The 57,671-nt window shown below is 32.7% G+C and carries 50 protein-coding genes (1 of these 50 running past the window's edge); 19 read left to right on the forward strand and 31 right to left on the reverse strand.

The genetic code is table 11. The features are described from left to right. The coding region (locus ACIQ66_RS05635; RefSeq protein WP_396211814.1) for a choice-of-anchor L domain-containing protein at positions 1 to 6,688 on the reverse strand (6,688 nt) is incomplete at its 3' end. Positions 6,689 to 6,872: 184 nt separating this feature from the next. Continuing rightward, complete coding sequence (locus ACIQ66_RS05640; protein WP_396211815.1) at positions 6,873 to 8,312, reverse strand: nucleoside recognition domain-containing protein; 1,440 nt, start codon at positions 8,310 to 8,312, stop codon at positions 6,873 to 6,875. A 95-nt stretch (positions 8,313 to 8,407) separates the two neighbouring features. Here ACIQ66_RS05640 and bioD point away from each other — a divergent pair, with 95 nt between their 5' ends. From bioD to ACIQ66_RS05655, 3 genes are all read left to right on the forward strand, one after another. Continuing rightward, positions 8,408 to 9,025 (forward strand): dethiobiotin synthase, encoded by a 618-nt coding sequence (gene bioD / locus ACIQ66_RS05645; protein ID WP_396211816.1) that lies wholly within the window; start codon positions 8,408 to 8,410, stop codon positions 9,023 to 9,025. 99 nt (positions 9,026 to 9,124) lie between these two features. Next, positions 9,125 to 10,396, forward strand: a complete 1,272-nt coding sequence (gene bioA, locus ACIQ66_RS05650; RefSeq protein WP_396211817.1) for an adenosylmethionine--8-amino-7-oxononanoate transaminase — start codon at positions 9,125 to 9,127, stop codon at positions 10,394 to 10,396. 101 nt (positions 10,397 to 10,497) lie between these two features. Then, a complete protein-coding gene (locus tag ACIQ66_RS05655) occupies positions 10,498 to 11,658 on the forward strand; it encodes a beta-ketoacyl synthase N-terminal-like domain-containing protein (protein WP_396211818.1) in 1,161 nt (386 codons plus the stop codon). Positions 11,659 to 11,679: 21 nt separating this feature from the next. Here the strand turns inward: ACIQ66_RS05655 and ACIQ66_RS05660 are convergent, their stop codons facing one another. After that, positions 11,680 to 12,153 carry a regulatory protein RecX gene (locus ACIQ66_RS05660; RefSeq protein WP_396211819.1) on the reverse strand — a complete coding sequence of 158 codons (474 nt, stop codon included), beginning with the start codon at positions 12,151 to 12,153 and terminating at the stop codon, positions 11,680 to 11,682. Between the two features lie 218 nt (positions 12,154 to 12,371). Between ACIQ66_RS05660 and ACIQ66_RS05665 the strand changes: the two genes are divergently transcribed. After that, the gene (locus ACIQ66_RS05665; protein ID WP_396211820.1) at positions 12,372 to 13,199 is read left to right on the forward strand and encodes a hypothetical protein; all 828 of its coding nucleotides are present in this window, start codon (positions 12,372 to 12,374) and stop codon (positions 13,197 to 13,199) included. A 98-nt stretch (positions 13,200 to 13,297) separates the two neighbouring features. Here ACIQ66_RS05665 and bioB read toward each other — a convergent pair whose 3' ends face one another. Both bioB and ACIQ66_RS05675 read right to left on the reverse strand, forming a co-directional pair. Beyond that, on the reverse strand, positions 13,298 to 14,383 hold the full coding sequence (gene bioB / locus ACIQ66_RS05670) for a biotin synthase BioB (RefSeq protein WP_396211821.1): 1,086 nt from the start codon (positions 14,381 to 14,383) through the stop codon (positions 13,298 to 13,300). A 72-nt stretch (positions 14,384 to 14,455) separates the two neighbouring features. After that, positions 14,456 to 15,385: a bifunctional riboflavin kinase/FAD synthetase gene (locus ACIQ66_RS05675; protein WP_396211822.1), complete on the reverse strand. Its 930-nt coding sequence runs from the start codon at positions 15,383 to 15,385 to the stop codon at positions 14,456 to 14,458. Positions 15,386 to 15,537: 152 nt separating this feature from the next. Here ACIQ66_RS05675 and ACIQ66_RS05680 point away from each other — a divergent pair, with 152 nt between their 5' ends. Beyond that, complete coding sequence (locus ACIQ66_RS05680; RefSeq protein ID WP_396211823.1) at positions 15,538 to 18,210, forward strand: reprolysin-like metallopeptidase; 2,673 nt, start codon at positions 15,538 to 15,540, stop codon at positions 18,208 to 18,210. A gap of 50 nt (positions 18,211 to 18,260) precedes the next feature. Here the strand turns inward: ACIQ66_RS05680 and ACIQ66_RS05685 are convergent, their stop codons facing one another. The 6 genes from ACIQ66_RS05685 to ACIQ66_RS05710 form a co-directional block, all read right to left on the reverse strand. Continuing rightward, positions 18,261 to 18,770: a hypothetical protein gene (locus ACIQ66_RS05685; protein WP_396211824.1), complete on the reverse strand. Its 510-nt coding sequence runs from the start codon at positions 18,768 to 18,770 to the stop codon at positions 18,261 to 18,263. Between the two features lie 2 nt (positions 18,771 to 18,772). Next, positions 18,773 to 19,339 (reverse strand): aminoacyl-tRNA hydrolase, encoded by a 567-nt coding sequence (gene pth / locus ACIQ66_RS05690; protein WP_396211825.1) that lies wholly within the window; start codon positions 19,337 to 19,339, stop codon positions 18,773 to 18,775. A 63-nt stretch (positions 19,340 to 19,402) separates the two neighbouring features. After that, entirely contained in the window at positions 19,403 to 20,392 is a 990-nt protein-coding gene (locus ACIQ66_RS05695; RefSeq protein ID WP_396211826.1) for an acyl-ACP desaturase, read from the reverse strand. Positions 20,393 to 20,403: 11 nt separating this feature from the next. Then, positions 20,404 to 21,150 carry a lysophospholipid acyltransferase family protein gene (locus ACIQ66_RS05700; RefSeq protein WP_396211827.1) on the reverse strand — a complete coding sequence of 249 codons (747 nt, stop codon included), beginning with the start codon at positions 21,148 to 21,150 and terminating at the stop codon, positions 20,404 to 20,406. Between the two features lie 92 nt (positions 21,151 to 21,242). After that, complete coding sequence (locus ACIQ66_RS05705; RefSeq protein WP_396211828.1) at positions 21,243 to 21,542, reverse strand: type II toxin-antitoxin system RelE/ParE family toxin; 300 nt, start codon at positions 21,540 to 21,542, stop codon at positions 21,243 to 21,245. Then, positions 21,532 to 21,768, reverse strand: a complete 237-nt coding sequence (locus tag ACIQ66_RS05710) for a hypothetical protein (protein ID WP_396211829.1) — start codon at positions 21,766 to 21,768, stop codon at positions 21,532 to 21,534. Before ACIQ66_RS05710 ends, ACIQ66_RS05705 begins: the two co-directional genes overlap by 11 nt. Before the next feature lie 225 nt (positions 21,769 to 21,993). On the opposite strand from ACIQ66_RS05710, the gene recA reads away from it, so the two are divergent. The 6 genes from recA (at position 21,994) to ACIQ66_RS05740 (ending at position 27,312) form a co-directional block, all read left to right on the forward strand. Continuing rightward, positions 21,994 to 23,001 (forward strand): recombinase RecA, encoded by a 1,008-nt coding sequence (recA, locus tag ACIQ66_RS05715; RefSeq protein WP_396211830.1) that lies wholly within the window; start codon positions 21,994 to 21,996, stop codon positions 22,999 to 23,001. Between the two features lie 100 nt (positions 23,002 to 23,101). Next, on the forward strand, positions 23,102 to 23,704 hold the full coding sequence (locus ACIQ66_RS05720) for a hypothetical protein (protein WP_396211831.1): 603 nt from the start codon (positions 23,102 to 23,104) through the stop codon (positions 23,702 to 23,704). Positions 23,705 to 23,708: 4 nt separating this feature from the next. Further along, positions 23,709 to 24,347 (forward strand): T9SS type A sorting domain-containing protein, encoded by a 639-nt coding sequence (locus tag ACIQ66_RS05725; protein ID WP_396211832.1) that lies wholly within the window; start codon positions 23,709 to 23,711, stop codon positions 24,345 to 24,347. 3 nt (positions 24,348 to 24,350) lie between these two features. Then, positions 24,351 to 25,106 (forward strand): hypothetical protein, encoded by a 756-nt coding sequence (locus tag ACIQ66_RS05730; RefSeq protein WP_396211833.1) that lies wholly within the window; start codon positions 24,351 to 24,353, stop codon positions 25,104 to 25,106. Between the two features lie 5 nt (positions 25,107 to 25,111). Then, positions 25,112 to 25,663, forward strand: a complete 552-nt coding sequence (locus ACIQ66_RS05735) for an RNA polymerase sigma factor (protein WP_396211834.1) — start codon at positions 25,112 to 25,114, stop codon at positions 25,661 to 25,663. Further along, the gene (locus ACIQ66_RS05740) at positions 25,660 to 27,312 is read left to right on the forward strand and encodes a hypothetical protein (RefSeq protein ID WP_396211835.1); all 1,653 of its coding nucleotides are present in this window, start codon (positions 25,660 to 25,662) and stop codon (positions 27,310 to 27,312) included. The genes ACIQ66_RS05735 and ACIQ66_RS05740 overlap by 4 nt, the downstream gene beginning before the upstream one ends. Positions 27,313 to 27,359: 47 nt before the next feature. Here ACIQ66_RS05740 and ACIQ66_RS05745 read toward each other — a convergent pair whose 3' ends face one another. Then, positions 27,360 to 28,121 (reverse strand): lysophospholipid acyltransferase family protein, encoded by a 762-nt coding sequence (locus ACIQ66_RS05745; protein ID WP_396211836.1) that lies wholly within the window; start codon positions 28,119 to 28,121, stop codon positions 27,360 to 27,362. A gap of 312 nt (positions 28,122 to 28,433) precedes the next feature. Here ACIQ66_RS05745 and trpS point away from each other — a divergent pair, with 312 nt between their 5' ends. Both trpS and ACIQ66_RS05755 read left to right on the forward strand, forming a co-directional pair. Beyond that, positions 28,434 to 29,411 (forward strand): tryptophan--tRNA ligase, encoded by a 978-nt coding sequence (trpS, locus tag ACIQ66_RS05750; protein WP_396211837.1) that lies wholly within the window; start codon positions 28,434 to 28,436, stop codon positions 29,409 to 29,411. 15 nt (positions 29,412 to 29,426) lie between these two features. Beyond that, entirely contained in the window at positions 29,427 to 30,392 is a 966-nt protein-coding gene (locus ACIQ66_RS05755; RefSeq protein ID WP_396211838.1) for a hypothetical protein, read from the forward strand. Between the two features lie 143 nt (positions 30,393 to 30,535). On the opposite strand, the gene dprA is transcribed toward ACIQ66_RS05755, so the two are convergent. Then, the gene (gene dprA, locus ACIQ66_RS05760) at positions 30,536 to 31,645 is read right to left on the reverse strand and encodes a DNA-processing protein DprA (RefSeq protein WP_396211839.1); all 1,110 of its coding nucleotides are present in this window, start codon (positions 31,643 to 31,645) and stop codon (positions 30,536 to 30,538) included. Positions 31,646 to 31,746: 101 nt separating this feature from the next. Between dprA and ACIQ66_RS05765 the strand changes: the two genes are divergently transcribed. Next, positions 31,747 to 32,694 (forward strand): SPOR domain-containing protein, encoded by a 948-nt coding sequence (locus ACIQ66_RS05765; protein WP_396211840.1) that lies wholly within the window; start codon positions 31,747 to 31,749, stop codon positions 32,692 to 32,694. A gap of 87 nt (positions 32,695 to 32,781) precedes the next feature. After that, positions 32,782 to 33,291: an acyl-CoA thioesterase gene (locus ACIQ66_RS05770; protein WP_396211841.1), complete on the forward strand. Its 510-nt coding sequence runs from the start codon at positions 32,782 to 32,784 to the stop codon at positions 33,289 to 33,291. Positions 33,292 to 33,324: 33 nt separating this feature from the next. On the opposite strand, the gene ACIQ66_RS05775 is transcribed toward ACIQ66_RS05770, so the two are convergent. The 18 genes from ACIQ66_RS05775 to ACIQ66_RS05860 form a co-directional block, all read right to left on the reverse strand. Continuing rightward, positions 33,325 to 34,584, reverse strand: coding sequence for a murein hydrolase activator EnvC family protein (locus ACIQ66_RS05775; RefSeq protein WP_396211842.1), 1,260 nt, complete (start codon positions 34,582 to 34,584; stop codon positions 33,325 to 33,327). Positions 34,585 to 34,606: 22 nt separating this feature from the next. Beyond that, a complete protein-coding gene (locus tag ACIQ66_RS05780; RefSeq protein WP_396211843.1) occupies positions 34,607 to 35,371 on the reverse strand; it encodes a DUF4292 domain-containing protein in 765 nt (254 codons plus the stop codon). Then, on the reverse strand, positions 35,371 to 36,717 hold the full coding sequence (locus ACIQ66_RS05785; RefSeq protein WP_396211844.1) for a tetratricopeptide repeat protein: 1,347 nt from the start codon (positions 36,715 to 36,717) through the stop codon (positions 35,371 to 35,373). The genes ACIQ66_RS05780 and ACIQ66_RS05785 overlap by 1 nt, the downstream gene beginning before the upstream one ends. Before the next feature lie 7 nt (positions 36,718 to 36,724). Beyond that, positions 36,725 to 37,735 (reverse strand): sugar phosphate nucleotidyltransferase, encoded by a 1,011-nt coding sequence (locus ACIQ66_RS05790; protein WP_396211845.1) that lies wholly within the window; start codon positions 37,733 to 37,735, stop codon positions 36,725 to 36,727. 124 nt (positions 37,736 to 37,859) lie between these two features. Beyond that, positions 37,860 to 38,294, reverse strand: a complete 435-nt coding sequence (gene dut / locus ACIQ66_RS05795) for a dUTP diphosphatase (protein WP_396211846.1) — start codon at positions 38,292 to 38,294, stop codon at positions 37,860 to 37,862. A gap of 139 nt (positions 38,295 to 38,433) precedes the next feature. Then, positions 38,434 to 40,101: an RNA-binding domain-containing protein gene (locus ACIQ66_RS05800; protein WP_396211847.1), complete on the reverse strand. Its 1,668-nt coding sequence runs from the start codon at positions 40,099 to 40,101 to the stop codon at positions 38,434 to 38,436. Between the two features lie 178 nt (positions 40,102 to 40,279). Next, complete coding sequence (locus ACIQ66_RS05805) at positions 40,280 to 41,737, reverse strand: lipopolysaccharide biosynthesis protein (RefSeq protein ID WP_396211848.1); 1,458 nt, start codon at positions 41,735 to 41,737, stop codon at positions 40,280 to 40,282. Positions 41,738 to 41,769: 32 nt separating this feature from the next. Beyond that, complete coding sequence (locus tag ACIQ66_RS05810) at positions 41,770 to 42,255, reverse strand: hypothetical protein (RefSeq protein WP_396211849.1); 486 nt, start codon at positions 42,253 to 42,255, stop codon at positions 41,770 to 41,772. 125 nt (positions 42,256 to 42,380) lie between these two features. Continuing rightward, positions 42,381 to 43,241: an ATP synthase F1 subunit gamma gene (gene atpG / locus ACIQ66_RS05815; RefSeq protein ID WP_396211850.1), complete on the reverse strand. Its 861-nt coding sequence runs from the start codon at positions 43,239 to 43,241 to the stop codon at positions 42,381 to 42,383. 76 nt (positions 43,242 to 43,317) lie between these two features. After that, complete coding sequence (atpA, locus tag ACIQ66_RS05820) at positions 43,318 to 44,895, reverse strand: F0F1 ATP synthase subunit alpha (RefSeq protein ID WP_396211851.1); 1,578 nt, start codon at positions 44,893 to 44,895, stop codon at positions 43,318 to 43,320. 16 nt (positions 44,896 to 44,911) lie between these two features. After that, positions 44,912 to 45,445 (reverse strand): ATP synthase F1 subunit delta, encoded by a 534-nt coding sequence (gene atpH, locus ACIQ66_RS05825; protein WP_396211852.1) that lies wholly within the window; start codon positions 45,443 to 45,445, stop codon positions 44,912 to 44,914. Between the two features lie 2 nt (positions 45,446 to 45,447). Then, positions 45,448 to 45,948, reverse strand: coding sequence for a F0F1 ATP synthase subunit B (locus ACIQ66_RS05830; protein WP_396211853.1), 501 nt, complete (start codon positions 45,946 to 45,948; stop codon positions 45,448 to 45,450). An 80-nt stretch (positions 45,949 to 46,028) separates the two neighbouring features. Next, entirely contained in the window at positions 46,029 to 46,220 is a 192-nt protein-coding gene (gene atpE, locus ACIQ66_RS05835; RefSeq protein ID WP_108369812.1) for an ATP synthase F0 subunit C, read from the reverse strand. A gap of 39 nt (positions 46,221 to 46,259) precedes the next feature. Then, entirely contained in the window at positions 46,260 to 47,405 is a 1,146-nt protein-coding gene (atpB, locus tag ACIQ66_RS05840) for a F0F1 ATP synthase subunit A (protein WP_396211854.1), read from the reverse strand. 118 nt (positions 47,406 to 47,523) lie between these two features. Continuing rightward, positions 47,524 to 47,919 (reverse strand): hypothetical protein, encoded by a 396-nt coding sequence (locus ACIQ66_RS05845; RefSeq protein WP_396211855.1) that lies wholly within the window; start codon positions 47,917 to 47,919, stop codon positions 47,524 to 47,526. Beyond that, positions 47,920 to 48,147, reverse strand: a complete 228-nt coding sequence (locus tag ACIQ66_RS05850; RefSeq protein WP_396211856.1) for an AtpZ/AtpI family protein — start codon at positions 48,145 to 48,147, stop codon at positions 47,920 to 47,922. Further along, entirely contained in the window at positions 48,125 to 48,520 is a 396-nt protein-coding gene (locus ACIQ66_RS05855; RefSeq protein WP_396211857.1) for a polymer-forming cytoskeletal protein, read from the reverse strand. The genes ACIQ66_RS05850 and ACIQ66_RS05855 overlap by 23 nt, the downstream gene beginning before the upstream one ends. Next, on the reverse strand, positions 48,520 to 51,390 hold the full coding sequence (locus ACIQ66_RS05860) for a gliding motility protein (protein WP_396211858.1): 2,871 nt from the start codon (positions 51,388 to 51,390) through the stop codon (positions 48,520 to 48,522). Before ACIQ66_RS05860 ends, ACIQ66_RS05855 begins: the two co-directional genes overlap by 1 nt. Before the next feature lie 195 nt (positions 51,391 to 51,585). Here ACIQ66_RS05860 and ACIQ66_RS05865 point away from each other — a divergent pair, with 195 nt between their 5' ends. From ACIQ66_RS05865 to ACIQ66_RS05880, 4 genes are all read left to right on the forward strand, one after another. Beyond that, the gene (locus ACIQ66_RS05865; protein WP_396211859.1) at positions 51,586 to 52,638 is read left to right on the forward strand and encodes a 2Fe-2S iron-sulfur cluster-binding protein; all 1,053 of its coding nucleotides are present in this window, start codon (positions 51,586 to 51,588) and stop codon (positions 52,636 to 52,638) included. Between the two features lie 172 nt (positions 52,639 to 52,810). Then, positions 52,811 to 54,820: a hypothetical protein gene (locus tag ACIQ66_RS05870; RefSeq protein WP_396211860.1), complete on the forward strand. Its 2,010-nt coding sequence runs from the start codon at positions 52,811 to 52,813 to the stop codon at positions 54,818 to 54,820. Between the two features lie 23 nt (positions 54,821 to 54,843). Continuing rightward, positions 54,844 to 56,880 carry a hypothetical protein gene (locus ACIQ66_RS05875; protein WP_396211861.1) on the forward strand — a complete coding sequence of 679 codons (2,037 nt, stop codon included), beginning with the start codon at positions 54,844 to 54,846 and terminating at the stop codon, positions 56,878 to 56,880. Between the two features lie 41 nt (positions 56,881 to 56,921). Next, positions 56,922 to 57,671 carry the beginning of a hypothetical protein gene (locus ACIQ66_RS05880; protein WP_396211862.1) on the forward strand. Its footprint extends 927 nt past the window's final position, so only the first 750 of its 1,677 coding nucleotides appear in the window; the start codon lies at positions 56,922 to 56,924; the stop codon falls past the right edge of the window.

A 57,671-nucleotide genomic window follows, 5' to 3' on the forward strand; every position in this document is an offset into this window, starting at 1 on the left:
TTGTGTTATCTGAAACACTTACGTTGATTGTTCCTGTCTCGTTAGGACACAAACTCGTTGTTCCTGTAGCTGATAACGTCCACAATGTGTTGCTTGGTGATACAGTATAATTGATAAAATTTGTACACCCAAGAATATCAACAGTTATAGTATAAGTTCCTGTTTGAGTTATTGCTAAACTATTTCCTGTTTCTGAACTGGTTGTTCCGTCAGGTAATAAATACGTGTAAACTTCTGGCGAACCTGTTGTGTTATCTGAAACACTTACGTTGATTGTTCCTGTCTCGTTAGGACACAAACTCGTTGTTCCTGTAGCTGATAACGTCCACAATGTGTTGCTATTTACTAACTCAACATCTTCAGAATTTATACATCCTGAATTATTTACAATACAAGAATACATTCCGTAGTTAGTTCCAGAAATAGTAATGGAATTATTTGTTTCCCCATCAAGATTAACTCCTAAATATTGCCATTGATAAGTAACAAGATTACTATCAAAACTATTATCAGTTGGAACTACAGAAATAATTGTAATTTCTTGAGGACAAATAGAAGTGTCTCCTGCAAAAGTAAATTCAGGAGTCAAATCTTGAACAGTTAATGTAAATGAAACAACTTGATAGCATGATGTTCCTAATTTATTCACTCTCACATAAATAGTTTGAGGATTAGATGTATTAACAAATGTTTCTGGAGTTGTAATTCCGTTTGCTAAGTTGTTTTGATCAGCATCATTAAAAGATGTAAAGAAAACCGCCGTGTGTGATCCTGGTACAAAAGGAGCTAAAATTGATGCTTCATTTAGAGTTAAATTGAATGTTGAAGTTCCGGTTGGAATACAATCAGTCAAATTTTGTGGTGTTCCTGCTATTTGATCTTCTATAAATTCAATTGTAACAAAATCTGTTTGAATACAAGTTGATGCACCATATTGAGCATTTAATGTGTATACTCCTTCGTCTGATACATTTAATGTTGAATTATTTTCATTAGGAATAAGAAAAGAATTTTTAAACCAAGTAAAACTATAAAATGCAGGATCTAAACCAGAATCAATTGCGACAACATCACCTGGACAAATCGCATTTCCTGATGCTTCTAAGAAGTCATTTCCTAATTCAATATTTCCTATATTAAAACTATCACCTTCCAAAAATACAGCAGAGTCAAAAGCAGAGTCATTTTGATCAGCAATTACTAACTTAATATGATATTGACCTCCTGGTGTTACATCAGAAGTTGCGGTTAAAGGAACAGTAAATCCATTAAAAGCTATTGGATCTCCTAGTGGGTTGATTCCTGGAGATCCAGTTCCAAACGCTGGACCAAAAAAGCTTCCAAAATAGTCAACATTTTGAGATTCACAATTTGGATTAAATTGTTGGTCACGAATTGTTACCACAGAAACTGGGGTTGCTGAATTTGGTAATACAGCAAGATTACTCACAGTACCAGTTGTCAAATCTGTTAAAATAAAAGCGAATGAATCTGAAAAACCACACTGCCATTGTCCATATTCCTCTGATGCAAATATAAAATTAAAACTAATAGGTGAAGAAATTGGAGTAAAATCAAATTCCAATATAGATGCATTATTTGAATTCATGGCGGTTCCTGTTCCAGCAAGCACAATTTCTTCAAGTTCATCATCTCCTGTCCATAAAAAATTACCCTCACTTAAAGGTGTTATTATATTATTCGGACCAGAAACACTAGCTGCATTTCCTGTAGATAATACAATTCCATCAGCAAATGGAAACTCCGAGTTGGCTCTATTAAAATATCCTATGCCATTAACAGAACCAAAATTTGTTCCTGTAGATGTTGTTATATTAGTAACATTGGCACAAGTAGTATTTAAAAATACATCTTCAATCAATTGTTGAGTGGAATATTGAGTTGTATTAGCCGTAATTGGCGGCAAAATTCTTCCTATACATAAATCAAAAGTTATGTCTTGAACAGTTGCTACAGCTGACCAAACTCTTATAAAATATGTTTGCCCAACAGTTAAACCATTTGCAGTACTTTGATTTGGATCGCTACAATATAATAGTGTTAAATTATTACATAACCCTGAATAAACTGCATGATTAATATCAACATTTGTTCCTTGAACATTTAAAATATCTATTATCTGTTGAGTGCTATTGGCAACAAAGCTAAACCAAATATCATCGTCCTCTGTTCCTGCACATGTGGTTCCGCCTTGAGTTGAAGCAGTAGCGCCAGCTAAAGAACCTGGTGTGGTTTGATTACAAATTAACCCCCCGTTTACAACCGCAACAGTGGCGGTATTACAATTGTCATTAACAACAGCGGCTGGAGTAGTAATACAAACTTCAAAAGTTGCGGTTTGAGATAAATTTGCACCGTTGGTATATACTCTGATTTTATAAGTGTTTCCAATAACTAAATTTGTTGCAATACTTATATTAGGATTACTACAATAAAGTTGTGTTAAAGTTCCACAATCTGAACCTAAATAAAAAGTATGATTAATATCTGTTGCAGTGCCAACAATATTGTTTATGTTGATAATATGTGTCGTACTTGTTGCAACAAAATTAAACCAGACATCATCGTCTGTATTACCAGGACAAACAGGTGAAGTTAATGGTAACGAACCCGATGCTCCTAATGTGTTACCAATAGCAAATTGAGTACACTCTCTATTTGGATTTACAGGAACATTTATTGACCCTGCACAATTGTCGTTTATCGGTTTTGTTATGAATGAGATTGGTGTCAAAATAGTCCATCCGCTTATCTCAGATACAGGACATATTGCTCTAACATAAAATTGATAGGTCGTTTGGGGATTTAGACCTGTAACTGTTACGCTAGAAGTTCCGTCAACTAAGTAATAAAAACCCGATCCAACAGAAACACCTACTAAAGTTCCAACTATTGGGTTTCCGTTTATTGGTGCTGGTGTTCCTTGAGGCGTTACAAAAACTTCCCATTGAGTTGCCGTTCCTTGTTCTGTCCATGTTAATGTTGCTTGACTTGTTGTAATTGTAGTAACATCAACGGCTAATGGTATTGGTTTTAAACAGCCTGTTGGGGTACAATTACCAATTGAATTATACAAAACTGTTTGTGGAGTTCCTTGTCCTGGTTCTTTTATAAATAATGTGTCAAAAAATGGACTCGCAAAAGTAAATCCTATTGTGTCGGGAGAAGTTCCCGCAACGCTCCAATACAAATCATAAGGCACGTTTGGACACAATTTTACAATTATTGGATTACCATTAACTTGAGCTGTACCAACTGTGCTAACAATAATTCCGTTTTGACGTATTTGAAGTCTTGCTCCATTCCAAGTATTAGCGCCAATGCTTCCATCTGTATTATAATTGTTCAACCATATTCTATAATCACACATTTCTGTATCCAAACATCTAAGTGTGTTAAATACTTTTACCGCTGTCCATTTGCTTTTGTTAGTCGAACTACATACTGTTCTAATGTAGTAAAAGTAAATTTGCGCTGCATTTAATCCATTTATTGTATATGGCGAACCATCTGGAGAAGTTACTGTCGTCAATATTTGCCCCGGAAAAGATGGATTATCTGAAGGAATAGCTGTTGGTAATGTCAAAGTAGGACTTGGAACTAGCAAAATTTCCCATTGTGTATCCGTTGGTGAGCCATTTACCCATGTAAAAGTAGCTGAACTTGTTGTTATACTTGCAGCGGTAACATTTGGCAAAGTTGGTCTTGGGCAAGATGGTGGCGTTGTAAATGCTCTCGGACCTGCCACTAAGCTATTGCCATTTGTTTCACCACAATCATTCATAACATAATAATTATAAGCCGTGTCTGGAACTAATCCGGTATATTGAAATTGATTTGCTAAACTTCCTTGCCCAGCAGGAACAGCAACCCATGGAGCACCCGGATTAAAAGGCACTGGAGCTAAAACAACTAATGGTGTTACAAGTGGTGCATCTATAACGTCACTCACTGCTACACTAGCAGTAGTTAGACCATTAACAGTAGCACTATTTGTAACAGAACTATTTATAACATCAGCTGCTGTAATAGTATAAGTTGCTATTGCTTTTCCAAAATTTCCTGGAGGAAGTACAGCTGGAATAACTGGAATTGGATTTGCACTAATTAATGGATCAGAAATAGTTAAACTATTTATTGGCAAACCTCCTGTGTTAGTTACATAAAATTCATATTTGATTGTATCTCCTTCTGAAACCCCCGTTATTTCAGTAACTTTTTTGGTTAATAATAAACTTGGTGTAGCAGGTGTGACAACTGGCAAAGCCAATACCCAAGCAGATTCTGTTGGTGGTGTTGTACTTGTCCAATATAATGGAGCAGTCACAGTTGGAGGAACTCCAACAGTATCCACTACCATTGTGCCCAAGTTCAAAGCTGTTGGTTTAGGACATTTTGGCAAAGTAGTCCAAACACCTGAGTTGGTTGTCCAAGGACTTGGACCATTGTTAGTACAATTTATTTGTACCCAATATCTATATTGCGTATCCTGTTGTAATCCTAATGTTTCTGGAATTGCAAAACCTGGTAACACATTTTCTACCAGAAATGTTGTTGAGTTATTCGGAGTTGGAATGCCATCAGGTACTGTAAATGGTGCTGCGCTAATATAAACATCATACGTAAATCCTAATCCTGCGGCCCATGTTGGCACCGTCCAGTTAAGTGTTGCTCCGTATGCTGTTATTGAGGCAGTACCAAGTGTTCCTGTAACAGCTTGACAAACCGGAAAATCACATTCAGTAATAGCCGTTCCATTTGCACCAAAAATAATTGTCCCTACATTTGGAGCACTATTAGATGGCATTGTAAATAATGTTTGTCCAAATGAGTTTCTTACAGAAACTCCAATTTCTGCAGGTGATGTTCCGCCAACTGACCAAAATAATTCAAAAGGCAAATCATCACATAATGGAACAATAACATTTTGTGAACCTCCTGTTATTGTTGCTCCTATAGTCGCAACGACAATGCCTCCTTGTCTTACTTCCATTCTTCCGCCTTCCCATCCATCACTGCCAATATCAGTTAGTGCAAATGTATAATTACATTGATCTTCAATAAGGCATTGAGTTGTAGTGAATAAAAATGGTCCAACCCAAGGACTGAATGTCCCATTTCCACAATCTGCTCTAACCCAATATTGGTATTCAGTTCCTGCCGCTAAAACTGTTCCATTTTGCATTGTTGTTACTAACGCAGTTGGATTGAGAGTTGCAGTTGTTCCAGTGGTATTTGGTATTTGCTCATCTTTTAACTGAACAAAATATTCCCAAGATGTTGCTCCTGTTGGTCCTGTCCAGTTTAAAGTTGCACTTGTCATACCAGCAACAGCAGTTCCGCTCGTTGGTGGATTACATGAAACTTCTTGTATAGTTAATAAATACTCAAAACTAAAAGTTGCTGCTGTTGATGAAATTAGAATATAATAGGTTGTCCCACCTACTACATTTAAAGTTGGAATTGTTCTCACATTCCCATTATTATTGGCAATACCAGTTACACAATTCACTCCAATGTCTGCACAACTATCATAAACAAAAATACCTGTGTTAGTCACTCCAAAAGGATTCATAGATATAGTGATTTGTCCATCTGCTGCAGGAGTGTATGCATAAACTACATCTTGACCCGCAAGATATGTACCAGTTCCTCCACAACTTGTTCCTGGTGAAGTTTGGGTTATATTGTCTCCATAAACACTTGTGTTGCTTTGATCTGAAAAAGGTAAATCTAAATTTGTAATTGAAAAAGAACAACTTCCACACAATGCCCCTTCTTCTTTCGTTTTGAAAAAATAAGGGCCTGCCCAATTACTTGTTCTACCAGGCCCACATACTGCCTGAACATAATAAGCATATTCTGTGCCAGGCAGTAAGTTAGTTAAAAGATTACTTGGATTGTTTGGCAACCCAGAATTAGTTTGAAAAATAGAGTTTCCAGAAGTTCCTTGGTCAAAAGGATATAAACCAACCTCAACATTAAATAAACTGGCATTTGCCGGGTTAGTCCATTTTATTCTCGCTGAATTACAAGTTGTTTGTTCATGACTAAGATTTATTGGTTCAACACAACGCAAAGCTAGTTGAACATTATCAATTAACCATCTATCTCCTCCTAATGTTGTCCCTGGTTGGGTATGAACTTTAACAAAAGCAATGAATAATTGCTGACCTGTTTGAGTCATATTTATAACCTTTTCATTATATTGGTTAAATGCAAATCCTTCGTTTAATTCGGTTTCTGTAAACTCCTCAAAAACAGTATAAGCTGATAGAATTGTTGGATCACTATTAGTAGAAACCCTAATTTGATATAAAGTTCCAGAATCTCCATTCAATCCTTGTCTTGTAAAAAAACGAAGTTGTTCGTTTGGTCGCATTAGTCTTCTTGGCATAACTAGCCAATCTTCTGATGTAGCATCTTGACCATTAAACCCTCTGGCTACATCGGCAGCTCTACCAATACTATTGAGGGCTAAGGCAGCAGAAGATGGAACCCAGTTGGAAATAGGTCCTACTCCATTATCAAATGTTTTCCAGTCTCCAGAAATTAATGCCCAGTTTCCCGAAGCATCAGGAGCAGAAATCCCTTCAAAATCTTCATTAATTTGTGAAAAACTTGACAAAGAAATTAATAAAAATAAAAGTGAGTAAAATTTTTTCATAATTATGAAAATTTAAAGTAGTTAGTGATTCTTTGGTGTTATGGAAAGATTCAAATATAAGGATTTATTCAAGAAAAATTATGAATTATAGATATAAACGACAAAATGTAAAATACAATAGTTGTAAATACGTACTTTTTTAAAATAAAAAATAATTATTTTAAATTTTTTATCAAATTTTTTTTTAAAAAAACCAACTTGCCACAAAAATGGCAGTAATCACACAAATTAAATCTACTAAAAGCATTGTTCCTAATGTGTATCGAGTGTTTTTTATATTAACCGAACCAAAATAAACTGCAATTACATAGAAAGTACTTTCGGCACTACATTGAAAAATACTGCTCAATCTTCCTGTCATCGAATCGGCTCCAAATGTATTCATAGAATCAATCAAAAATCCTCGCGAACCAGCAGAACTAAATGGACGAAGCAAAGCAACTGGCATCGCATCTATAATATCTTTGCTAACACCCATATTAGAAAAAACAAAAGCAATCCAGTTGCTAATTATTTCAAATAAGCCACTATTTCTAAATAATGAAATGGCAACTAACATTCCTAAAACATAAGGAAAAATAGTAACTCCTGTTTTTACACCATTATTTGCTCCAGTTACAAAAGCTTCATAAACGGTAGTATTTGCTTCGGTAAATTTCTTTTCTTTAATAAATGATAAAATCAAGGTAAAGACAATAATTACAACCAAAATCAAAGCCGAAAGATTAGATGTAAAATAGTTTTTACCTATCAAATCTAATTGATTTACATACATCAACAATCCAATGATTGCTCCTATAATTCCCATCAATCCTGCAACCAAAGAGACACTTTTAAAGTTAATTTTTTGTTTAACTCCTACTATTAAAAAAGCGGCAATTGTTCCAATAAAAGAGGTAATTATACAAGGTAACATAACATCTGCAGGATTTGTAGCGCCTGCAGCAGCACGATATCCAATGATTGAAGTTGCAATTAAGGTAAGTCCAGAAGCATGCAAACACATAAACATAATTTGCGCATCACTGGCTTTATCTTTTTCGGGATTTATTTCTTGTAAACTTTCCATGGCTTTTAACCCAAATGGTGTAGCAGCAGAATCTAAACCAAGGAAATTAGCTGCAAAATTTAAAGTCATATAAGAAATGGAAGGGTGATTTTTCGGAATACTAGGAAAGACTTTTACAAAAACTGGGCTTAAAATCTTTGCCAATTTTTGTGAAGCACCAGAAATAATTAGTAGTTCCATCAATCCGCAGAAGAAGGCTAAATAGGCCATTAGAGGCAAAATCAAATCAAGTAAAGTGCTTTTACAAGTTGGCAATAAACCATCTGATTTTTGAACTCCACTATAAATTTTAACTACTTTATTTTTATAAACATAAGTAGTATCAATAGTAAGCGTATCACGATTAATCACCATTGTTTTTTCGGGTGCTTTAGCGATGCTGTCTTTAATAAAAGCTGGCAATTCGGATATATATTTTTCAGAAATTAAGATAGGATCATCTTTTTTTCCATTTAAAACATGATCAATTGTGTAGCTTTTTCCAGAGAATAAACTAGTAATCACAAACACAATTGATGAAATAAAAATAACTAACCAAAATCTACTTAATACCATGATTTATTTTTTGGTAAATATAAAATTTATTAAACTTGAAACGAAATTATTTTAAAATCCAATTATAGTTTACGACCTTTGAACAAAATCATTTTATGAAACTATTCGTAACAGGCATTGGAACTGATGTTGGAAAAACCGTAGCATCAACCATACTAACACAAGCGTTGGAAGCTGATTATTGGAAACCTGTTCAAGCAGGTGATTTGGATAATTCTGATAGCCACAAGGTGAAATCTCAAATCTCAAATTCTAAATCTCAAATTTTTGAAAACAGTTATAAACTCAATACACCTGCAAGTCCGCATTTAGCTGCTGCAATTGACGGAATCACAATTGATTTAAAAAAAATAATTGAACCAAAAACAAAAAATAATCTTGTAATTGAAGGCGCTGGAGGCGTTCTTGTTCCTTTAAACAATGAAGATTGCATCATCGATTTGATTCAAAAAGATTACAAAGTCATCATTGTTTCTCGCCATTACTTAGGGAGCATTAATCACACGTTGTTGACTTTTGAAGCTCTAAAATCTAGAAAAATTGAAGTTTCCGGAATCATTTTTTCTGGTGATGAAAATAAAGCTACTGAAGAAATAATTCTTTCTAAAACAAAAGCCAAATTTATAGGAAGAATAAATAATGAACCGTATTTCGATCAAAATGTAATTCAGTATTATGCTGATAAGTTTAGAGACTCACTTTTAACATTATAAGAGAAGAGAAAATAGAGAATAAAATATAGACTTACTTATCTTTGCAAAAACATTTAGCGATTAGTATATTCTATTCTCTATTTCAATATTCTAAAAAAAATGTCACTTTCACAACGAGATAAAGCCCACAATTGGCATCCGTACACGCAACATAAAACAGCTTCTGATTTTCCTGCAATCGTAAAAGGGAAAGGCGCTTTACTTTGGGACGAAAACGGCAAAGAATACATCGATGCCATAGCTTCTTGGTGGGTTAATCCTTTTGGCCATTCTAACCAAGTTATTGCTGATGCTATTTATGAGCAGTTAACAACTCTTGAGCACGTTTTATTTGGAGGATTTACACACAATAAAGCAGTAGAATTATCTGAGAAATTAATTGAAATTCTTCCATTCAATCAACAAAAGATTTTCTATTCAGACAATGGTTCGACAGCGGTAGAAGTAGCTATCAAAGTTGCACTTCAATACAATTTTAACAAAGATATTAAGAAAACCAAAATCATCGCTTTTGAAGATGCTTTTCACGGAGATACTTTTGGAGCAATGGCTGCAAGCGGAATTTCATTTTTTACAGAAGCCTTCAAAGGTTCACTTTTAGAAGTCGTTCGCATTCCTGTTCCAACAGCTGGAAACGAAGAAAAAACACTTAAATCTTTAGAAAATTTAGTCAAAACCAACGAATTTGCCGCCTTCATTTTTGAACCATTAGCACTTGGTGCGGCCGGAATGGTAATGTATTCTCCCAAAATTTTAGAACAATTAATTACTGTTTGCAAACAAAATAATGTCTTCACCATTGCCGACGAAGTCATGACTGGTTTTGGTAAAACAGGAAAAAATTTCGCATGCGACTATTTAGTCGAAAAACCCGACATGATGTGCTTGTCAAAAGCCTTAACAGGTGGCGCAATTCCAATGGCAATTACCACTTTTACTCAAGAAATCTTCGATGGGTTTTATGACAACGACACCAACAAAGCTCTTTTACACGGACATACATTTACTGCAAATCCGACTGGTTGTGCTGCAGCCTTGGCAAGTATTTTTCTATTACAAACTCCTGAAATTCAGCAGAATATAAATAAAATAAATCAAAGTCATTTGGCTTTTGAATCTAAAATAAAATCACATCCAAAAATAAAAACTACAAGAGTTCTCGGTGTTATTTTTGCCCTAGAAATCAAAACCGATTCTCAAGAAAGTTATTACGGAACCATGCGCAACAAACTCTATAATTTTTTCATCGAAAACGGCATTATTTTGCGCCCAGTTGGAAACATTGTTTACATTTTGCCACCGTATGTAATTTCCAAAAATCAATTAGAAAAAGTCTATCAAACTATCGAAAAAGCATTAGAAATAGTGTAATTTTGTAACTTAACCACAAAGGTCACAAAGAATGCACTAAGTGCGCTAAGCTTTGTGTTCATCGTGATCGCTTAGTGTACTTAGTGGTTAAATTTTTACTATTGAAAACTAAAATCGCCATAACATCACTTGCTTCTATTTCTCCATTAGGAAATAATCCTGAGGCTATTTGGAAAAATTATCTTTCAACCGAAACACTTTTTTTAAGTAAAATTTTCAATGGTCAACCTCAACATGTAGCCACAATTCCAGCAGAAATAAGAAACAAAATTGAAATTTTAAAACAATCTGAAATCAAATACAAATCATTAGATGAAACGGTTTTGCTTTCTATTTTAGTTTCGCGTCAAGCCATTAAAAATGCTGGCTGGAAAAACGGTGATACTTTCGGAATAAACATTGGTTCTTCTCGTGGTGCAACTCAATTATTCGAAAAACACCATAAAGAATTTCTCGAAACTGGAAAAACGTCAACATTAGCATCGCCAACTACAACTCTTGGAAATATATCCTCTTGGGTTGCACACGATTTAAAAAACAATGGCCCCGAAATTTCACATTCTATAACCTGTTCAACTGCTTTACACGCCGTTTTAAATGCCGTTGCTTGGTTACAATCTGGTATGGCTACCAAATTTCTTGTCGGTGGAAGTGAAGCGCCATTAACCGACTTTACAATAGCACAAATGAATGCTTTGAAGATTTATTCAAAAGAATCTGATGAATTTCCGTGCAAAGCTTTTGATTTGACAAAAACTAAAAACACTATGGTTCTTGGAGAAGGCGCAGCTGTAGCTTGTTTAGAATTGGATAAAAAAGAAAACGCATTGGCCTATATCGAAGGAATTGGCTACGCGACAGATGATATTGAACACAATATTTCCATTTCTGATGAAGCCAATTGTTTTCAAAAATCTATGAAAATGGCTTTACAAAACACCAATCTCGAAGATGTAGATGCAATCGTTATGCATGCACCAGGAACTTTAAAAGGTGACACTTCTGAAGTCAAAGCCATTCAAAAAGTCTTCGGGAAAAATCATCCAATACTTACTACCAACAAATGGAAAGTAGGTCACACTTTCGGAGCATCGGGAATGCTAAATATGGAAATGGCTATTTTAATGATGCAACACAATCAATTTATTGAAGTCCCTTTCGCTGAAAAGCAATTTCATAAAAAACAAATAAAAAAAGTATTAATAAACGCTGTTGGTTTTGGCGGAAATGCGGTTAGTGTTTTATTGAGTAAAGATTTTTAGTTTCGAGTTGTCAACTGAAAATTATTTCTCCAATTCTTTTACTTTTTCGTAAACAAGTTCGCTTTCAAAACCCTTTCGTAGTAAAAAGTCGCAAAACTTCTTTCTTTTTTTTAATGAATTTCGTTCGTGCAAACTTTCCCAATTTCTTTCGGCTAGTTTGTCAAATGTTTCATGATATTGTTCTTCCGAAATTTCTTTTAAAGCAGTTGTAATATTACGTTGCGAAATAGTTCTAAATTTCAATTCGCTAACTATTCGAACTCTTCCCCAAGATTTTATGCGATGTTTTCCTCTTGCAAATGAACAAGCAAAACGCTCCTCATTCAAAAAATTTTGGTTAATTAAATAACTAACTATTTCGTCAATTTCATTTTGTTTTTGTCCTAAATCCCAAAGCTTTGAAACAACCTCTTTATGGCATCGTTCTTGATAAGCACAATAAGCTTCCAATTTTTTTTTGGCTTCTTCAAAAGTATAAGAAATTGACTGGTTCAAAATGATTTAATTTTTTTTAAAAAATTAGAAACTCAAAATTAATGTTAAAAATTGAACGAAATTCATGTTGCATAGATTTTATTTAAATTTTTAAAAATGTTCTATAATATTTTTATATCTTTATATTAAGTTACTCTTGCACTAAAATTAATAGCAAAATAACAATAATTTTATACTGAAATATAAGCTTTTATTTGTTATTTGAATACTTTTGAATTATGAAAAAACAATTATTATTTTTATTTTTAATAGCAGTCACTTCTTTGAACGCTCAAGTTGGTATTAATACACCAACTCCACATGTTTCTGCAGAATTAGATATATCCTCAACTTCTAAAGGATTACTTGTCCCTAGATTAACTACTTCGGCAATTAATTCGTTGTCTGCAACTGCTTCTGAAGGGTTGATAGTCTTTGATACTAACAAAAAAATCTTTTTGGGTTGGGATGGTACAAAGTGGCAAATTTTTGGTAACACAAATAATTCATTAGTGTCTTATGCTAATTGGGAAGTGGGTGGCTTACCTGGTGGAACTAATAATTTTGGCCCTTCTCCTTTTGCTGGTACAATCAATCAAATTACTTCGGCAAGTTTGGTTCGCGGTTCTGGATTAAACTCAACCACTACTGGTGCTACTGGTGCTTGGGGCGGAAATGGGTTTGATTATTTAACCTTAGCAAATGCAATTACAAACGGTGATTACGCAACTATTACTTTATCATTGCCATCAACTGCCGTTTATTCTTTTGTTAAAATTGCAGCACATAACTTTAGAAGATCCACGACTGGTCCAACAAGTGCTCAATGGCAATATTCAATTGATGGAACAACTTTTATCAATATTGGAACTCCAATTGCTTTAGGTAGCACAGCCGGGGCTGGTAATAATGTTTCTGAAATCCCTTTAGATTCTTACTATGATCTTCAAAATATTTCTAACATTACTGTTACTTTTAGAATTGTTGGATACGGCGGAACTGGAGGAACTTGGTACATAAACAATACAACTGGAAATGATTTAGATTTTATAGGAACGGTTGAATAATTCAATAATCTTAAAATTAAAAAACTCTTGTTTATTGAACATGCCCCAAATAGTGTCTAAACTTTTGGGTGCAGTCTATATAGCAAGAGTTTTTTAATTTATTTACCTTTAATTGAAGCTTCTAAATTTCGTTCGATCTTGTGCTCAGGTCTTGTCCATTTTGGTTTTTCTCCTAAAGCTTGGTATTGAGAATCTTCGGCTTCAACTGTTTTAGGTTGCATTAATTTGATGAATGGTTTTTGTGGCATTAAACCAAGCGTTTCAAACATTTTCATATCTTCATTTACATCTGGATTTGGAGTTGTCAAAAGTTTATCTCCTGCAAAAATTGAATTTGCTCCAGCAAAGAAACACATTGCTTGTCCTTCTCTACTCATTTCAGTTCTTCCAGCAGAAAGTCTAACTTGTGTATCTGGCATGATAATTCTGGTTGTTGCTACCATTCTAATCATTTCCCAAATTTCTACAGGCTTCTCATTTTCCATTGGAGTTCCTTCAACAGCAACAAGTGCATTTATAGGTACCGATTCTGGTTGCGGATTTAATGTTGATAAAGCAACTAACATTCCTGCTCTATCTTCAATACTTTCTCCCATTCCTATAATTCCACCACTACAAACGGTTACATTTGTTTTTCTAACATTATCTATTGTTTGCAATCTATCTTCAAAACCACGCGTCGAAATTACTTCTTTATAATATTCTTCTGAAGTGTCTAAATTATGGTTATAGGCATAAAGTCCGGCTTCGGCTAATCGTTGTGCTTGATTTTCGGTAAGCATCCCCAACGTACAACAAACTTCCATATCCAATTTATTGATAGTTCGAACCATTTCAAGAACCTGATCAAATTCTGGTCCGTCTTTTACATTTCTCCAGGCTGCTCCCATACATACACGAGAAGAACCGCTTGATTTAGCACGTAATGCTTGTGCTTTTACCTGATGAACACTCATTAAATCATTACCTTCAATATCTGTATGGTATCTTGCTGCTTGTGGACAATAGCCACAATCTTCTGGGCAACCACCAGTTTTTATAGATAATAAAGTAGAAACTTGAACCACATTTGGGTCGTGATTTTCTCTATGAATCGTTGCTGCTTCGTACATTAAATCCATTAAAGGTTTGTTGTAAACAGCTATGATTTCTTCTTTTGTCCAGTTATGTCTTGTTGGAGTCATTTTATTTATTTTAACAATGTTTCAAAAGTAGTTATTTCAATAATAAGAAACAAAGATTAATGTTATTTGAAACTAAGGTTGTTTAATATAAGTAATTACTGATTGTTTATCCTTTTCGATTTGTTTCTTCAAATCCTCTAAAGAATCAAACTTTTTTTCGTCACGAATTCTATCTAAAATTGTTACCGATATAGAAGTGTAATAAATATCTTTATCAAAATCAAAGAAATAAACCTCAATAGTTTGATTTTTTCCATCAACAGTTGGTCGATTTCCAATATTCATCATTCCAAAATGGATTTTTTCATCAATAGACGATTTCACAATATAAACACCGTTTTTTGGAATAAGTTTGTATGCTTCATCTATTTGAATATTAGCAGTTGGAAAACCTATTGTTCTTCCTAATTGTTTTCCTTTTATAACTTTTCCTGAAAAAGAATATTGATAACCAAGATATTGATTAGCAAGAACTATATTTCCTTCTAATAAAGCCGTTCTTATTTTGGTAGAACTTATGGCAACTTGGTCAATTTTTTGAGCAGAAATTTGCTCCACTTCAAAATTGTATTTTTTTCCAAAAATTATTAAATCATCAATCGAGGCGCTTCTATCTTTACCAAATCGATGGTCGTGACCAAGAATTATCTTTTTGATTTTTAATTTTTCAACTAAAATTTTGGCAACAAATTCTTCGGCTGATAATTGTGAAAATATTTCGTCAAAGGGATGAATAATTAAATTAGAGAGTCCAATTTTTTCAAGTAATTCGATTTTTTCGTTTATGGTGTTCAATAGTTTTACACCCAATTCATGAGCCAAAACCATTCTTGGATGTGGAAAAAAAGTTAAAATTAAACTTTCATAATCCGAATTTTGGGCATCTTCAATAATTTTTTCAATAATTTCTTGGTGCCCAATATGAACTCCGTCAAATGTTCCAATGGTAACAATTGACTGTTTTTGACTAACATAACTCGAAATAGAATTGAAAACTTTCAAACTTTAAATTTTTGTGGCAAAAATATATTTTATAAAGGATTAATAATATAAAAAAGACAACTAAAATCTTCAATATTTGTTAAATATATAACTGATAACTATCAAAATAAAAAATAAATACTATTTTTACAGTCTATTAAACAAAAAATGAAATGAAAAAATTATTACTTTTACTAACAGTTTTACTAACTGTAAGCAGTTTTGGTCAATCTAATTTATGGCAAAAACTGGATTCAAAAGATGTTGTTGGTCTTGAAAAACTTCCAAGAGATTCTAACCCAACTAAGTACCAATTGTATTCATTAAACTTTAATGAATTAAAAAATGTGTTGGCTTCTGCTCCTAAAAGATTATCTGGAGAAGTTTCTAATGTTATTGTAGCTTTCCCGAATGCTGAAGGAGAATTGCAAAATTTCAGAATATATGAAGCTTCAGTGATGCACCAAGATTTGGCGGCAAGACATCCTGAAATTCAAGCTTATGTTGGAAAAGGAATTGATGATAAAACAGCAACTATACGTTTTAGCACAACTCTTTTTGGATTACATACAATGACATTTGCAGCAGATAAAAGCGCTTCTTACATTGATCCATATTCTAAAGATTTAAATCATTATATAGTTTATAATAAATCTGATTTAACAACTAATAGAGTTTTTGAATGTGGAGTTGTTAACGAAACTGATATAAATCCAGCCGATATTGATACTAGTGAAATTGCTTTACGTGCTGAAAATGGCTTATTCAAAACATATCGTTTAGCTATGGCTTGTACCATAGAATATGCAGGATTTCATGTTAGCGCAGCTGGTTTAAATAGTGGAACTTTAGCACAAAAGAAAGCCGCCGTTTTAGCAGCAATGAATGTAACAATGACAAGATTAAATGGAATTTACGAAAATGACATGGCACTTACTATGGTATTGGTTCCTAACAATGAAAATATTATATTTATAACTTCTGATAGCTTCTCAAATACAAATCCAGGCTCTCTAATAAATGAAAGTCAGACCGTAATTGACGCAACTATTGGTTCAGCTAATTACGATATTGGTCACACCGTTAGTACAGGAGGTGGTGGTCTTGCTCAAAAAAATGTACCTTGTACAGGAAGCAAAGCTAGAGGAATAACTGGTTCTGACGCTCCGGTAGGAGATCCATACGACATTGATTATGTAGCTCACGAAATAGGACACCAATGGGGTTGCGACCACACTTTTAACAACTCATGCGATGGCAATGTAGCACCAACAAGCGCATTCGAACCTGGAAGTGGAAGTACAATTATGGCTTATGCCAATATTTGTCCGCCTAACGTTCAAGGTGCCTCTGACGCATATTTTCATGCAAGAAGTATTTTACAAATGATAAGCCATGTTAATGGTACAGGGAATTGCGGTGATATTTTGCCGAATAATAATAGTGCTCCAGTAATCGCAGCATTACAAAATTACACAATACCAAAGTCTACGGCTTTTGTTTTAGACGCGCAAGTAACAGATGCTGATGGTGATGCCTTAACGTATTGTTGGGAACAATATAACTTTCAAAGTTCTACACAACCACCACTAGCAACTAGTGCTTCTGGTCCAAATTATAGATCGTTAATCCCTTCAAGTTCTTCTAAAAGATACATGCCTGTACTTTCAAGTGTTTTGGCTGGAAATTTAACCCCTCAATGGGAAGTAACCCCATCTGTTGCAAGAACTATGACTTTTTCACTTTTAGTTAGAGATAATGAGCTGGTAAATGGTGGGCAAACTAAAAGGGCTACCAACACAGTAACCGTTAATGGAACTGCTGGTCCATTTACTGTTACATCACAATCAACTCAGGAAGGTTGGGCAGCGGGTTCAACTAAAACTGTAACTTGGAATGTTGCAGGAACAAATGTCGCGCCAGTAAATACTGCAACAGTTACAATTAAATTATCAACAGATGGCGGTTTAACATTCCCACATGTTTTAGTAGCTGGAACTCCAAACGATGGCTCAGAAACAATAACTGTTCCTAGTTTACCAGCATCTCAAACTTGTAGATTGATGGTAGAAGCTGATGGAAATATTTATTATGCTGTAAACTCTACAAACTTTTTATTGGGTTATTCTGTAGCAACAGAATGTACAACATATAACTATACTGGCCCCGCATTTGCTCCTGCAGATGGTTCAAATTCATTTACTGTAAAAACTATAAATGTGCCTGTTGGTGGTACTATTAGCGATGTAAATGTAACGATTAATGCAACGCATCCTAATATACAAAACTATTTTATCTCAATGTCTAGACCTAGTGGCAGTTTGATAAATATTTACAACCAACAATGCGCTGGAAGTGCTAATATGAACATAACATTTGACCAACAAGGTTCTGTGCTAACATGTGCAAGTCCTACATCAGGAACTTATATTCCTCCAACTAGTGCAAATTTGAATACATTAAATATAAATGTTCCTGCAGGTAATTGGTCTTTTGGTTTCAAAGATTTAGTAGCCGGAAATACTGGAACTATCAATTCTATAGCTCTAGAAATTTGTAGAAATGTCGTTACATTACTAGCTAATGAAGAATTCTCATTTCAAGATTTAGCAATATATCCAAATCCAAATAGTGGAGAATTTACTGTTCAATTTGCTTCTAATTCATCTAACAAAGTAGGTATTGAAGTTATTGATTTAAGAGGTAGAAAAATATTTGAAAACCAATATGCTAATTCGGGATTGTTTAATCAAACTATTCAATTAGATAATGCGCAATCAGGAATTTACCTAGTTTCTATTACTGATGGAGATAAGAAAATTGTTAAGAAAATTGTGGTTGAATAATCACTGAAACAATTATATACTAAAAGAGTTCGCTAATTGCGAACTCTTTTTTATTTTAATCTAATTGAAATATTTTTTATTATCTTCGGAACTTCTTTTATTTCAAAATCTAAATCTATTTTATCTTTTGTTATTTTTAGATTTCCATTCTTTACTTTAAAATTTCCTGCTTGTCCTTTACAATAACAAAATCGACCAAATAACATTTTTACATTTTGAAGATTTTCATTTGAAATAGTTTCTTCTTTAAATTCATTTTCTATTTCAAACACAATTTCTTCTCTATAATTAGCATCTTGCAAATCTGCTTCAACTTTTTTATCGTAAGTGTATTTGATCACTTTATGCTTCAAATCATCTTCTAATTGATAGTATAAACTTCCTGTTCCATCATCAAGAACAGTCATTTTTTTGTTCTCAAGAATTTCTATTTTGCAATCTCCTTCTTTTGGACACAGACTTTCAAGAACAATTTTTTTTGGGTTAACCTTTACGGTTTGTTTGGAACAATTACATGAAAACAAAAAAAGACTAGCTAGCATAATTGAATAATTCTTCATAACTATTTTCCATTAAAAGTTGTCATTGTGTTTCCTATACCAGAAGTTCCAAATGAAATTACTACTTCTGAAGCTACTTCCAATCGTTCAGGTAATTTTTCTTTTTCAACCTCATCCCATTCGCCTAAAACATAATTTACTTGTTGTCCTTTTTTGAATTCATCACTTATTCCAAATCGGAAACGGGAATAATTTTGAGTGTTTAGCAATAAATTAATGTTTTTCAATCCATTGTGGCCACCATCACTGCCTTTTGGTTTTATTCTTATTGTTCCGAATGAAAGATTCAAATCGTCAGTAATTACTAATATGTTTTCTAACGGAATTTTTTCTTGTGTCATCCAATAGTGAACGGCTTTCCCACTAAGATTCATGTATGTGTTTGGTTTCAATAGAAAAAAGGTTTTTCCTTTAAAACGATATTGTGCCATTGAACCTAGCTTTACAGTTTCAAAAGAAATTGAATTTTTTTTGGCAAAATAATCTAAGGCTTTAAAGCCTATATTATGCCTTGTATTGAGATATTCTGCACCGATATTTCCCAGTCCAACAATCAAAAATTTGTTCATAGTATCAACAATTTTCGTTTCTTTTTTTGGTAAAAACCAATTGATAAAAGTCTTAAACATACATTATCCAACAATAGCCGGTTGCACCCATTTGAAGATTTTATTTTCTTCTGGCAATACCAACCTTTCCGAAATTTTAGCCATTCTTCCTGGTAATTTCATCAAATAATCTCTTGCTTTTTCTGCTTCGTCTGTAAGTCCAGATATTTTATCTATTTGCCATCTATCTACAAGTTTTTGCAAAATCTCTACATAATCATTTGCAGTGTAAACCCCTAATTTTTGTGCAGAGTTAGAAAATTCTTCAAAAGCTGTACCAATTTTTTCTCCCGATTCTCTTAAGAAAACAGCTGGCATTGTAATTTTAAGTTTCATCATGTGCTGAAAAGCCAACATCATTTCGGATGGATCAACCTTAAAAATTTGATTCACAAATTCAGAATAAGCGTGGTGATGACGCATTTCGTCACCAGCGATTAACTTACATGCTTTTGCCAATTTTTTATCTCCATAATCTTTAGCTATTTGAGAAACTCTATTGTGTGAAACATAGGTTGCAAGTTCTTGAAAACTAGTATAAACAAAGTTTTTGTATGGATCTCTTCCTGTCCCAATATCAAAACCGTCACTTATTAAATGTTGTGTTGTTATTTCAACTTCACGCATGTTTACTCTGCCCGACAAATACAAATATTTGTTTAGCAAATCACCATGACGGTTTTCTTCTCCAGTCCATTGTCGAACCCATCTTGCCCAGGCATTTCGCTCTACATTATCAACACCTTCAACATCCATCAACCATGATTCGTACGTTGGTAATGCTTCTTCGGTAATTGTATCTCCAACCATTGCTACCCAAAAATCATAAGGTAAATCTTTGGCTATTTCTTGTAATTCTTTAACGTCTTCAAAAAAAGTTTCGCTTTGAGAGTCAGGAATTAAGTCTGATGGTTGCCAGATTTTTTCAACCGGAATTAAAAATTCGTCTATAAACGAATCTACTTTATTTTCTAGAAATTGCATTACTTCTAGACGGATATTTTTTATTGACATTTTTTTAAATATTATAAATTTTTATACTCATTAACTGATTCAATAACTGTTTTTTCTGTTTTTTCGATTAATTCTTCAAATGAAAAATCTTTCACAGCCATGGGTTCGTGAATTATAAACTCAAGTTTGTTTCCTAAACCCATTGGAAAAGCACCAAATTTAACCATTTTCCATGAATTGTTTATACTAATTGGTACAACATAGGCAGAAGGAGCATATTTAAACAGAATTTTCAGACCACTTTGAGCAAATTCTTTTGGTTTTCCTGTTTTACTTCGAGTTCCTTCTGGAAAAATTACAGCTGAACGATTGTGCTTTTCTATATATAAAGAAAGTCCTTTAATTAATGGAATGGCTTGCTTAGGATCTTTTCTGTCAATAAGAATAGAACCGCCGTGTCTTAGATTATAAGAAACACTCGGAATTCCTTTTCCCAATTCTTTTTTACTAACAAAACTAGCATGATGTTTTCGCAAATACCAAATAATTCCAACTATATCATACAAACTTTGATGATTGGCAACAAATAGTACAGGAACATTTTTTGGTATTAATTCTCTATTTTTAAACGTGTAGGTTGTTCCTAGAAGGTTAGTACATTTGGTAAGAAAAAAATTTAAACAATCTACACTTTTTTTATGCGCTTGGTAACCAAAAACATTGAAACAAACCCATTGAATTGGATGAAATACAACCAAACACAAGCCAAAACACAAATAATAAATTACCGAAATTGGATAGGATATAAGCTTTTCCATTGCTAAAAAATTATTGGCTAAAATAAGGTAATTAATTAACTTACACAATTGTTCTAAAAACAGAACATTCACAAAGAAATTGCTAAATGTAATTATCTGATAGGATATTTTATAGGGTTTTGAGAAGTATGAAACACCGCATTTAAGAATACCGTTTCACTAATTTCATCAACAATAAAGAAAGCTACAAATGGGAATTTATCAAATGGTAAAAATCTGTAATTATTATCGTGAATCTGGTAAAAAGGGTTGATTTGTAAATTTTTATATGTTTTTTTGAAGTCTTTCAAAAAATCAAAAGCTACTTTTTTGCTTACATTAGAAACATAATATTCAACTGCATCATCTAAATTTTTAACCGCTATTGGCGAAACGATTATCTTATAACTCATACTTCTTTTTCAAATCCTCAAAAAGCGTTTCGGCTTCTGTATAAGTTGACTTGTCGGAATTAAGTTGACTATCTAATACTTGTTGTTGTTCTTTAGACAACTCATAAGGTTTGCTTTTTTTTTCAGATTCTACAAGCGCATCAATATAAACCATAACACGTTCTAAAACACTTTGAGGAGCATTTTTTAGTTTTTTAGTTAATGTGTCAATAGAGATCGTTTCCATTTTTCAATAATTTGAGCTGAAAATTATTTAATCCTAACAAAAATACAAAAAAACAAATAACTTAGAAAACAATCTTTTTTTTCACATTCATATAATTTATACTTCTAAAAAGCAAACTGATAAATTAACTTACACAATTGTTCAAAACTCAAAAAAGGAATCTGATTTTACATTGAAAAAATAATTATTTTTACAAAAATTAATACCAATTAAATGAAGGAAAAGATGAGTTCAGAAAAAGAAGCCAAATTAAAAGCACTACAACTTACACTAGATAAATTAGATAAAACTTACGGAAAAGGAACCGTAATGAAAATGGGCGATAAAGCCGTTGAAGAAGTAGAAACTATTTCTTCTGGTTCGCTCGGATTGGACTTAGCTCTTGGTGTAAATGGTTACCCAAAAGGACGTATTATTGAAATTTACGGGCCAGAATCTTCAGGTAAAACAACCTTGACACTTCATGCTATTGCTGAAGCTCAAAAAGCAGGAGGAATTGCAGCTTTTATAGATGCAGAACATGCTTTTGATAGAAATTATGCAGAAAAATTGGGTGTTGATATTGAAAATCTAATTATATCACAGCCTGATAATGGAGAACAAGCATTAGAAATTGCCGAGAACCTAATCCGTTCTGGAGCTATTGATATTGTAGTAATTGACTCGGTTGCTGCCTTAACACCAAAAAGTGAAATTGAAGGCGAAATGGGTGATTCTAAAATGGGATTACACGCTCGTTTGATGTCACAAGCCTTGAGAAAATTAACAGGAACTATTAGCAAAACTCACTGTACAGTGTTTTTTATAAATCAGTTGAGAGAAAAAATTGGTGTTATGTTCGGAAATCCTGAAACTACAACAGGTGGAAATGCATTGAAATTTTACGCTTCTGTTCGTTTAGATATTCGTCGTTCATCTCAAATAAAAGATGGTGAAAACGTAATTGGAAATCGAACAAAAGTAAAAGTGGTTAAAAATAAAGTGGCGCCACCTTTTAAAGTAGCCGAATTCGATATTATGTACGGTGAAGGGGTTTCTAAAACAGGTGAGATTTTAGATTTAGCTGTAGAATTTGAAATTATCAAAAAAGCGGGTTCATGGTTTAGTTATGGCGAAACCAAATTAGGTCAAGGTCGTGATGCAGTGAAACTTCTTATAAAAGACAATCCAGAATTAGCTGATGAGTTAGAACAAAAAATAAAAGCACATATTAAAGCATTAGCAGAAGCTTAACAAATGAAATCCGTGTAAAAACGGATTTTTTTGGTTTAAAACGCAACCTTTTTTAATTATTGGCTTCTTATTAAAACAACAACTAATAAACTTTTAAGGTATGAAAAAAATTATCTCTTTATTATGTCTTATTCTTTTGACATCTTGTTCAACTGATTTGCTAAACAATACAAATGGCTCAGATTTAATACAACAATCTGGAACCAACAAAGTCCTTTTATTAAAAGTCGATTACACCACCAATACGTTTGAAGGAGGAAAAGAGTTTACTTTTGACACAAACACACCAACTTTTTCTACCAATTATCAATATGTTCCGCCTGGAGATTTTGGTTCTATAAAAATATTCTATACAGAATTAAACTCGCTTCTTTTTTACGGAGATATTATTTGGATGGGAACTGGCGATATTCATTTTCCAACCGATTTTCAACCCGAAAGTTCTTTTGAATATGCTTTAACTGCCGATTATTACAACGAACCAATCTATGAAAATATTTTTGACCCAAATGTCTATCCAGCTAATATGCCTTTGCCTCCATATGATTATTCAGTTGTTTGGACTCAAATTCAAAGTTTAATAAAAGTAAGAGAATATAGAAATGCAAATCCAAATGCAACATTAAAAATATTTCTATACCAACCAAGCGTCGGCTTTGGAGATCCGGCAACTTGGAAATGGGTAATTATTTTAAAAAATTAATACTTTGAAAAAGACAATCCTTTTATTTCTAGTGTTTTTTTGTGGAAATATCTTTTCGCAAGTTGATAACACTTCAACAATAACTAGTTTGCAAATTGCTCCAGAAAACCCAACGGTTAATGATCAGATACAACTTACTATTAATGCATTATGGAGTTCTGGAAGCTGTGAAATGATCAGTTTTACAACTTCGAATTTTGGTAATTCGTTTGAATATAACTTTTTTTATGATGTTGGAGCTGCTACCTTTATCTGCACCAATTCATCAACAATAAATCTCGGAACATTGGCAGCTGGAGAATATACCATAACTTGCTATATCAACAATAATTATGCGCCTTCTATGCAATATGAACCAATGACAGTAACGTTTACGGTTACTGGCGGAAATCTACAAAATCAGAATTTTGAACAAAATAATGCCATTATTGCCTATCCAAATCCGGTAACAGATTTTTTGACTATCGAAAACCAAAAAAGTAAATCGGTAACGATTTTTAATGCTTTAGGACAAAAAATAATCGAAAAAAATAATTTGCCAAGCACCAAAACAGAATTGAATTTTAGCGATTTTCCTAAAGGAATTTATTTTCTTTCTTTTGAAAATAATTTTACTAATTCTCTCAAAATCATAAAATTATAAAGTATGAAAACATTTTTAAAAATACTTTTTCTTTTTATACTTTTAGTATCATGTACAAATGAAACTACCAAAATAAATCAAAACCCTATCAATGCCATTGAAGGCTCTTGGTCGTTGGTGAGTGTTTCGGGCGGATTTGCTCCAACCATCAATCTAGACCCAAGTTGGATAACGTATCACTTTGGTCAGAATTTAACGGTTATCAACAATAATCCGAGTATGACAGCTCAAAGTGTTGGTCTTGAAACTGGTTCATATGCCTATTCATTCAATGAAAATTCTTCAACTTGTGGTATGGCAAATTTTTATAAAGTTTCTATTTCAAATTTTATTTCAGATTTATGCGTAAAAATTGAAGGCAACGAAATGATAATTGATACCGGAATTGCTGCTGATGGATTATTGTACAAATTTGTACGCAAAGGATGTGGAACACCAGAACCTTGTAATTTGCTCGTTCATACTGCTGTTGATACTGCGTTAGTTCCTGAAACTGCAATGGTTAATCAAAACATAACAATTACTGTCAAATTTACTGTTAATGATGGCTGTGGCAGGTTTGGCTATATAGCTGAAAACAACTCTGGAAATACTAAAACCTTGAAAATATTTGCTCGCTATGTAGGATGTACTTGTACGTTAGCCTTAATGGAAGTACAGACTATTTACAATTTTACACCAACCACAACTGGAGAGCAAATTATTAAAATCGAACAACCTGATGGCACTTTCTTAACCCATTCAATCAACATTCTATAAAAAAATTGACTTTAGAACAAATCATTTCGGGTTGTCAAAAAAATGAGTCTAAAGCTCAGGAGCAACTCTATGTTTTGTTTGCAAAAAAATTATTTGGTTTATGCCTTAAATATTCTAGCAATTATAGTGAGGCAGAGGACAATTTACAAGATGGTTATATTCAAATTTTTAAAACTATAAATCAATATAAAAATCTAGGTTCGTTTGAGGGTTGGGCAAAAAGAGTGATTATAAACACCGCAATTAAAAAGTATAGAAAAACCAAACATCTAGAAATTATAACCGAAAATATTCCCGAAACTGAAGATGTAGAAGTCGAAATAAACGAAGAAAGTATTTCTATTGATTACCTGTTAGAGCTCATTAAAGAATTGCCCGAAAGATATCGATTGGTTTTTAATCTCTATGTAATTGATGATTTTTCACACCAAGAAATTGCCAATTTATTAGAAATTTCAGTAGGAACATCTAAATCAAACTTGTCGCGAGCACGAATGATTTTAAAACAAAAAATAGAAGCAAAAGCAGCACAAAACATAATTCATAAATCGTTATGAAGAACTCAAAAAAAATAGATCGATTATTTCAGGAGAAATTCAAAGATTTTGAGGCAACTCCAAATGAAAAAATCTGGAAAAACATCGAATCTTCACTTCAAGAAAAAGAAGGAAAAAGAAGAATAATCCCATTTTGGTGGAAATTTTCTGGCATTGCAGCACTTATAATTGTTAGTATTTTTATTGGAAATCAATATGTTGAAAACTCAAAATTCAAATTCAAAATTCAAAGCAAGCCAACTGAAAGTAATCGAAGTACCAATTCTCAAGAACAAAATTCCAAAAATGAAGTTGTTACTAAAACAACTATTTCTAACGATGAAATAACCAATAAAAAAAACGCTATTGTTACATCTGAAAAAGTAAAAAACAAGGAAGAAATATCGAAACAAAATCAAAATTCAACTAGTGAAAATAAAAATTTAGTAAACGGAAATAAAATTCAAAACGTTAAAAATAAAGCAGTTGTTTCAAACTCTTCAGCTTCAAAAGCTATTAAAAATAAAAAACAAAACCCATTTTTTTTTGTAAATAATTCAAATGAAAATGCGGTAGTTTCTAATAAAAATAAAAGCAAAAACAGTCAAAATTCTTCTGAAAAGAACGAACTTAATTTGAATGAAAAAAACAATGCTATTGACAATAATGCACTAGAAAAAGCGAACCAATTATTAGAAAAAAATAAATCGAATGCTATTGTTACAACAGATTCAAAAGTTAAAAACACAAGTGAAACCGATATAAAAATATCTGAAAAAAACATTCCTAATTCTAAAAAAACAACTAATCCTGAAGTCATTGCAACAATTACTGACCCGAGCAATAGCGAATTGGCGAAGCACACCAAAAAAGAAGATGAGATTGCTTGGTCACTCACAAATTCAACCAATGAACTAGAAGCTATTTTAGCACAAAAAGAAAAGTATAAAAAGAAAAAAAATCCATCTGAAACCAATCGTTGGCAAATTACATCAGCCATAGCGCCTATCTTTTTTGGTTCAACTTCTGATGATTCTCCTGTTGATGCCAAATTTAATAACAACTCAAAAAGTTACGAAAATAGCTTGAGTTACGGTGTTGGCTTGCAATACAATTTGACCAAAAAATTAACCATTCGTACCGGAATCAACAAACTAGATTTAGATTATACCACTAACGATGTAGCCTTTCTAGAAAACACCCAAAATTCAGAAAGTTTGGTAGCTGTTTCAACAGAAAACACGCTTCAATTTGTGGCCAATGGAGCAAATCCTGTTGATGGCTTCACGCTGGCTTCCAATAGCGTATACAAAGGAACACTTCGTCAAGAATTCGGTTATTACGAAATTCCTTTCGAGTTGTCGTATGCCGTTATCAATAAAAAAATAAAGGTAAATGTCATCACAGGTTTAAGCACGCTTTTTCTTGATGAAAATGCTATTTCACTAACATCCCAAAAATATAATATGACACTTGGTGAAGCTAATAATGTCAATAAAATTAACTTTAGCACCAATGTTGGTTTGGGAATAAACTATAATTTATACAAATCTTTCTATCTTAATCTCGATTCAATTTTGAAATACCAAATGAATACTTTCAATTCAAATTCGGGCAACTTTAATCCTTATATCATTGGGTTGTATTCTGGATTAAGTTATAAATTTTAGGTTCTTAAACTTAGGTGGCTTTTTAGTTTAAAATTGGAAAAAATACCTCAGTTGATGCTTTTTTTTAGGTCATCCATCAACTGGTTATAAATAATTTGTCGCGTTTGTTCATTCAACTTTTTTACATCTTCTTTGTTTTCAATATCCAACCCTTTTGTTTCAATAATAGGATGAATTTTGGCGCGCATCAAACCTGGACTTCCGCTAAAAAAAGTATACGAAAAACGTTTTTTGTTATCAGGAAAAGTAATCGGCACAATCGGAATCTGGTGTTCAATCGCCAACCTAAAAGCACCATCTTTAAAACCATCTAACACAACCGATTCGTCAGCAGGAACACCGCCTTCAGGAAAAATACAAATACTCAATCCTTGATTTAGTCTTTTCTGCGCACGATTAAAAACTTCCATTCTGCTTTTTTGACTGCTTCTGTCCACCAAAATACAAGTACGTTTATAGAAAAAACCAAACAACGGAATTTTTGACAATTCTTTTTTTCCAACAAAAACAAACGGATTTTTGACAATCGCCAACATCAACATAATATCTGCCATCGACGTGTGATTGGCAACAAACATATAGCTTTTCGCTTCATCTAAATTCGCAGTATCTTTAAGTTTATAGTAAAATCCGGAACCGTATAAAATACATTTGGCCCAAATTCTAGCCATCACAAAAAAGTAAGGATACCATTTTTCTTTTAAGATAGAAACTACCAAAAAAGGAAACATCACCAAAATTGGAATTGCCATCATTATATAAAACCAAACGCGCCAAAGCGTCCACAACACTATTTTTATAATTCGCATTTTTTTAATTAGTAACCCATCATTCGGGCTTTTTATAATCCATGTTCCTGCTATCCGCTATATCTTTTCTTTTTTAAAGAAAAAAAGAAAAGGATGTCGCTCCTATCAGGGTTAGAAACTCAATCTATGGGCTTCTTTTTAACTTTTTTTTATATGTGTAAATTATATTTTTTAGTTGTCACATATAGAATCGCAAAATTATCGGTGTTTGTTTACAACAAACATTTTTTTTAGTTGCGATTTCAAAGATAACAATTCATCGCAAACTTTTTAAGAAAACAATTATCTTTGCGGTTCAAGAAAAGTAACACCATGTCAAAAATACTCACAGGCGTACAAAGCACAGGAACTCCTCACTTAGGCAATTTACTAGGTGCCATAATTCCTGCCATTGCATTATCTAACCAACCAGAAAACGAATCGTTTCTATTCATCGCCGACTTGCATTCGGTAACACAAATAAAAGATGGAAAAACCCTTCGTGAAAACACCTATAGCACTGCCGCAACTTGGCTAGCTTGTGGATTAGATGTCAACAAAGTGGTTTTTTACCGCCAATCAGATGTGCCACAAACAGCTGAGTTGTCATGGTATTTGAGTTGTTTTTTTCCTTTTCAACGATTGACATTGGCACATTCATTCAAAGACAAAGCCGATCGATTAGAAGATGTAAACGCAGGATTATTTAGCTATCCAATGCTAATGGCTGCCGATATTTTACTATACGACGCCGAAATTGTACCAGTAGGAAAAGACCAATTACAACATATCGAAATCACTCGCGATGTAGCGTCTCGTTTTAATTTTCAAATGGGAGAAACCTTCGTTTTACCCGATGCCAAAATTCAGGAAGAAACCATGTACATTCCTGGAACTGATGGTCAAAAAATGAGTAAATCACGCGGTAATATCATCAACATTTTCTTAGATGACAAAGCGTTGCGCAAACAAATCATGTCTATAGAAACTGACAGCACACCGCTAGAAGAACCTAAAAACACCGAAAGCTGCAAGATTTTTGCACTATACAAACTGTTAGCAAACCCAACCCAACTAGCAGAAATGAGCGAGAAATACGCCAACAAAAATCGCGATTTTGGCTACGGCCACGCCAAGCAAGCCTTATTTGAATTGATAGTAGAAAAATTCAAAACCGAAAGAGAAAAATACAACTATTTCATGAACAACCTTCACGAAGTAGATGCCCTTTTAGCCATAGGTTCCAAAAAAGCTGGAACAATTGCCGATGGCGTTTTAAATAGAGTTAGAGAGAAATTGGGGTTTTTGTAAAAAGGTGAAATTATTATGAAAAAAATTATAAGTTCTATTACATTATTTTCAAGTTTTTTAGTTCTAGGTCAAATTAATTTAATAGAGATAAATTCATATAGCGATTTAAACGGAACTAAATTAGTAAGTTTAACGAGTGATAATTCATTATGGACTAGTAATGGTTTAGATGCTTGGACACAAATCAACACAACTGAACTACCAAAAAACATTGAAATTAAAAAATTAGGTTCAAAATCAAATTTAAATTTAAATGAAAGTAAAACCGATTTAATTTTAATTTTAGAAGATAATTCTATTTGGAATTTGGAGGACGGAATTTCCAAATGGGTTAAACTACAAACTACCAATTTACCAAACGATGTAAAAATTAAAAATTTTAAAACATATGCTAAATATAATGGATTCTTCGATTTTGAAACACGCTTAGTTTTGGTTTTAGAAGATAATAGTATTTGGTGGTCTGACGGAGAAACAGCTTGGGAAAAAATAATAAACACCGGTTTACCACAAAACTATTCAATTACAGCTTTTAATACTTATCAAAAACCTTCAATGTTTGGAACTGAGACAAGACTAATTATTACTTTGTCTGATAATTCATTTTGGTGGTTTGAAACTGATGAGGAAAATTGGAGGAAAATTGAAACTAAAAATTATCCAAAAGAAATGTTTATTTTACATACAGATGCTTACATGAAAGCTTCAATAGGTAGTATAGAGGGTAGAATAATTTCTGTTTTTAATGACAATTCAATTATGTGGATGGCTGTAAAAGATTCTAATTGGATAAAATTAGAGTCAACTGAATTGCCAAAGGACATTAAAATAACCAAAATGAATGTATATTCAAAACTAAATATGATTGGTAAGGGTACACGTGTTATTTTATTGTTAGAAAATAATGAATTATGGGGTTGGTTAGCAGAAAAACAAAGTTGGGAAAAAATAAACACTTCAGGTATACCAATAAGCAATTAAACAACTTTACCGGAAAATGAAGAAAATTTATTTTAATTTATTACAAATCATCACTTAAAAAAACTGATAATACATCACTTACTACTTCTTAATGACTATTTATGATTTGAAAATATTTATTTTCAATTTGCACAATTTTAGAATTATATCACCTCAAACAATTTTCCTGGCAAAGGACGAATTACACCTTTCAGTTCCATATTCAGTAAAATAGAAGAAATTCTAAAAATAGGAAAATCACATTCGAGAGCAATTACATCTAGTAGTTGCTTTCCGTTTTTTTGGAGGTAATCGTATATTTTTTGTTCGTCATCTTCAAGTGTTACAAATAATTGTTTTTGTACTGGTTTTTCTTTTGAAGTCTTTTTTTCAAGCTCCCAATTCAAAATATACATAATATCAGCTGCCGAAGTTAGCAAATGGGCGCGTTGTGTTTTGATCAAATCGTTACAACCTTGACTGTATTTATCTGTTATTCTACCTGGTACTGCAAAAACATCTCGGTTGTAGTCATTTGCCAAATTGGCTGTTATTAGCGAACCGCCTTTTTCGGCACTTTCTATTACAATTGTGGCTTCTGCCATTCCGGCAACAATACGATTTCGTTTTACAAAATTCTCTTTATCAGGATTGGAACTGCTCCAAAATTCGGTCATAAATCCACCGTTTTGCTCCATTTTGCCAACATATTTTTTATGGGTTTTAGGATAAACTTGATTTAGACCATGTGCCACAACGCCAATAGTTTGCAAGTCGCAATCCATAGCCGCTTGATGAGCGACAATATCAACACCATAAGCAAATCCGCTTACAATAATTGGGTTTAAAGGCGCTAAATCTTCTATCAGTTTTTTGCAAAATTCCGTTCCGTAAGAAGTGATTTGACGTGTTCCGACAATGCTAATAATTCTTCTATTATTCAAATCGATATTTCCTGAACTAAATAGTAAAATTGGACTATCAATGCAATGTTTCAATCGCTCAGGATAGTTTTCATCTTGAAAAAAAGCAACCGAAATGTCATTTTCTTCAATAAATTTTAATTCTTCTTGTGCTTTTTCAAAAACAGATTTATCTCTTAGATTTTTTAAAAGAATAGTTCCGACACCATCTATTCGGGATAAGTTGGATGGTTTTTCTTTAAAAATTGATTCGGCATTTCCGCAATGTTGCAGTAATTTTTTGGCAACAATATCACCTACACCGTCTATTTTTTGCAAGGCTAATGTGTAATAAATTTCTTCGTGGCTCATACTAACTATTTGAAGGCGAAAAATATAAAATTTATTGCAATTGTTAATAAAATTTTTAAATAAAATTTTTAAACCATTGTAGTTTGTATAACTTTGTTTCTATGAATTTAGAACACTACATAGGTCAACTTTTATATAGACATCAGTGCGTAACTGTGCCAGGATTTGGTGCTTTTTTAACTGAAACAAACTCTGCTTTTTTAAACGAGAATACCAATTCTTTTTATCCACCAAGAAAAGTTGTTTCTTTTAATTCAAATTTAAAAAACAACGACGGTTTGTTAGCAAATCATATGGCTTTATCTGAAAAAATAAGTTATGATAATGCCGTTTCATCCATTGCAACAGAAGTTAGTCGTTGGAACTCCTCTTTGTATTCAAATGAAAAAATAACGTTAAAAAACATTGGTGCTATTTCATTAAATACTGAAAAAAAGACCGTTTTTGTTCCTTTTGAAAATACCAATTATCTAAAAGAATCGTTTGGTCTAAATACTTTTGTTTCACCATCTATAAAAAGAGAAGTGGCCAAACATCTTGCTATTGTTGAAGAAAAAATTGAAGAAGAACAGTCTATTATTGCATTGCCAACAGAAAAAAGAAAAACACTTTCGTATCTTAAATATGCTGCTGTTTTTGTTTTAGGATTGGCTGGTGCTGGTTATTTTGGCTATGATTTTTACGAAAATAGGTTAGATGAACAAACGTTTATGGTGGAGTCTTCTGTTCATAAAAAAATGCAAACCAAAATTCAAGAAGCTACTTTTTTTATTGAAAGTCCGCTGCCTTCGGTTACACTTACTGTAAAAGAAGATAAATTGAATTATCACATAGTAGCAGGTTCTTTTAGAAACGAAGAAAATGCTGCTAAAACCTATAACAAATTGATTTCGACTGGCTATAAAGCTAGAAGAATTGCTCCTAACAAACATGGTTTATATCCTGTTCTTTTTGGTAGTTATGCCACTTTGCAAGAAGCAAATGAAGCCAAAGAAAAAATACAACAAGCAGGAAATTCTGATGCTTGGCTTTTGGTAAAAGAATTATAATACTCTTTTTTGTTATTTTGATAAAAGAGAAGTCTCCTATAGATTAACGATGGCTGATTAACGATTTTTTATTTTAGAAATTTTATAATGACACCTAAACATCCTTCAGAATCATTGACTATATTGACCGATTTGGTTTTACCAAGCGAAACCAATCCGCTGAACAACCTTTTTGGTGGTGAACTTCTTGCCCGAATGGACAGAGCCGCAAGCATTGCTGCCCGAAGACATTCAAGAAGAATTACCGTTACGGCTTCGGTTAATCACGTGGCGTTTAATCGTTCTATTCCGTTGGGAAGTGTTGTGACAGTAGAAGCTAAAGTTTCGAGAGCCTTCACAACTTCAATGGAGATTTTTCTAGATGTTTGGACAGAAGATAGAGAATCGGGAATAAGAACTAAAGCCAACGAAGCTATCTATACTTTTGTAGCTGTAGACGAAACAGGAACACCAGTAAAAGTTCCAGAAATTATACCAGAAACCGAAGAAGAAAAAACGCGTTTTGATGCTGCTTTGAGAAGAAAACAACTAAGCTTGGTTTTGGCCGGCAAAATGAATCCGCATGAAGCTACTGAGCTTAAAGCTTTGTTTACATAATAAAAATGGCTTCTAAAACAGAAGCCATTTTTATTACATATTACTCAACCAACTGGCTGGATTATTATAAGTTGTGTTTTGTGATATCATGAATTTCAAAACGGTTTTTCCAGAGTCGCCGTTGGTTCTTATTTTTCCTAACGTTTGCTTGGTTTGTACTTTGTCGCCTTTACTAACATTTACACTCGACAAGTTCTGGTAAACAGTAAAATAGTCACCATGTTGAATCATTACAGCTTTGTTTACTGGCGAAAGAACCATTACACTTATCACTTCTCCACCAAAAACGGCTCTTGCTAAAGAGCCTTGATCGGTTGAGATTTCTACACCGCTATTATGAACAATTAATGTATTGTAAACAGGATGCGGTTGGTCGCCATAAGCCAAGGAAACAAATCCTTTTTCAACTGGCCATGGTAATCTACCTTTATTTGATTTAAAATTATCCGCTACCAACTTGGCTTCGGGCGTTAAAACAATTTTAGTTGATGTTTCGGTTGCTTTTGTTGTTGCCGCTGTTGTTTTTGGATTCGTTTTTACATTAGCAGCAGCCACTTTTTTATTAGCCGAAGCAATCGCATCACGTATCAATTTGTTAATTTGACCATCAATACGTCTTGATTCTTGCTGTTTTTTCTTAATTTCAGCTGTAATTTGAGCTTTACTTTTTTTGATAGCTTTTGCAATTTCTTGTTGCACTAACTTTTCTTTTTCAAGAATTTTTTTCTCTGCTTCGTTGGCTTGTAATAGTTTTTCTTTTTCGATTTTTTGAACCACAATTTTTTCGGTGTAACCAGTCAAAGATTCTGTTTTGTATTTTATTTCGTCGCCTTGCATTTTGCGATAGCTAGCATATTGTTTCATATACTGAAAACGTTTATAGGCTTGTTGAAAATTTTCAGATGACAACAAAAACATTGCTCTACTTTGCGTTGAACGACTTTTGTAGGCTTTAACAACCATTTGGGTATAATCTTGTTTTAAAATTTCAAGATCTTTACGCAAACGGTTAATTTTTAATTGATTACTATAAATATCATCTCCTAACAACTTTGTTTGATGAGATGTTGTATTGATTAACTTTTGCTTTAAAGTAATTTTTTCATTCTGGATTGCTAATTGATTAGAAACCGTTTTTTCTTCTTTTCTTACTTTTTTAAGCATTTCCTCTTTTTCGCGAATTTCTTTTTGAATTTCGGCTTTACGCTTTTCTAGTTTTTCTTGTTGCGAATTTTGACTCCATGAAAATGAAGTAGTAAATATAAGTAGTAGGGTTAAAATAAATTTAGGCATATTCAAAAAAATTTATGCAAATCTAGTGAATAAATATTTGTTCGTAATTAGATGGAACACTATAAGGAAAAGAAAGCTCTTCGTTGAATGTAAACGCTTTATAATCAACTTTGATGTTGGTTTTTTCTTTTCCTTGTGTTGCTTCTACTAGCAAGCCAATTGGCATGTTAGCTTCAGGATATTCTTTGTAATCATCATACAAAATTTTCAACATTCTATTTTGCACAGGCTGATTGATTTGTTGTTTTTTTACTAAAAACTTGGAGGCTTCAAAAAAATATTTTTTTTCAATCGTCGCATCAGAATTTTCTAATTTATACAAACCTTCTTCTAAACTTGATTTGTATTTATTCTTTTTTAAATTGTCTAATGCTTGACCTATTAACATATTTTGCACCTTTTGAAAATCTAAATCGGTTCCTAACCAATCACTCAATGTTTTGTAATTTCCCTCAAAAAATTTCCCGTTCATTTTTTCATAATACTTTACGCCTTGAGGAGTTATCAATCCTTTTGCTATTGTAATTCCTAAAAAACGTACACTTACCAAAATCATTTCATCTTTCTTAATTTTGATTTCGGCGGTTACATTTTGACTTTGTTTTTCATCTTTATAATTGACATCAGCTTTTATATACAACGTAGAAAAGTCAGTTTTATTTTTATAATGATTTTCGATGATTTTATCAGAAGACATTGAGTTGCTTGCAGTGCCTTTTGCTAAAACAGCTTTGGTTTTGCATGAAACAATTGTAAAAAGTAAAAGTAGTGCTAAGTATTTCTTCATTATTTTTTTTGCTTCAATAGTTTTTCTGCTTTTGCAAAATAAGTTTCTTTCTTCTTTATATCGCCAAGACCAGCATATGCTTCGCTCAATTGAATATTGAAATTGATTTCTAATGCAATATCATCTACCAAATAATCCAATCCCATTTCGAGAAATTCTTTCGCTTTTTTAAAATTTGCCAACTGATTATAACCCAATCCAGCATAATAATACAATTGCGGTTGCATTGGATATAGATCGATTGTTTCGATTGCTTTTTTGCTTAAATCGTCAAACTGTTTGTTTTCGGTGTAAGCTTGCAACAAAAGTTGGGTTGCTTCCATATCATCTGGAGTGTTTTTTAAATGATTTTCTAAAAAACGAGCCGATTTACTCCAATTTTTCTTGGCGTAAAAAAACTTTCCTATTTCTTTGTTTACTTTGACTTCTTTGTCGTTATCAAAATACGAAATGGCTTTTTCTAAATCGGCATCGTATTGCGGTTTATCTTTAGAAAACAATAAAAATTCATTCAAAACTCGATGTTTTATTTTAGAATCTATTTTAACACTTGGCAAAACAATATTCATTGATTTTATGGCTTTTTCGCCATCGTTATTGCTCAAATGATATTTGAAAAGACTTACTTGTGCCCAATCAGAAGTTGGAATTTCTTTTTCTAAATCTTTGGCAATTTGGAGTGCTTTTTCTTCTTGATTGCTTGAAGAGTACAAGTAAATTAGAGAAATATAATTGGCTTCTTCTTTTGGGTTTTTCTTGATTAATGCAATTAAATTATCTTTTTCTGAACCTTGGTATCTGGCATCTCTAAGAATATCAGCTTTGTATAATTCTCTTTTGTCCGATTTTCCAATCGTTTCGTTCAAATCGTTAATTAGCGATAATGCTTTGTCATATTGCTTAGTGTACATGTAAAGCGAAACTAAATCTTCTTTGTATGAATCATTAAATTCGATCAGTTTTTGAACTAACGTTATCGATTTATTGTAATCTTTGGTTTCATACGTTACATCATACATTCCGTGCCAAAACCATCTGTTTTTTGGGTCGATTTTGGTAGCATTTTCATAAGCTTCATAAGCTTTATCGTAGTTTTTTAGATAAAAATAATTCTTGCCTAACTCAAAGAAAACTGTTGCGTTGTTAGGTTGTTCTTTTTGACATTTTTCAAGAGCTTCGATTGCTTTATCATAATTTTCAATTCCTTTTTGGCGTAAAGCTTCATAGAAAGAATCTTGAAATTTGTCTTCATTACTAGCAATGTCTTCTGGCTCGGCTTGCGCCAAAAGTGAAGCTGGAAAGCAAAACATTCCGAGTAAAAGACTAACTAAAATTATTTTTTTCATTTATTTTTTATTCTAAAATCGAATAATCTCCAATACTTATACTTGTAAAATTACCATCAAAACTAGCATGATTTCCTATCATTGCATTGTCTAAATTGGCGTTTTTTATATGAGCATGTGTTTGAATCAAACTGTTTTTGATTGTACTATCAATTACATGACAACCTTTTCCTAATGACACATTTGGACCAACAGTGGCATTAATCAAAACAACATCTTCGCCAATATAACACGGGGGAATGATAGTTGCATTTTCTTGTTTCACATCAAAATCTATAAGATGTTCACCGTCGTTGTACAAGAAATTCAGCATTCTGTTGTTAGTGTCAACGGTTACATCTTTGTTGCCACAATCCATCCATTCATCTACTTTTCCTGGTACAAATTTCATGCCTTTTGCCATCATTTGTTTGATACCGTCATTAATTTGGTATTCTCCACCATGAATAATATTGTTATCAAGAACTGACTGCAACTCATTTTTTAAAACGGCAACATCTTTAAAATAGTATATTCCAATAACCGCTAAATCGGAAACGAATTCTTTTGGTTTTTCGACTAATTCAATTATTTCTCCATTTGCATTCAGGTTTACAACTCCAAAAGCTTCAGGTTGATCCACTTGTTTTACCCAAATAACGCTATCGGCAGTTTTATCTAAATCAAAATCGGCACGAATAAGTGTATCAGCATAAGCGATAACGGCTGGACCACTTAAAGAATCTTTTGCGCACATAATGGCATGACCTGTTCCCAAAGCTTCATTTTGATAATAAATAGTTCCTTTTGCTCCTAATTTTTGTGCAATTGCTATTAATTCTTCTTCAACTTTTTTACCAAAACTTTCGTGAATGATAAATGCCACTTCTTCGATGTCTTGGTTTAAAACACCTGCAATATCTTCGACCAAACGGTGAACGATTGGTTTGCCTGCAATAGGAATTAATGGTTTTGGTATGGTTAATGTGTGCGGGCGTAATCTAGAACCACGACCTGCCATAGGTACTATTATTTTCATGTTAGCCCCCTAACCCCCGAAGGGGGAATTCCTATTAGGGGTCAATAGGATTTTATTAATTAATTCAATTTATATTTAACTATTTACACAATTTTGTCAATTCCCCCTCTGGGGTTAGGGGGCTTTACTTCACTCCAGTACTCCCAAAACCGCCTTCGCCTCTTGATGTTTCGGATAGTTCTTGTACTTCTATCCATTCGGCGCGTTCGTGTTTGGCGATTATTAGTTGGGCGATTCTTTCGCCGTTTTCTATTACAAAATCTTCATTGGATAAATTTACTAAAATTACTCCAATTTCGCCACGGTAATCAGCATCTACTGTTCCTGGTGAGTTTAGGACAGTGATTCCTTTTTTGGCAGCTAATCCGCTACGTGGTCGCACTTGTGCTTCGTAACCAATTGGTAACTCGATGAAAAGTCCCGTTTTTACGATGGTTCTTTCGAGTGATTTTAGTGTTATTGGTTCAGCAATATTGGCTCTTAAATCCATTCCTGCGGAAGCGATTGTTTCGTAATTAGGTAAATCGTGTTGTGATTTATTGATGATTTTTATTTGCATTTTTTTATCTTTATTTGTTGCAATTATGTTGTAATTCTGTTACAATTCTGTTATTTCAAATTATTGGTTTTTAAATGATTAGGTTTAAATTCGTTTAAAAAACGTTTAAAAAACGTTTAAAAAACGTTTAAAAAAATGTTTATTTTTTTACCATTTCCCAAGTAGCGTGTTCTGTGCTTATTATTTTTCCACTCATCCTTAATGCGCTCAAAAAATTAGTTACTTTAGTTTTCTTTTTCTTATCTGATAAAGTTGCGGAAAGTTTTGGAATAATTAATCCCTCAATTGCTTTTCGTTTAACCTTACCGTTCTTTTGAAGATATTTAACAATCATATCTTTAAAATAGGGATCGTCAAAACTTTTATTTGCAAAATACGCTGCATTCAACTCATCATCTTTGGTTGGAGCTATTGTTTTAAAAGACAAAAAGACATTTCCTTTCCTTCCTTCTATAAACTTACATTTCTTTAAATATTTGTATTCTTCATCAGAAATCGACTTTTGTTTCTGAACTTTTTCAAGTAAAAGAATATCCTCAAGAGATAATTGTTTGTTCTTAATTAAAATTTTTGCAAACTCTTCATTTAGAATCTTTCCTGTAATGGTTACTTTTACTTTTTGATTAGAAAAATCATAATCAGGCATTGGGAAAAATCTTTCTCTTTGAAAATTAAATATTTTACGTATTCCTCCACCTTGTGTTTCTATCATGTCAAGATTTTTCATCGCTTCTACTAAGAAGGGATTTCTATATGATTCCTCTGGTGAATCATTTAAAACTACGTCTTCAACAGATTTAGGCAAAAATGTTCCATAATTAGAAAAAACTAAATGGTCATCTTCAAACTCGACTACATTAATACGTGCTCCCTTAGAATAATCTTGATGGGAAATAGCGTTATTTAATGGTTCACGAATACAGAATGGATCATATCTAATTATTTCATCTGGAAAAAGTGTTCCTTCTCTTAAATATCTATATTTAAGATTTCTTATTTTTTTATAAACTTCATCAACTGCAAGAATTAGAGGGATTGAAAATATTTCAAAATCTTTATCTTGATTATCAACAGTTTTTAAATTCCATCTTATTTTTACCGTTGAATTTAAAAAATGTTCTTCTTCTTCTTTTCCTAGAAGAATAAAACATGCTCTTGTAATCTTACCCTTAATGGTCAACTTTGCTTTATCTAAAAACTTTGCAGTATCCCAATTGTCAATTTCGTGATTATATTTTGGATTTCTTTTTTTGAATTCTATTTTAGCTTTAGCAATTGCATTTTGGTCTAAATCATTGATTGTTGCTTTATTAATTATTTCTTTTGTCCAATCCTCTGATAACTTGACTTCTTCTAAAATTGCATCAAGTCTAGCTTTAGTTATTTGAACAATATTATCATCTATTCTCTGCCAACATTTTTTATGCGCGTAAACAGGAAGTCTATATTGATGCTTGGGAATTTTAAAAATCCAAATAGTTTTATTTGTATCTGAAGTGGTAAACTCTTCGATTTCAAAATTTTCTGATGGTAAATTGGTACAATTACCTAAAATCCTAAATTTTATATTATCGATGTTATAGTCTGTAAAATCTTGAATTCCAACGACATCCAGATTTCCATCTTTAATACCAATTATTAAATGTCCGCCTTTCATATTTGCAATAGCAGAAATATAGGAGATGACATCTTCTCCAGCTTTACCAGAAATCGAATTTTTTAATGACTTGAATTCTTTCCATTCACATTTTTCATTTTCTTTTGGAAAATTATCTTGGATATAATTCTTTAGTTCTAATTCTGTCATTGTTCTTAAATTGTATATTTTTTTCTAGCCGAGATGGTAATGGAAATCCTTTGTGGCAAAAGACTTTAGATTTTATTATGCTAAAAAAGCGACCAACGGAAGCTCTTTTTAGGATTATAAAATCTTGGCTTTTGACATAAAGATTGCAATGAACAGGGCGATTAGCTTCGTAAAAATACTATTTTCTTTTTAAAATTGAGAGTAATGTTTGTTTTTCGCTGCAATAAATGAAATATAGAAATGTTAGCACTAATCCGATTTTGATGAAATAATTTTCTCTGATGTACGGAATGTAAAAAGCGATTGCCGAAAAGAGAATTGTGAGTCCGAGATAGCTTCCGATTTTGTTTAAATCGTACGGAATTGGGTATTTTTTTTGTCCGAGTTGATAGGAAATAACCATCATAGTTCCGTAAGCAGCAATTGTGGCTACTGCTGAACCGTAATAACTTATGGATGGAATTAGCAAAAAGTTTAAAACTATTGTCACAAATGCGCCGATAATTGAAATATAAGCGCCGATTTTGGTTTTGTCAATAAGTTTGTACCAAACGGACAAATTGGTATAAATTCCCAAGAAGAAATTGGCCAAAACGATAAGCGGAACGACTTTGATAGCATCCCAATAATCGGGATTTGGTACTAGCAAATGTTTGAACAAATCGACAAAAGCGATTACGAATAAGGTTATGAACGAACCAAATATTACGAAATATTTTGTGATGGTTGCGTAGGTTTGTTGTGCATTTTCATTGCTAGCATGACTAAAGAAAAACGGTTCGATGCCCAACGTGTAAGCCGTTCGGAAAAGCACCATGAACATTCCGATTTTGTAACAAGCTGAGTAAGCTCCGATATCGGCTTTTGGAACTTTGAGCCATTCGAGTAGGATTTTATCGAAATGTTCATTGATGGCAAAAGCGATTCCGGCTATTAAGATTGGGAAGCCATATTTAATCATTTTTTTCCAAAGAGAAAAATCGAAATGCCATTTTATTTTGAAATAATCGGGTGAAACTACTACAAATGTTAGTAAACTGGCTATTAAACTTGAAACAAAAATATAACCAACTTCGAAGTTTTCGTAAAAAATAGTATTGAAAAATCCGCTTGGATTAGACTTGGCTAATTGTGGCAAAAGCAATAAAAAGAATAAATTTAAAGCAAAGTTTAGCGATACATTTCCGATTTTTATTACAGCGTAAACCATTGGTTTTTTGTTGGCTCGAAGTTTAGAAAACGGAATGATAGCAAGTGCATCTAGAACTAATATCCAAATGGTGTACGTTATATATTCGACATTAACATTTGCCCAATTGGATAGTGTTTTTCTATTTAATAAGGCTACTAAAAGAAATATTAATGATGTCCAAAAAAGTGAAATTGTTGCGGTTGAAATTACGTTTTTCTTGTTTTCTTCTGAATTATAAAATCGGAAAAAAGCGGTTTCCATTCCGTAAGATAAAATTACGTTGAAGAAAACTAACCAAGCAAAAATAATAGAAACGTCGGCGAATTCTTGTTTGGGTAAAACACTGGTATATATCGGATTTAGCAAAAAGCTAATCATTCTAGGCAAAACTGTTGCTAGACCGTAAATAACTGTTTGCTTAAAAAGATTTTTGTATAAACTCAAAATTGTTTTGATTGATTATGGCACAAAAATAACTAATTTCTTGGTCTTGCCGATGGATATGCTAAAAGTTCTTTTTCGGGGATATTTTTTATTTTATAAAGTTGGATTTTGTTTTTTACGGTAAATTCTAAAATAGCTTCGTCTTTTTTTAAAACAAAAGGGAAATCGGTTTTGGTTGTACTAATTTCAGGCACTTTATTTCCGTATTCGTTTGTTGGGTTTTCATCTAAAATTAAATCTGTTTTAGTTGGTTTGTAAAAGAAATTAGCGGTGTAAGTTGTTTCGTTGTTCCTTTCAAAACTGGCTTCTTTTTGATGAAAATAGATTTTTATTAAAACAACATCTGTTGGAAGTGCTTGTTTGAACTTGACATGAAAATTGGAACCACCACCCGTTTGTTGCTGACCGCCAACCCAATTTTGAAAATAAATGTTTTCTGTTGGATATGGAAGATTTTCGTTTGTTTCTTTGTTAGATGAACAGGAAATAAATAGTAGAAGCAGAATTATATTTTTCATTTAGTGTCAAAATTTAATATAAATGTATAAAAAAAAGGCAACTCTCGTCGCCTCTAATACTAATTTTAAATTAATCTTAACCTTTTATGCTTCGCATAAATGAGGATTGAAAAATCAAAGATTTTCTATCCTTTCAATGCTTCTGCACCACCAACAATCTCAAGGATCTCGTTAGTAATTGCAGCTTGACGTGCTTTGTTATAAGTTAATTTTAATTGATCTCTTAATTCGGTTGCGTTGTCAGTTGCTTTGTGCATGGCTGTCATACGCGCTCCGTGTTCGGAAGCAAATGAATCTCTAATTCCTTTGTATAGTTGTGTTTTCAACGATTTTGGAATCAATGTCAATACAATTTCTTCTTTGGAAGGTTCAAAAATATAATCTCCAGTTGAAGCTGGTTTATCAGATTGAATTGGTGCTAAAGGCAAAAATTGCTCTGTTTGAACGATTTGAGTAGCCGCATTTTTAAACTGATTGTAAACCAATTCTATTTTGTCATATTCTCCAGAAGTGAATTTTTCAGTAATAGATTCGGCAATAGTTGCTACATTTTCGAAAGTTAAATTATCAAAAACAGAACTTTGATTTGAAACAACTTTAGAAGTTTTACTTAAAACATCATTTCCTTTTTTTCCGATAGCAAAAACATCAACTTGTTTACCAGCATAATGGTCAACACGGTTTTTCACTTCTTTGATTACGTTGGTGTTAAACGCACCACATAAACCTCTATTAGAAGTAATTGCTACCACAAGCACTTTTTTAACTTCACGTTGTGTAGTAAATTCACCACCAGTGTCACCGTCTAAAGTTGCCGATAAATTTTGTAATAATTCCGTTAGTTTTTCGGCATAAGGTCGCATCGCTGTAATGGCATCTTGTGCTTTTTTCAACTTTGCGGCAGAAACCATTTTCATCGCAGAAGTAATCTGCATCGTTGATGAAACGGAAGTAATTCTATTACGGATTTCCTTTAAGTTTGCCATTTTGTTAATTTGTCAATGTGCCAATTTATCAATGTGCCAATTAATTGTCTAATTGACACATTGTCTAATTGACTAATTAATTATATTTTGCTGAAATTTCTTTAGCTGCGTTTTCGATAACATCTGTGATTTTGTCATCTAATTTTCCAGCTTTCAAAGCATCTAATGTATCTCTGTGTTTGCTGTTTAAGTATTGCAAGAAATCTTTTTCGAATTCTTTTACTTTATTTACAGGAACATTTCTTAACAAGTTTTTAGAACCTGCATAGATAATAGCTGTTTGATCTTCAACTGTATAGGGATCGTTTAGGTTTTGTTTCAAAATTTCAACGTTTCTTTTTCCTTTTTCAATAACGTTTAATGTTACTGCATCAAGGTCAGAACCGAATTTTGCGAACGCTTCTAATTCACGATATTGTGCTTGGTCTAATTTTAATGTACCAGCCACTTTTTTCATTGATTTAATTTGTGCATTACCTCCAACACGAGATACCGAAATACCTACGTTAATTGCTGGACGAACCCCAGAGTTAAACAAATCACCATCAAGGAAAATTTGTCCGTCAGTAATCGAAATTACGTTTGTTGGGATATAAGCAGAAACGTCACCCGCTTGCGTTTCGATAATTGGCAAAGCTGTAAGTGAACCTCCACCTTTTACGATTCCTTTTAAAGAATCTGGTAAATCGTTCATGTCTTTAGCAATTTCATCATTAGCGATAACTTTACAAGCTCTTTCTAATAAACGAGAGTGTAAGTAGAAAACGTCTCCAGGATAAGCTTCACGACCTGGTGGTCTTCTTAATAAAAGAGAAACCTCACGGTAAGCAACAGCTTGTTTAGACAAATCATCATAAACAATTAATGCTGGACGACCAGAATCACGGAAATACTCACCAATTGCTGCACCTGCCATTGGAGCATATACTTGCATTGGGGCTGGATCAGAAGCATTTGCAGCAACAATAACTGTATAAGCCATTGCTCCTTTTTCTTCTAACATTTTTGCGATTCCTGCTACAGTTGATGCTTTTTGTCCAATTGCAACATATATACAAAACACAGGTTTTCCTGCATCGTAAAACTCTTTTTGATTTAAGATAGTATCGATACAAACAGTTGATTTACCTGTTTGACGGTCACCAATAACTAACTCACGTTGTCCACGACCTACTGGAATCATAGCATCAACTGCTTTTACTCCTGTTTGTAATGGCTCAGTAACTGGTTGACGGAAAATAACTCCTGGAGCTTTTCTTTCAAGAGGCATTTCGTATAATTCACCTGTGATTGGTCCTTTACCATCAATAGGTTGACCAAGCGTGTTAACTACACGTCCTACTATTCCTTCTCCAGTTTTTAGAGAAGCAATACGCTGTGTTCTTTTAGCAGTAGAACCTTCTTTGATACCTGTTGATGGTCCTAAAAGTACCACCCCAACATTATCTTCTTCAAGGTTCAAAACGATTCCTTCTAAACCGTTTTCAAACTCAACTAACTCACCGTATTGAACATTTGATAGCCCGTAAACACGAGCAATACCATCTCCAACTTGAAGTACAGATCCTACTTCTTCTAAAGTAGCACCTGATTCAAAACCTTCTACTTGTTTTTTTAATATCGCTGAAATTTCAGCAGGTTTAATATCCGCCATAATTATTTATAAATAACTAGTTACTTAATTCTCTTTTTAAAACTTGTAATCTGTTGGCAACTGATGCGTTGTATTGCTTATCGCCTATTCTTAAAATAAATCCTCCAATAATTGATGGATCTATTGTGCTTTCTATTGTTATTTTTTTGTTTGAAAATGTTGCAATTTTTGCTAAAACTTTTGATTGCAAATCAGCATCCATAGCTATTGCTGTAGTTACCTTAGCAACTTCAATACCATTCATCTCGTCGAATAAAGTATTGTATTGGGTTGCTATATCACCAAGAATTTCAAATCTTTTATTTTCATACAATAAATGCAATAAACTTTTTGATACCGCATTCACATTAGAAAAAACTTCTAATAAAGCACTTTCTTTTACCTCAACTTTAGTAGTTGGATTGGCAATAAAATTACTCAATTCAGCATTTTCACTAATGGTTGAAGCTATTAAAGTCATGTCGTTATTTACCGCTTGTGCTGCTCCTTTATCATTAGCGATATCAAGGATTGCTTTTGCATAACGAATTGCTGCTCTTGTATTTGCCATAATTAGTTTAGTTTAGCGTCACCTAACATTTTTTCAACCAATTTTACTTGAGATTCTTTGTTAGATAATTCGTCTTTTAATAATTTTTCGGCAATTTCTAATGACAAGTTTGAAACTTGCGCTTTCAATTCAGCTACAGCAGCATTTTTTTCACTTTCTATTGTAGCTTTTGCTTGCTCAATCATTTTTAAACCTTGCACTTGTGCTTCATTTTTAGAATCTGCAATCATTTTCTCTTTCATTTCACGAGCTTCTTTAAGCATAGTGTCACGCTCTAATCTTGCTTCTTGCAAAATTCTTTGATTGTCAGCTTGTAAATTTTGCATTTCTTTTTTTGCATTTTCAGCAGAAAGCAATGCGTTTTTGATTCCGTCTTCTCTTTCGTTTACTGCATCAAGAATTGGTTTCCAAGCAAATTTCTTTAAAAGGAAAATCAAACCAATAAATAAAACTGTTTGTAAAATAAACAATCCTAATGAAAATTGTCCAAATAATTCTTCCATTATATATATCTTAATTAATTACTTTTTTACTAATTAACAAAAGCTGCAACCAACCGTTACAGCTTTTGAATTTTTTAGATTTACGATGCAAAAATTGCAGCGAAACCAATACCTTCAATAAGTGCAGCAGCAATAAGCATAGCTGTTTGGATTTTTCCAGTAGCTTCTGGTTGACGTGCAATTGCATCCATTGCAGAACCACCGATTCTACCAATACCAATACCTGCTCCGATAACTACTAATCCTGCTCCAATAATTCTAGGAATTTCCATAAAAATATGTATTAAAAATTAAACATTCAAAATTTGATATTAATGATGAGCTTCTTCATGATGATGCTCTTCGACAGCTGAACCAAAATACAGGGCAGCTAACATTGTAAATATATAGGCTTGCAACAAGGCAACTAATACTTCTAAAATCGTTAAAACAAACGCTAGTAAGAATGCTAATGGACTACCAAAAATACTGTCTGCTTTGTACATTAGTGCAATTAAACTCATTAAGACTACGTGCCCTGCTAACATGTTTGCGTACAAACGAATCATTAACGAAAATGGCTTGATAATGGTTCCTAATAATTCGATTGGTGCTAAAACAAATTTCATTGGAACTGGAACGCCTGGCATCCAGAAAATGTGTCCCCAATAATCTTTTTTAGCCGTAAATGTTGTTATAATATAAGCTATTATCGCCAATGATGCTGTAATAGCAATATTTCCAGTTACGTTTACTCCTAGTGGTGTTAAACCAAACATATTCATAAACCAAACAAAGAAGAATATAGTAAGCAAGAAACTCATGTATTTTCTATAATGTTTTTCTCCGATATTAGGAATTGCAATATCGTCTCTTACATATAATATAATTGGTTCGAAAAATCTTCCAGCACCTTTTGCAATTGAACCATTCTTTTTGTATGATTTTCCTAAACCTGCAAATAATAAGAACATCAACAATCCAGTAAAAAGAATCATTGTAACGTTTTTAGTAATAGAAAAATCGATTGGCTTATCATTTTCTACATGTCCTTTTTCATTTTCTGTAAAAGTTCCTGCAGCATCAGTTTTATAAATTTTTCCGTCGTGGTGATTTATTTTGTAGTAGCTTCCGTTTGATTCAGCAACCGCGTGACCGTGCTCAAATTTAGACGAAGAGAAAATATGAATTCCATTATCCCAAAGAATTACTGGAAGTGGAAAACCAATATGTTTTTCGTGACCTGATTCTTTTCCGTATGAAAATAAATGAAAATCGTGAGAGTCTAAAAGGTGGTGTTTTATAAATTCTTTTCTTTCTTCTTCTTTTTGTTCAGTTTCTGTTAACGCTTCTTCTGCAACGACAGTAATTTCGTGTTTAACTGGTAAGGTATCTGTTGAATTAGCAAGTCCTAAAAATGGCAAACTCGCCACTAAAGCTGTTATAATAAATTTCATCGGTTTCTTCGAAAACACCATAGCTATTCAATTAACTTAATTTTTACTTTCTAAAATTTGGTGCAAAGGTACATTTTTTATTACTATTCAAAAATCTTAAAACAATTTTTTTTGATGTAATTTTCGATTTATAGCTTTTTTATTGCTTATTGTTTAAAATTCTTATGGTTACAACGGTTTCTATTGTCAAAAAAACGACAAAAACGATTAAGAAATTAAATTTCTCAATAGCAACATTTTCTGATGTTGATTGCAAAATTGGTTTAACTAACAAATAGGACAACGCCATTTTGATAGAAGTTACCAATAAAAATGTTTGTCCGACGCTATTAATATTTTTCTTTTTTACTCGAATTAATAGGAATAAAATCGATAATGAACAAAAAAGGAAAAAACCAAAAATAGTTTCTATAGAATGCTTAAAAATTGATTCTATTGAAGGATAATAAAAACAAAAAACTACTTTATCAACTATATAAGCAAGTAGTGATAAAATTATAATTTGAATAAAAGGTAGCAGGTTTTTGAGAGTCATTTATTCTGAATTGTTAATGTCTTTTAATTGTCGGTTAATATTATAAAAAGCAATAGCTACGCCAACCATTGTTAGCACTTTTACGTAAATTCTGTGTGAGTTTGGATATTCGCCATCAAGCCATTTTCCGAGATAAGCAAACACAAAAACGATTACACCCATTTGAATAGGAATATTGATGAGTTGTAACCATTTATTAGTTTTGTTATTCTTCGGATTTTTGTCCACCTGATAGTAGTTTACTTTGATTCGTTTTCATTACACAAGTGGCATTAAATTCTGCTCCTGGTTCGATAGCTAGTTTTCCGCAGATAACTTCACCTGTTATTACTGATGATGCTTTTAGCGATAGGACTTCTTCAACTTGAATTTTTCCTTCAAATCTTCCTTCGATATCGGCGTTTTTACACAGAATATCGCCTTTTATTGAACCCGCTGGTCCAATTACGATTTTTCCATGAGATTGAAAATTTCCCATCAAGTCACCATCAAGTCTAAAATCAGCTTTTGATAAAATATCTCCTTTAATTATAGTTCCTTCTACTATTCGATTAGTTTGCCCAAGGTTTTCAGTATAATTTTTTTGTACTTTATTAAACATTATTTGTCTCTTTTATTAGTATTTGAATTTTGTAAAGTAGGTTGTAACGTTGGTGTTTGACCTTTATCATTTCTGGGTTTTTCTTGTGGATCATCTTCTGATAATGATGGTGGTTGGTTTCTGTTATTTTGTTTGGTTTCTTCTATAACCGGTTTTTTCTCTTCTTTTGGAGCCACGGGCCTTAATGGTGGAACTGGAGTTGCTGCTAAAGGTTTTGGGTCAGAATAAGGTGTTGTTAAATAAGTTTCAAAATTTTTCTTGATTTGAACTATTTTATAATTTTCATTTGATATAATATAAGGTGTATTTTTTACTTTGTAATCTTTAAATTCTTTTAGAATAGTTGCAATTCCTTTAGCACTTTCTTCGGTTGAAATTCCGTGAATTACTAAAAAATTATCTTCCATTGTATAGATATCGTTAGAAAGTGTGAGTTTACCAATGCTTCTTTCTTCTATAAATTTAGTTAGAATTTTATTTAATGCCATTGTATTAGTTTCTGTAGAATCTTTGGCTTTATATAGAATTTTCCAGCTTTTGGGAGCAATTGCATAAAATTCTAATGCTTCCATTTGAGGGATTTCTTTTCCTAAAAATGCTTCGGCTGTTTTTCCTTCTTCGCTATTTGGATAATTTAGCGCAACATAGTTTAATGATTTTTTGAATTCTTCAATTCCTTTGAGTTTACCTGTAACATTGGATTTTAATAATTCATATTTTGAAACGATATCTTCGCCCGAATATTGGTCGATGGCTTCGGTGGTTTCTGATAAGACTTTTTTGTAATCGCCTTTTAAATATTCTTTGTATAAATTATCATAAGTTGTTTCTGGAGAAGCAACTGCTAACTCACTTTCAGAATCAGATTTTGATAAAATTTGGGCATATCGAGAAGTTGGATATTGACTAATGATTTTGTCTTTCATTGCCAAGGCTTTTTCCTTATCAATTAGCTCGTAAATTTTATATAAATGATACATTGATGCCAACACTAATCTTTCTTCGGGATTGCTTTGCAGTAAATTTTCAAGTTTGCTTGCTGCTAATTTATATTCTTTGAACTTCTCTTTATAAATAAGTCCTAATTGGTAGTAAGCAAAATTTCTTTCTTTACTAATACTATCGTTTTCTTTTTGTGTTTTTGGTAATTGACTTATGTAAAACTCTGATGAAAATCTTGGGTCAACTTCTTCTTTTTTATTTTTATTTTCAGCAAAATCTTTCTCCTCTTCATCTGCAGTAAAGTCTGTCGTATTTGATTTTGCAGAAGTGGTTCTCCAATTATCTTTCAACGCTCTATTTCCCCACAATTTTTTGAATTCGAGTTTGCCAAATTCCAATGTTTGTTGGTTGTAAAAATAAAAACTTCCTGTTTTACCTATCGAATTATTCGCCGCTGGCACCTTGGAAACCGGTACTTTTTCATCTTGAACAGCTCTAGTTTTTTGAGTCATTTTTTCCATCATCTCAACAGCCTCATCACTATTCTCACTATTGCTACTTTTTGGATTATTTTGAGCTAGTATTGCATTTTCAGATTCTAATTTTTTTATAACTTCTTCTTCTTTTTTTAGTTTTGAAATGTAGTCTTCATAGAAGCTTTTTCTACCAGAATCTGACATAGCTACTATTTTCAGAATGCTATCGTTCCTAGTTGCAATTCCTTCATATTTAATAACATCATCAAGATTTAAACGCTTCTTTTTGATAAATTTGAATTCTCTAGTTCTATCATTAAGTTGCACTAATGTACTATCATAATATTTTCCTGCTGTTACATATTTAGCCTCATTAAAATAAATATCCGCTAAATTTCTGTAGTTAGAAGCTGCTAAATATTGGTCGTTGCCACGTTTTTTTAAAGAAATATTATAAAAGTCTTTAGCTCTTTTAAAATTTTTATTTTTCTCATAATACAAAGCCATTTGATGGTTTAAAACGTCTAAAAATGGTCTGTTTTCTCTGTCTTCTAATAAATCTTTAAATTTTTTCAAAAAGATAATTGAGTCACCTGGCGCTACTTCAAATTGTGCTGCTTGTCGAGCGTGTGCTTGGATTACATATTGTCTAGCCGCATTTCTATTCATATCAATAACCGACTGATAAGAAGCAAATGCACTATCTTTTAGATTTAATGATTCAAATAATTGACCTAGAATAAAATAATATCTTGATTTTTCTTCTTTTTTCTTAGTAAAATCACGTGCTACTTGGAGTTTTAACATCGCACTGTCTTTTTGTTCTAAATTAAGAAACGCTTGGGCAAGAGCGGCATTAGCATCAGCAAAAATTTGATCTTTAAATTTAATTTCTTTTAATAATTTGGTCAAATTAGTAACCGCAATGGCATCATTATCTAGACGCATGTTGGTTTTTTCTCTCCAAATTTTAGCTTCATAAATTTTATCGCTACTAGGATATTTGTACAAAATATAATTGAAAGCTTCTAATGCTGGAACAAAGCGTTGGTCATAATATCTTGCTTTACCTAACATTAAATGGGCTTCGTCCATTTGGGGGTTTTTTTCAGAACCTTGAATATTCATGGAATGTTTCTGAATGGCTTTGATGGCTTTGTCTTCGGCACGTTCAAAATTAGCGTTCTTTTTTTCTTGCCCCGGAATGGTTGCTTTAGTTTGGACAACTTGCATTCTTTCTATCGGAAGTTGCTCCCAAAAATTGTCATTGTATTGCGTTTTTAATTCTTCAATACCTTTGTTTAAAGCAATTCCGCCATTGTACAAAATGTTGTATTTGGTACTAAGGGCATGATTGTTTCTAGCTAAAAAAGTGTTTTTTTTGGTAGAACAAGCAACTACAAAAAGAACAACGCTTGCAGAAAATATGTATTTTAATAATTTGGTTTTCAATGTAAATCGTTTTTTAGTAATTAACTTTAAAAAGTCAATTTTAGTATATCGACTGGTAAAAGTACGTTTCTTTTTGATATTGTAAAAGTTTAAAATAAGTTTTTTATGATAGTTAGATTGTTTAGAAACAAATTTTAGAAAAAATAGTGAAGTTTGTCTTAAGTCATTTTCATACTTTTGCAAAAATTTATTTTTATGTCAAGCTTTTATAAATTACAAATCAAAGAAGTAAAAAGAGAAACGCCAAGCGCAGTTTCAATTGTTTTTAATATACCAAGTGAATTGAAATCTGTTTTTCAATTTGTTGCTGGTCAATATGTAAATTTAAAATTGACTTTAGACGGAAAAGAAATTCGTCGCGCTTATTCTATCTGTTCTTCGCCTAAAAGTGGTGAATTACGAATCGCAATTAAGTCGGTAACAAATGGTCTTTTTTCAAAATTTGCCAACGAAAACTTAAAAGCTGGAGATCTAATTGAAGTAAGTCATCCTGAAGGAAGATTTATTTTTGAACCAAATGCCGAAAAACAAAAAAACTATATTGGTTTTGTTGCCGGAAGCGGAATTACACCTGTTTTATCCATTCTTCAATCGGTTTTAGAAGAAGAGCCTAATAGCACTTTTGTATTGGTTTATGGAAACAAAACGCCTCAAGACACCATTTTTCATGCGCAATTACATGATTTACAACTTAATTATATAGGTCGTTTCTTTATTCATTATGTTTATAGTCAAGCCAAAGTTGAAAATGAACTTTTTGGAAGAATTGATAAAGCTAATGTAAATTTTGTTTTAAATTCCAAACACAAAGAAATCACTTTTGATGAATTCTATCTATGTGGTCCCGAAGAAATGATAAATTTGGTTACTTCTATCTTAAAAGAACACAATGTAGCTGATAAGAATATTAAGTTTGAATTATTTACCACTTCTTCAACCGAAAATACTGAGGCAACTAGCGGCGAAGGACATACCAAAATCACAATTTTAGTGGATGGTGACGAAACTACTTTTGAAATGTCGCAAAAACAAACCATTCTTGAAGCAGCTTTAAAACAAGGTCTTGACGTACCTTATTCTTGCCAAGGTGGAATATGTAGCAGTTGTTTAGCTAAAATAAACTCTGGAAGTGCCGAAATGCTTAAAAATTCTATTCTAACAGATAAAGAAGTTGAAAGTGGGCTAACTTTGACTTGTCAAGCTCATCCAAAATCTTCTGAAATTTATATTGATTTTGATGATTTGTAATCGTGTTATATAAATAAAGCTTTAAAAGCAATTTTTGTAGTTTTTGTATTATGGGAAAAAATCTATTATTAAAAAAATTTTGTTTTTTAGTAATAATCTCTTTTCTTTGTTAGTTAAAACAAACGTTATCATATCGTTTTTATTTAGTTAAATAACTAATCTTTATACAATTATGAAATTAAAATTACTAATTGCATTTTTATTTTCGTTCCCATTTGTGACATTTGCACAAGTTGGTATTGGAACAAATAATCCTGATAATAGCGCAGCACTACATATTAATTCTGCTTCCAATAATAGAGGTGTTTTAATTCCACGTATGACTTTAGCCCAAAGAAACGCTATTGTTTCTCCAGCAAATGGATTATTTATTTATCAATTAGACGGACAAGTTGGAGTATATTTTTACGATGCACCAACAACCTCATGGAAATCATTAGTTTCAGGATTTTGGAGTTTAGTAGGAAATTCTAATATAAATCCGTCAACAAATTATTTGGGTACAAATGATGCGCAACCACTAGTTTTTAAAACCAATAATGTAGAAAGAATGCGTATTTTAACAACTTCTGGAAATGTTGGTATAGGAACAACGGCTCCAACTGCAAAACTACATATTGTTGGTCCAACTGGGGCATTAAATTTTAATGACGGTTTTGAAGATAATACCATTGCTCCATTTACAATAGGTGGTGGCGGAACCAACTGGGGTACCACTAATACCGCTGGAGAATTTTCAGTAGGAACAAGAGGAGCAAGATCTAATAATCAAACTGCTAGCACTACAAATTTTATGCAATATATAACTGCGGTTATTCCTGCACAAGGCGCAATAGTAAGTTTTGATTTTAGAGTTAGCTCCGAATCTTGTTGTGATTTTTTACGTTTCTTCATTAATGGTGTTCAACAAAATCAGTGGGGAGGAGATGTAGCGTTTAATACAGTTACCTATAACTTAGCTGGTGGAGTAGCTTATACATTAAGATGGGAATATAGTAAGGATTCTTCAGTGAACACTGACTTAGACAGAGCTTTTGTAGATAATGTTTCTGTTGTATCTAACCCTGGTACACTTCGAATAGATGATGGTAGCCAGGCAAATGGTCAAGTTTTAATGTCTGATGCTACTGGAGCCGGGACTTGGTCGCCAGCAGGAGCGTTTCCTACCACAGTTTGGCTTACCTCAGGAAATGGTAGTACAAATCTAGCTACCGATTTTCTAGGCACTACAGATAATTTACCTTTAAAATTCCGTACAAATAATACTCAAAAAATGACCATTTTAGCCGATGGAAATGTAGGTATTAATATAGCTACTCCAACATCAAAGTTACATGTTGAGAATAATGCTCTAATTAATCCAACAATTATAGCTACTAATATGAACACCACCAATTCAACCACTTCAAATGGTGTTCGGGGTGAAGCAAGAGGAACAAGAATTGGATCTGCAGGTGTTACGGGAGTTTCAAATTTTATTACTGGCGGATCAAATCCTATGGGAGTAATTGGTGATTATTCACTATGGGGGGCAAGTATTTTTGGAATTGGTACAGGTGGTGCTACAACAGATATGCCTACTCTTGTTGATTATGGTGCCTTTGGAACCGTTAACAGCGCTGTAGGTACTGGTGTGTATGGAAGAAATAATAATGCTAGTGGTTTTGGAGTATATTCTCAAGGAAATTTTGCTGCAACAGGAACTAAATCAGCTTCTGTTCCAACTTCAAAAGGGAATCAATTGGTTTATTGTATCGAAAATCCTGAAATATGGTTTGAAGATTTAGGTGCGGGAAAATTGACAAATGGGACTGTACATATTAAATTAGAATCAATGTTTTTAGAAACAATTCATATTGATGAAAACCATAAAGCATCCATTTTTTTACAAGAACAAGGCGATAGTAATGGTTTGACTTATATTATGGACGCTGATAATAAAGGGTTTACTGTAATTGAAAAAGCAGGAGGGCGTTCTAATGTTGATTTTACCTATAGAATATTTGCCAAAAGACGTTTTTACCAAGATCATCGTTTTGGAGTTGATTCTGCGCAACCTTTTGAAAACAATTTGGTTAAGCATAAAGACGTTCCTGTTACAACAACAAACCCAAGAGAAATGAAAAAGTTTGTTGAAAAATACCGTAAAAAAGAAAAAAGTGAATTAATGAAAAATAATTAATTCTAATATTTAAACTTATTAATATGAAAATCAAATACATTTTCCTCTTATTTTTACTAGCTTCCATAAATGGGTTTTCTCAAATAGGGATTGGAGTAGCTGTTCCAGCAGCATCATCAGAGCTAGAGGTAAGTTCAACTACAAAAGGTGTTTTAATTCCACGTATGGATGAAGCACAGAAAAATGCTATAGTTTCGCCAGCAAATGGTTTACTTGTTTTTCAAACCAATGGTGTTTCTGGCTTATACTTTTTTGACACACCATCAAATTCTTGGAAATCAATTTCTTCTGACGGTTGGAATAATAGCGGAAATTCAGGTACAAATGCTACTAATAATTATATTGGCACTCAAGATGCACAAGATTTTTCTATTGTAACGGCTGATATAAAAAGATTTACTATTTTATCATCCACGCCAGCAAGTACTGCCGGTAATATTGGAATTGGAACAACTAATCCTCAGGAAAAATTACATATTGTAGGTTCGGGAACAACTTTGTTTTCGGATGGTTTTGAAAGTGGAATAGGCAGTTTTACTACTGGTTGTTCGGGTACAGGTTGTCAAAACTGGTCGGTTACTAACGTAGCGGGGCAGTTTAATTCTGGCACTCAAGCTGCTAGATCAGGACCAGCCGCTCCGACGACACTTACCGCCAATACTACTAATTTTTTACAATATACAACAGCTGCATTAGCTTCTGGAGGAAAACTACAATTTGATTTTAGTCTAAATTCTGAACTAAATGGTGATTATTTTAGATTTTATATTGATGGTGTCCAACAAAATCAATGGAGTGGTTTATTAGCCTACAACACGGTTTCATATACTTTAACAGCCGGAGCTCATGTTTTAAGATGGGAATATGCTAAAAATGGTTCAGTAAACAGCGGGAGCGATAGAGTTTTTATTGACAATGTTATTGTTTCAACCTACTCAGCCGCTATAAGAATAAAAGATGGTACAGAAGGTAGTAACAAAATATTATCTTCAGATGCCAATGGAAATACAACTTGGATAAATCCATCTACTCTTTTATCTGGAACCAACTGGAGTACAACTGGTAATAGTGGAACTTTATCAACTGACTTTGTAGGAACAACAAATGCTGCTACTTTACAATTTGGTACTAATAATACGCCTAAAATGTCTATTTTATCAAATGGTAATGTTGGCGTTGGCGTTGCTAATCCCGCTAGAAGACTTGAAATTTCTGCTGACATGGATAACTTAGCTGTTTTAAGAGGTATAAATACTAATAGTACTACAGCTAATGTGTCTTATGGTATCAGAGGTCAAGCAAACTCTACTCTTTTGGGTTCTGCTGGTATAGTAGGATCATCTGATAATGGTGGTAGTAATGAAATGGGAGTTATTGGCGATTTTGCTTCATCAGGAACAGGAGTTTTTGGTTTAGGATCTGGCGGTACAATAAATGATATGCCTGCTAACCCAAACATTGGTATATTTGGAACTGTTGGTAGTGCCACAGGAACAGGTGTTTATGGAAGAAATTCAAATACAGGTGCAACTGCTTTTGGTGTATATTCTGCAGGTAATTTTGCTGAAACAGGTACAAAATCTGCTTCTTTGCCTACCACTCAAGGCAATCAGTTAGTTTATTGTACAGAAAGTCCTGAAATATGGTTTGAAGATATGGGATTCAATAAATTAATAAATGGAGAGTCGCATGTTATATTAGACGAACTATTTCTTGAAACTATTTATATTGACGCAACTCATAAACCTCATATTTTTATTCAAGATTTGGGAGATACAAAAGGTTTAATTGTAACTATGGATTCTGACAATAAAGGATTTACTGTAAAAGAAAAGAAAGGTGGAATTTCAAATTCAGATTTTTCATATAGAATTCTAGCCAAAAGACGCTTTTACCAAAACCAACGTTTTGGTGTGGATGCCAATCAACCTTTTGAAAATAATTTGATTAAAGCCAAAAAAGTTCCTGCTAAAATTACTGATATAGAAACTATGACGCAATTTGTTGAAAAATCGAAAAAAGAGGAAGCAGTAAAAAACATAGAAAGTATTACAGAATAAATAACTAATCAATCTAAATTTGAGATTAAAAGATATATAATATGAATAATTTTGTCAAAATTATCGTTTTACTAGCTTTGTTTACATCAAAAACCTATTCACAAGTAGGTGTCAATGTAGCGGTACCAGATGCTAGTGCGGAACTTGAAATACTCTCAACAAATAAAGGGTTCATCATTCCACGTATGACGCAAGCTCAAAGAACAACAGCAATTGCAAGCCCTGCTAATGGTTTAATGGTGTTTCAAACAACAGCACCAATAGGTTTATTTTATTATAACGTGAGTACATGGGTGCAACTTTCAACCTGGCAAATAACGGGTAATACAGGTACAAATAAAATAGTTAACAAACTAGGTACGACTGACTCTAATCCAGTAATATTTAGAACAGAAGGCACTGAAAAAATGCGAATAGACGCTAACGGAAATGTAGGCATTGGAACCAATAATCCTAATTTAAGTCTTGATTTATTAGGCACCCTTAGAATAGAAGATGGTACACAAGGTGTTGGAAGAATATTAACAAGTAATGCTAACGGTTCAATAAAGTGGGAAAATTCTAGTGCTTTAGGTTTTTCAGGTTGGAGTTTGACTGGAAATACAGGAATTTCTCCAACTAACTATATTGGAACCTCTACTAATCAAGATTTTTATATTAAAACCAACAGTATTATTGATCCATCTGTAAAAATTAGAATATTAGGAGACAATTTAACAACCCCTTCAGCATCTGGAAATATTGGTATTGGGTTAACTGCAGCACCAACATCAAAAGTACATGTTCAGGGT

This window comes from Flavobacterium sp., from assembly GCF_044377315.1.
Classification (GTDB): domain Bacteria; phylum Bacteroidota; class Bacteroidia; order Flavobacteriales; family Flavobacteriaceae; genus Flavobacterium.

What these genes read in the sequence shown, in the direction of transcription:
- ACIQ66_RS05870 (WP_396211860.1), top strand. Translation starts at nt 52,811, where the DNA reads ATGAAATTAAAATTACTAATTGCATTTTTATTTTCGTTCCCATTTGTG.
- ACIQ66_RS05800 (WP_396211847.1), bottom strand. Translation starts at nt 40,101, where the DNA reads ATGACAGAATTAGAACTAAAGAATTATATCCAAGATAATTTTCCAAAA.
- recA (WP_396211830.1), top strand. Translation starts at nt 21,994, where the DNA reads ATGAGTTCAGAAAAAGAAGCCAAATTAAAAGCACTACAACTTACACTA.
- ACIQ66_RS05720 (WP_396211831.1), top strand. Translation starts at nt 23,102, where the DNA reads ATGAAAAAAATTATCTCTTTATTATGTCTTATTCTTTTGACATCTTGT.
- ACIQ66_RS05770 (WP_396211841.1), top strand. Translation starts at nt 32,782, where the DNA reads ATGACACCTAAACATCCTTCAGAATCATTGACTATATTGACCGATTTG.
- ACIQ66_RS05875 (WP_396211861.1), top strand. Translation starts at nt 54,844, where the DNA reads ATGAAAATCAAATACATTTTCCTCTTATTTTTACTAGCTTCCATAAAT.
- ACIQ66_RS05740 (WP_396211835.1), top strand. Translation starts at nt 25,660, where the DNA reads ATGAAGAACTCAAAAAAAATAGATCGATTATTTCAGGAGAAATTCAAA.
- ACIQ66_RS05685 (WP_396211824.1), bottom strand. Translation starts at nt 18,770, where the DNA reads ATGAAGAATTATTCAATTATGCTAGCTAGTCTTTTTTTGTTTTCATGT.
- ACIQ66_RS05745 (WP_396211836.1), bottom strand. Translation starts at nt 28,121, where the DNA reads ATGCGAATTATAAAAATAGTGTTGTGGACGCTTTGGCGCGTTTGGTTT.
- ACIQ66_RS05710 (WP_396211829.1), bottom strand. Translation starts at nt 21,768, where the DNA reads ATGGAAACGATCTCTATTGACACATTAACTAAAAAACTAAAAAATGCT.
- ACIQ66_RS05695 (WP_396211826.1), bottom strand. Translation starts at nt 20,392, where the DNA reads ATGTCAATAAAAAATATCCGTCTAGAAGTAATGCAATTTCTAGAAAAT.
- ACIQ66_RS05700 (WP_396211827.1), bottom strand. Translation starts at nt 21,150, where the DNA reads ATGGAAAAGCTTATATCCTATCCAATTTCGGTAATTTATTATTTGTGT.
- ACIQ66_RS05755 (WP_396211838.1), top strand. Translation starts at nt 29,427, where the DNA reads ATGAAAAAAATTATAAGTTCTATTACATTATTTTCAAGTTTTTTAGTT.
- ACIQ66_RS05790 (WP_396211845.1), bottom strand. Translation starts at nt 37,735, where the DNA reads ATGAAAATAATAGTACCTATGGCAGGTCGTGGTTCTAGATTACGCCCG.
- atpE (WP_108369812.1), bottom strand. Translation starts at nt 46,220, where the DNA reads ATGGAAATTCCTAGAATTATTGGAGCAGGATTAGTAGTTATCGGAGCA.
- ACIQ66_RS05640 (WP_396211815.1), bottom strand. Translation starts at nt 8,312, where the DNA reads ATGGTATTAAGTAGATTTTGGTTAGTTATTTTTATTTCATCAATTGTG.
- bioD (WP_396211816.1), top strand. Translation starts at nt 8,408, where the DNA reads ATGAAACTATTCGTAACAGGCATTGGAACTGATGTTGGAAAAACCGTA.
- ACIQ66_RS05830 (WP_396211853.1), bottom strand. Translation starts at nt 45,948, where the DNA reads ATGGAAGAATTATTTGGACAATTTTCATTAGGATTGTTTATTTTACAA.
- pth (WP_396211825.1), bottom strand. Translation starts at nt 19,339, where the DNA reads ATGAACAAATTTTTGATTGTTGGACTGGGAAATATCGGTGCAGAATAT.
- atpH (WP_396211852.1), bottom strand. Translation starts at nt 45,445, where the DNA reads ATGGCAAATACAAGAGCAGCAATTCGTTATGCAAAAGCAATCCTTGAT.
- ACIQ66_RS05845 (WP_396211855.1), bottom strand. Translation starts at nt 47,919, where the DNA reads ATGACTCTCAAAAACCTGCTACCTTTTATTCAAATTATAATTTTATCA.
- ACIQ66_RS05785 (WP_396211844.1), bottom strand. Translation starts at nt 36,717, where the DNA reads ATGAAAAAAATAATTTTAGTTAGTCTTTTACTCGGAATGTTTTGCTTT.
- ACIQ66_RS05665 (WP_396211820.1), top strand. Translation starts at nt 12,372, where the DNA reads ATGAAAAAACAATTATTATTTTTATTTTTAATAGCAGTCACTTCTTTG.
- atpB (WP_396211854.1), bottom strand. Translation starts at nt 47,405, where the DNA reads ATGGTGTTTTCGAAGAAACCGATGAAATTTATTATAACAGCTTTAGTG.
- dprA (WP_396211839.1), bottom strand. Translation starts at nt 31,645, where the DNA reads ATGAGCCACGAAGAAATTTATTACACATTAGCCTTGCAAAAAATAGAC.
- trpS (WP_396211837.1), top strand. Translation starts at nt 28,434, where the DNA reads ATGTCAAAAATACTCACAGGCGTACAAAGCACAGGAACTCCTCACTTA.
- ACIQ66_RS05705 (WP_396211828.1), bottom strand. Translation starts at nt 21,542, where the DNA reads ATGAGTTATAAGATAATCGTTTCGCCAATAGCGGTTAAAAATTTAGAT.
- ACIQ66_RS05765 (WP_396211840.1), top strand. Translation starts at nt 31,747, where the DNA reads ATGAATTTAGAACACTACATAGGTCAACTTTTATATAGACATCAGTGC.
- bioB (WP_396211821.1), bottom strand. Translation starts at nt 14,383, where the DNA reads ATGACTCCAACAAGACATAACTGGACAAAAGAAGAAATCATAGCTGTT.
- atpG (WP_396211850.1), bottom strand. Translation starts at nt 43,241, where the DNA reads ATGGCAAACTTAAAGGAAATCCGTAATAGAATTACTTCCGTTTCATCA.
- bioA (WP_396211817.1), top strand. Translation starts at nt 9,125, where the DNA reads ATGTCACTTTCACAACGAGATAAAGCCCACAATTGGCATCCGTACACG.
- ACIQ66_RS05775 (WP_396211842.1), bottom strand. Translation starts at nt 34,584, where the DNA reads ATGCCTAAATTTATTTTAACCCTACTACTTATATTTACTACTTCATTT.
- ACIQ66_RS05780 (WP_396211843.1), bottom strand. Translation starts at nt 35,371, where the DNA reads ATGAAGAAATACTTAGCACTACTTTTACTTTTTACAATTGTTTCATGC.
- atpA (WP_396211851.1), bottom strand. Translation starts at nt 44,895, where the DNA reads ATGGCGGATATTAAACCTGCTGAAATTTCAGCGATATTAAAAAAACAA.
- ACIQ66_RS05680 (WP_396211823.1), top strand. Translation starts at nt 15,538, where the DNA reads ATGAAAAAATTATTACTTTTACTAACAGTTTTACTAACTGTAAGCAGT.
- ACIQ66_RS05865 (WP_396211859.1), top strand. Translation starts at nt 51,586, where the DNA reads ATGTCAAGCTTTTATAAATTACAAATCAAAGAAGTAAAAAGAGAAACG.
- dut (WP_396211846.1), bottom strand. Translation starts at nt 38,294, where the DNA reads ATGCAAATAAAAATCATCAATAAATCACAACACGATTTACCTAATTAC.
- ACIQ66_RS05810 (WP_396211849.1), bottom strand. Translation starts at nt 42,255, where the DNA reads ATGAAAAATATAATTCTGCTTCTACTATTTATTTCCTGTTCATCTAAC.
- ACIQ66_RS05730 (WP_396211833.1), top strand. Translation starts at nt 24,351, where the DNA reads ATGAAAACATTTTTAAAAATACTTTTTCTTTTTATACTTTTAGTATCA.
- ACIQ66_RS05855 (WP_396211857.1), bottom strand. Translation starts at nt 48,520, where the DNA reads ATGTTTAATAAAGTACAAAAAAATTATACTGAAAACCTTGGGCAAACT.